The 57671-nt window shown below is 63.7% G+C and carries 49 protein-coding genes and 1 tRNA gene (1 of these 50 running past the window's edge); 30 read left to right on the top strand and 20 right to left on the bottom strand.

Going from position 1 to position 57671, the window contains the following annotated elements:
• A protein-coding gene (locus KVY23_RS07630) for a GyrI-like domain-containing protein (protein ID WP_230555945.1) crosses the window boundary here: on the top strand, positions 1-220 show its final stretch. The gene continues 269 nt to the left of window position 1, outside the view; only the last 220 of its 489 coding nucleotides appear in the window; its start codon lies off the left edge, out of view; its stop codon occupies positions 218-220.
• A 75-nt stretch (positions 221-295) separates the two neighbouring features.
• Here the strand turns inward: KVY23_RS07630 and KVY23_RS07625 are convergent.
• Positions 296-372 (bottom strand) — tRNA-Leu (locus KVY23_RS07625).
• 162 nt (positions 373-534) lie between these two features.
• Here KVY23_RS07625 and KVY23_RS07620 point away from each other — a divergent pair.
• Positions 535-1152: an ANTAR domain-containing response regulator gene (locus KVY23_RS07620; protein ID WP_075840642.1), complete on the top strand. Its 618-nt coding sequence runs from the start codon at positions 535-537 to the stop codon at positions 1150-1152.
• A 183-nt stretch (positions 1153-1335) separates the two neighbouring features.
• Entirely contained in the window at positions 1336-2673 is a 1338-nt protein-coding gene (locus tag KVY23_RS07615) for an ABC transporter substrate-binding protein (protein ID WP_230555944.1), read from the top strand.
• A 112-nt stretch (positions 2674-2785) separates the two neighbouring features.
• Here KVY23_RS07615 and KVY23_RS07610 read toward each other — a convergent pair whose 3' ends face one another.
• The 4 genes from KVY23_RS07610 to KVY23_RS07595 are packed head-to-tail and all read right to left on the bottom strand — an operon-like array spanning position 2786 to position 6953.
• Complete coding sequence (locus KVY23_RS07610) at positions 2786-3595, bottom strand: ABC transporter ATP-binding protein (protein WP_206511397.1); 810 nt, start codon at positions 3593-3595, stop codon at positions 2786-2788.
• A complete protein-coding gene (locus KVY23_RS07605; RefSeq protein WP_230555943.1) occupies positions 3592-4668 on the bottom strand; it encodes an ABC transporter ATP-binding protein in 1077 nt (358 codons plus the stop codon). The genes KVY23_RS07610 and KVY23_RS07605 overlap by 4 nt, the downstream gene beginning before the upstream one ends.
• The gene (locus tag KVY23_RS07600) at positions 4661-5650 is read right to left on the bottom strand and encodes a branched-chain amino acid ABC transporter permease (protein WP_206511398.1); all 990 of its coding nucleotides are present in this window, start codon (positions 5648-5650) and stop codon (positions 4661-4663) included. The genes KVY23_RS07605 and KVY23_RS07600 overlap by 8 nt, the downstream gene beginning before the upstream one ends.
• A 4-nt stretch (positions 5651-5654) precedes the next feature.
• Positions 5655-6953: a branched-chain amino acid ABC transporter permease gene (locus tag KVY23_RS07595; RefSeq protein WP_374108701.1), complete on the bottom strand. Its 1299-nt coding sequence runs from the start codon at positions 6951-6953 to the stop codon at positions 5655-5657.
• A gap of 300 nt (positions 6954-7253) precedes the next feature.
• Here KVY23_RS07595 and polA point away from each other — a divergent pair, with 300 nt between their 5' ends.
• Positions 7254-9983, top strand: a complete 2730-nt coding sequence (gene polA / locus KVY23_RS07590; RefSeq protein ID WP_230556067.1) for a DNA polymerase I — start codon at positions 7254-7256, stop codon at positions 9981-9983.
• Positions 9984-10081: 98 nt separating this feature from the next.
• On the opposite strand, the gene trxA is transcribed toward polA, so the two are convergent.
• From trxA to KVY23_RS07575, 3 genes are all read right to left on the bottom strand, one after another.
• Complete coding sequence (gene trxA / locus KVY23_RS07585; RefSeq protein WP_075840644.1) at positions 10082-10459, bottom strand: thioredoxin; 378 nt, start codon at positions 10457-10459, stop codon at positions 10082-10084.
• Positions 10460-10531: 72 nt separating this feature from the next.
• On the bottom strand, positions 10532-11530 hold the full coding sequence (locus KVY23_RS07580) for a helix-turn-helix domain-containing protein (RefSeq protein ID WP_075840645.1): 999 nt from the start codon (positions 11528-11530) through the stop codon (positions 10532-10534).
• Between the two features lie 186 nt (positions 11531-11716).
• A complete protein-coding gene (locus KVY23_RS07575; RefSeq protein WP_230555942.1) occupies positions 11717-12253 on the bottom strand; it encodes a 2'-5' RNA ligase family protein in 537 nt (178 codons plus the stop codon).
• 11 nt (positions 12254-12264) lie between these two features.
• Here KVY23_RS07575 and KVY23_RS07570 point away from each other — a divergent pair, with 11 nt between their 5' ends.
• The gene (locus tag KVY23_RS07570; protein ID WP_230555941.1) at positions 12265-13362 is read left to right on the top strand and encodes an isocitrate/isopropylmalate dehydrogenase family protein; all 1098 of its coding nucleotides are present in this window, start codon (positions 12265-12267) and stop codon (positions 13360-13362) included.
• A gap of 3 nt (positions 13363-13365) precedes the next feature.
• Here KVY23_RS07570 and KVY23_RS07565 read toward each other — a convergent pair whose 3' ends face one another.
• Positions 13366-14169 (bottom strand): class I SAM-dependent methyltransferase, encoded by an 804-nt coding sequence (locus KVY23_RS07565; RefSeq protein WP_374108700.1) that lies wholly within the window; start codon positions 14167-14169, stop codon positions 13366-13368.
• A gap of 290 nt (positions 14170-14459) precedes the next feature.
• Here KVY23_RS07565 and rpsA point away from each other — a divergent pair, with 290 nt between their 5' ends.
• On the top strand, positions 14460-15941 hold the full coding sequence (rpsA, locus tag KVY23_RS07560; protein WP_075840721.1) for a 30S ribosomal protein S1: 1482 nt from the start codon (positions 14460-14462) through the stop codon (positions 15939-15941).
• Between the two features lie 197 nt (positions 15942-16138).
• Here rpsA and KVY23_RS07555 read toward each other — a convergent pair whose 3' ends face one another.
• Positions 16139-16306, bottom strand: a complete 168-nt coding sequence (locus KVY23_RS07555; RefSeq protein WP_371829774.1) for a hypothetical protein — start codon at positions 16304-16306, stop codon at positions 16139-16141.
• Positions 16307-16475: 169 nt separating this feature from the next.
• Between KVY23_RS07555 and coaE the strand changes: the two genes are divergently transcribed.
• Entirely contained in the window at positions 16476-17693 is a 1218-nt protein-coding gene (coaE, locus tag KVY23_RS07550; protein WP_230555939.1) for a dephospho-CoA kinase, read from the top strand.
• A 40-nt stretch (positions 17694-17733) separates the two neighbouring features.
• Here coaE and KVY23_RS07545 read toward each other — a convergent pair whose 3' ends face one another.
• Positions 17734-18276 (bottom strand): DUF402 domain-containing protein, encoded by a 543-nt coding sequence (locus KVY23_RS07545; protein ID WP_206511403.1) that lies wholly within the window; start codon positions 18274-18276, stop codon positions 17734-17736.
• Positions 18277-18364: 88 nt separating this feature from the next.
• On the opposite strand from KVY23_RS07545, the gene uvrB reads away from it, so the two are divergent.
• Positions 18365-20527, top strand: a complete 2163-nt coding sequence (gene uvrB, locus KVY23_RS07540; RefSeq protein WP_230555938.1) for an excinuclease ABC subunit UvrB — start codon at positions 18365-18367, stop codon at positions 20525-20527.
• Positions 20528-20581: 54 nt separating this feature from the next.
• On the top strand, positions 20582-21445 hold the full coding sequence (locus KVY23_RS07535) for a hypothetical protein (RefSeq protein ID WP_230555937.1): 864 nt from the start codon (positions 20582-20584) through the stop codon (positions 21443-21445).
• Here KVY23_RS07535 and KVY23_RS07530 read toward each other — a convergent pair.
• Both KVY23_RS07530 and KVY23_RS07525 read right to left on the bottom strand, forming a co-directional pair.
• The gene (locus tag KVY23_RS07530; RefSeq protein ID WP_230555936.1) at positions 21442-22302 is read right to left on the bottom strand and encodes an ABC transporter permease; all 861 of its coding nucleotides are present in this window, start codon (positions 22300-22302) and stop codon (positions 21442-21444) included. The genes KVY23_RS07535 and KVY23_RS07530 overlap by 4 nt on opposite strands.
• Positions 22299-25163, bottom strand: a complete 2865-nt coding sequence (locus tag KVY23_RS07525) for an alpha/beta fold hydrolase (RefSeq protein ID WP_230555935.1) — start codon at positions 25161-25163, stop codon at positions 22299-22301. The genes KVY23_RS07530 and KVY23_RS07525 overlap by 4 nt, the downstream gene beginning before the upstream one ends.
• Before the next feature lie 230 nt (positions 25164-25393).
• Between KVY23_RS07525 and KVY23_RS07520 the strand changes: the two genes are divergently transcribed.
• A complete protein-coding gene (locus KVY23_RS07520; protein ID WP_075840648.1) occupies positions 25394-25846 on the top strand; it encodes a universal stress protein in 453 nt (150 codons plus the stop codon).
• Positions 25847-25928: 82 nt separating this feature from the next.
• Here KVY23_RS07520 and KVY23_RS07515 read toward each other — a convergent pair whose 3' ends face one another.
• The 3 genes from KVY23_RS07515 to KVY23_RS07505 all read right to left on the bottom strand — a co-directional run bounded on the left by KVY23_RS07515 (position 25929) and on the right by KVY23_RS07505 (position 30316).
• Positions 25929-28235 carry a helicase gene (locus KVY23_RS07515; protein WP_374108696.1) on the bottom strand — a complete coding sequence of 769 codons (2307 nt, stop codon included), beginning with the start codon at positions 28233-28235 and terminating at the stop codon, positions 25929-25931.
• 206 nt (positions 28236-28441) lie between these two features.
• Positions 28442-29482 carry a DoxX family membrane protein gene (locus KVY23_RS07510; RefSeq protein ID WP_230555934.1) on the bottom strand — a complete coding sequence of 347 codons (1041 nt, stop codon included), beginning with the start codon at positions 29480-29482 and terminating at the stop codon, positions 28442-28444.
• A 144-nt stretch (positions 29483-29626) separates the two neighbouring features.
• Positions 29627-30316 (bottom strand): MBL fold metallo-hydrolase, encoded by a 690-nt coding sequence (locus tag KVY23_RS07505; RefSeq protein WP_230555933.1) that lies wholly within the window; start codon positions 30314-30316, stop codon positions 29627-29629.
• A gap of 213 nt (positions 30317-30529) precedes the next feature.
• Here KVY23_RS07505 and uvrA point away from each other — a divergent pair, with 213 nt between their 5' ends.
• Positions 30530-33457 carry an excinuclease ABC subunit UvrA gene (gene uvrA, locus KVY23_RS07500; protein WP_230555932.1) on the top strand — a complete coding sequence of 976 codons (2928 nt, stop codon included), beginning with the start codon at positions 30530-30532 and terminating at the stop codon, positions 33455-33457.
• A gap of 47 nt (positions 33458-33504) precedes the next feature.
• On the opposite strand, the gene KVY23_RS07495 is transcribed toward uvrA, so the two are convergent.
• Positions 33505-33927 carry a DUF1844 domain-containing protein gene (locus tag KVY23_RS07495; RefSeq protein WP_230555931.1) on the bottom strand — a complete coding sequence of 141 codons (423 nt, stop codon included), beginning with the start codon at positions 33925-33927 and terminating at the stop codon, positions 33505-33507.
• Between the two features lie 379 nt (positions 33928-34306).
• Here KVY23_RS07495 and infC point away from each other — a divergent pair, with 379 nt between their 5' ends.
• The 17 genes from infC to KVY23_RS07410 all read left to right on the top strand — a co-directional run bounded on the left by infC (position 34307) and on the right by KVY23_RS07410 (position 52920).
• Entirely contained in the window at positions 34307-35038 is a 732-nt protein-coding gene (infC, locus tag KVY23_RS07490; RefSeq protein WP_230556065.1) for a translation initiation factor IF-3, read from the top strand.
• A gap of 90 nt (positions 35039-35128) precedes the next feature.
• Complete coding sequence (rpmI, locus tag KVY23_RS07485) at positions 35129-35323, top strand: 50S ribosomal protein L35 (RefSeq protein WP_075840652.1); 195 nt, start codon at positions 35129-35131, stop codon at positions 35321-35323.
• 87 nt (positions 35324-35410) lie between these two features.
• Positions 35411-35800 carry a 50S ribosomal protein L20 gene (rplT, locus tag KVY23_RS07480; protein ID WP_072807374.1) on the top strand — a complete coding sequence of 130 codons (390 nt, stop codon included), beginning with the start codon at positions 35411-35413 and terminating at the stop codon, positions 35798-35800.
• 38 nt (positions 35801-35838) lie between these two features.
• Entirely contained in the window at positions 35839-36690 is an 852-nt protein-coding gene (locus tag KVY23_RS07475) for an RNA methyltransferase (protein ID WP_230555930.1), read from the top strand.
• Between the two features lie 63 nt (positions 36691-36753).
• On the top strand, positions 36754-37824 hold the full coding sequence (gene pheS, locus KVY23_RS07470; protein ID WP_230555929.1) for a phenylalanine--tRNA ligase subunit alpha: 1071 nt from the start codon (positions 36754-36756) through the stop codon (positions 37822-37824).
• 51 nt (positions 37825-37875) lie between these two features.
• The gene (gene pheT, locus KVY23_RS07465; protein WP_230555928.1) at positions 37876-40362 is read left to right on the top strand and encodes a phenylalanine--tRNA ligase subunit beta; all 2487 of its coding nucleotides are present in this window, start codon (positions 37876-37878) and stop codon (positions 40360-40362) included.
• Between the two features lie 41 nt (positions 40363-40403).
• A complete protein-coding gene (locus KVY23_RS07460) occupies positions 40404-40958 on the top strand; it encodes a hypothetical protein (RefSeq protein WP_230555927.1) in 555 nt (184 codons plus the stop codon).
• A gap of 31 nt (positions 40959-40989) precedes the next feature.
• Complete coding sequence (argC, locus tag KVY23_RS07455) at positions 40990-42057, top strand: N-acetyl-gamma-glutamyl-phosphate reductase (RefSeq protein ID WP_230555926.1); 1068 nt, start codon at positions 40990-40992, stop codon at positions 42055-42057.
• An 11-nt stretch (positions 42058-42068) separates the two neighbouring features.
• Positions 42069-43295: a bifunctional glutamate N-acetyltransferase/amino-acid acetyltransferase ArgJ gene (gene argJ / locus KVY23_RS07450; protein WP_230556064.1), complete on the top strand. Its 1227-nt coding sequence runs from the start codon at positions 42069-42071 to the stop codon at positions 43293-43295.
• Positions 43292-44194, top strand: a complete 903-nt coding sequence (gene argB / locus KVY23_RS07445) for an acetylglutamate kinase (protein WP_230555925.1) — start codon at positions 43292-43294, stop codon at positions 44192-44194. The genes argJ and argB overlap by 4 nt, the downstream gene beginning before the upstream one ends.
• The gene (locus KVY23_RS07440) at positions 44191-45390 is read left to right on the top strand and encodes an acetylornithine transaminase (protein ID WP_230555924.1); all 1200 of its coding nucleotides are present in this window, start codon (positions 44191-44193) and stop codon (positions 45388-45390) included. The genes argB and KVY23_RS07440 overlap by 4 nt, the downstream gene beginning before the upstream one ends.
• Before the next feature lie 2 nt (positions 45391-45392).
• On the top strand, positions 45393-46328 hold the full coding sequence (gene argF, locus KVY23_RS07435) for an ornithine carbamoyltransferase (RefSeq protein ID WP_230555923.1): 936 nt from the start codon (positions 45393-45395) through the stop codon (positions 46326-46328).
• Positions 46325-46840, top strand: coding sequence for an arginine repressor (locus KVY23_RS07430; protein ID WP_230555922.1), 516 nt, complete (start codon positions 46325-46327; stop codon positions 46838-46840). The genes argF and KVY23_RS07430 overlap by 4 nt, the downstream gene beginning before the upstream one ends.
• Before the next feature lie 47 nt (positions 46841-46887).
• On the top strand, positions 46888-48087 hold the full coding sequence (locus KVY23_RS07425; RefSeq protein ID WP_230555921.1) for an argininosuccinate synthase: 1200 nt from the start codon (positions 46888-46890) through the stop codon (positions 48085-48087).
• Positions 48084-49568: an argininosuccinate lyase gene (argH, locus tag KVY23_RS07420; RefSeq protein ID WP_075840657.1), complete on the top strand. Its 1485-nt coding sequence runs from the start codon at positions 48084-48086 to the stop codon at positions 49566-49568. Before KVY23_RS07425 ends, argH begins: the two co-directional genes overlap by 4 nt.
• Positions 49569-49631: 63 nt before the next feature.
• On the top strand, positions 49632-52640 hold the full coding sequence (locus tag KVY23_RS07415) for an AMP-binding protein (RefSeq protein WP_230555920.1): 3009 nt from the start codon (positions 49632-49634) through the stop codon (positions 52638-52640).
• 67 nt (positions 52641-52707) lie between these two features.
• Entirely contained in the window at positions 52708-52920 is a 213-nt protein-coding gene (locus tag KVY23_RS07410) for a Trm112 family protein (protein WP_075840659.1), read from the top strand.
• On the opposite strand, the gene KVY23_RS07405 is transcribed toward KVY23_RS07410, so the two are convergent.
• From KVY23_RS07405 to KVY23_RS07395, 3 genes are read right to left on the bottom strand one after another with little or no spacing between them, the layout of a single operon-like run.
• Positions 52895-53539, bottom strand: a complete 645-nt coding sequence (locus KVY23_RS07405) for a TetR family transcriptional regulator (protein ID WP_374108699.1) — start codon at positions 53537-53539, stop codon at positions 52895-52897. The two genes, KVY23_RS07410 and KVY23_RS07405, sit on opposite strands and share 26 nt — an antisense overlap.
• Positions 53540-53567: 28 nt before the next feature.
• Positions 53568-54323, bottom strand: coding sequence for an ABC transporter permease (locus tag KVY23_RS07400; protein WP_230555918.1), 756 nt, complete (start codon positions 54321-54323; stop codon positions 53568-53570).
• The gene (locus KVY23_RS07395) at positions 54320-55060 is read right to left on the bottom strand and encodes an ABC transporter ATP-binding protein (protein ID WP_206511418.1); all 741 of its coding nucleotides are present in this window, start codon (positions 55058-55060) and stop codon (positions 54320-54322) included. Before KVY23_RS07395 ends, KVY23_RS07400 begins: the two co-directional genes overlap by 4 nt.
• 94 nt (positions 55061-55154) lie before the next feature.
• On the opposite strand from KVY23_RS07395, the gene KVY23_RS07390 reads away from it, so the two are divergent.
• Together KVY23_RS07390 and tyrS are read left to right on the top strand one after the other, a co-directional pair.
• Positions 55155-55781 (top strand): DNA-3-methyladenine glycosylase, encoded by a 627-nt coding sequence (locus KVY23_RS07390; protein WP_230555917.1) that lies wholly within the window; start codon positions 55155-55157, stop codon positions 55779-55781.
• 36 nt (positions 55782-55817) lie between these two features.
• Entirely contained in the window at positions 55818-57089 is a 1272-nt protein-coding gene (gene tyrS, locus KVY23_RS07385) for a tyrosine--tRNA ligase (protein ID WP_230555916.1), read from the top strand.
• Positions 57090-57671: the final 582 nt, after the last annotated feature.

The raw sequence follows: 57671 nt of genomic DNA, 5'->3' as shown, positions 1-57671 counted from the left end.
CGGGGTGACCGGAGGATCGCTTCCGGCCGGCCAGGCCTTCGAAGCCATGCACGTCGGTCCCTACGACACTCTCGCCGAGACCTACGAGGCGATCATGGGGAAGATGCAGGCCGAGGGGGTGACGCCGGGGAGCTCGATGTGGGAGTACTACCTCAGCGACCCTGCCGCCGAGCCTGACCCGGCGATGTGGAAGACGCTCGTCGTTTGGCCGGTCGGCTGAGCGGACGGCCGCCCGCATCGGCTGCTTCACACTGAGGCAAAGCGGTAGGTGGCTGATTGCGCTGGCCTGCGGTTGTGGTGCCCTCGGTGAGACTCGAACTCACACTGGACGGGTTTTGAATCCGTTTCCTCTGCCAATTGGGATACGAGGGCTGGCTGTGTCGTGCGGTTCACTACTTTAGAAGATGCGCTGAACGCCCTGTGCACCGGTACCCTTCAATTGCTTGACGGCCCGGTGGGCGCCTGCGTGAGCCCGATGGGCCTGCGCTTGACGCTCCAGCCGGTCGATGACTTCGTCAAAGGAGACTGGTACTCATGGATGCTCCTGTTGCGCAGGAGGGCGGCAAACCCGCTCTTCGTGTCGTGGTGGCCGAGGACGAATCGCTGATCCGCCTGGATCTGGTGGAGATGCTGCGAGAAGAGGGCTACGAGGTAGTGGGGGAGGCCGCGGACGGACAGCGGGCGGTGGACCTCGCTGTCGAACTTCGCCCCGACCTGGTCATCATGGACGTGAAGATGCCCATACGCGACGGGATCGACGCGGCCTCGGAGATAGCGGAGAAGCGCATCGCTCCGGTGGTCATTCTCACGGCCTTCAGTCAGCGAGAGCTCGTGGAGAGGGCACGAGACGCCGGAGCCATGGCATATCTGGTCAAGCCGTTCTCCAAAGCCGATTTGATGCCTGCCGTCGAACTCGCAGCAAGCCGGTACACGGAGATCTCGGCGCTCGAACACGAGATCGCCGATCTCCAGGAGCGCCTCGAAACCCGCAAACTCATCGAACGCGCCAAGGGTCGGTTGATGGAGTCGCAGTCCCTCTCGGAGCCGCAGGCGTTCAAATGGATTCAGCGCGCCGCGATGGATCGCCGCACGACGATGAAAGCTGTCGCCGAGGTGATCATGGAGACGCTCGGAAATCCTGCCGAGACGTGATTTTTTCGGCTGCTCGGCTCGGTCACGCTACGGGCGCGTAAATCTTCGGCCCGTCAGGTCACAGTCAGGTCACGAGCCGTCTTCTCAGCAATCGCAAATCGGTTCGGGGAGCTAGCGTCTGATCCACGCGTGGGGCGCACTGTTCATGTGCGTGTCATAGAAGAGCGATCAAGGAGACACTAGATGGCAAAACGGACCTATGTCCGCACGGCTGCGGTGCTCAGTGCCGCATCCCTGGCACTGTTCGGCTGTTCCTCGGGCGACGATTCGGACACCGATGACACGGCTGCCGGTGGGAGTAGCGAAACGTCGGCGGCGGAGGAGGCTGTCTCCACCGACTGCGAGCCCGAGCAGGCCACAGCAGGTGACACACCCGACACCAGTCCTCTCGTGGTCGGCACGTTGTTGCCGAACACCGGCAGCCTTGCGTTCCTCGGCCCGCCCGAGGTCGCCGGGGTGCAGCTCGCCATCAACGACATCAACGAGGCCGGTGGCGTACTCAGTCAGCCCGTGACGTTGATCCCCGGAGACTCGGGCGACACCACCACCGACACCGCCAACACCACCGTCGATCGCCTCCTCGCGGGCGGTGCCGACGTGATCGTCGGGGCGGCGTCCTCGGCTGTGTCACTGCAGGTCATCGACAAGATCACCAGCGCGGGCGTCGTGCAGATCTCGCCGGCCAACACCTCGGACCAGTTCGTCTGCTACGCAGACCGTGGCCAGTACTTCCGCACCGCACCCACCGACGTACTGCAGGCGCAGGCGCTGGCTCAGCTGATCGCCGAGGACGGCGCGCAGCGTGTGTCGATCCTGGCTCTCAACGATCCGTACGGCACCGGCTTGGCGAGCAACACGGTCGAGAACCTCGAAGCAGCCGGAATCCCGTCGGATCAGCTGCAGACCATCATCTACGACCCCAACGCGCAGTCGTACAACGCCGAGATCGACGATGTGAACAACTTCGCGCCGGATGCCATAGCTATCATCGGTTTCGATGAATCGGCTCGCATCATCACTCGTATGCACGAGCTCGGAATCGGTCCGTCCGACGGCATGCTCGTCTACGGCGTGGACGGCAACATGGGTAATGCCCTCGGCGAGTCGGTCGCAGCCGGATTGCTCGACACAATGCGTGGCACAACACCGTTGACCGACGTGGGAACGGAGTTCCAGGACCGACTCAAGACCGTCGATCCCGCTCTCTTGGACTTCAACTACGCGGGTGAGTCGTACGACGCAGTGGTGATCCCGGCTCTTGCGGCCGTCCAGGCCGGATCGACAGCAGGCGTGGACATCGCGGCCAACATCAACAGCGTCACCAAGGACGGGGAGAAGTGCACGACGTTCGCCGAGTGCCTACCGCTCCTCGAAGCCGGCACCGACATCGACTACGACGGTGTCACCGGCGAGCTCAACTTCAGTGACGCAGGCGAACCGGCGACAGGTTCGTACGGCAACCTGGTCTTCGGACCGGACAACACACTGACGACGGAAGATTACATCGTCGTCGGCGAGTGAGTCGCCGTCAGCTGAACTCAGTTGACGCCGAACAACCAAGACCAGAGCCCCGGTCCGAAAGGACCGGGGCTCTGTCGTTGTGTTGGAACAGGTTGCGGCAGGTGGCCGACCGTTACTTCTTTTCTTTGCTTCCTGCAAGTGTTCCGAGGTAGAGCTCGATGACCTTCGGGTCGTTCATCAGGTTCGGTCCCGTATCGGTGTAGGCGTTGCGGCCCTGATCCAGAACGTATCCGCGATCGCAGATCTGCAGGCAGCGACGCGCATTCTGTTCCACCATGATGATGGAGACGCCTGCTGCGTTGATCTTCTTGCAGCGGATGAACACTTCGTCCTGGAACATCGGCGACAGTCCAGCAGACGGCTCGTCGAGGAGCAGCACCGACGGCTCCATCATCAGAGCGCGACCCATAGCGACCATCTGGCGCTCACCGCCGGAGAGCGCTCCTGCCTTGACCTTTCGGCGTTCGCTCAGGAGTGGAAACAGCTCGCTGACGAACTCGAACCTTTCGGTGAATTTCTTCGGGCGGAGATAGATGCCCATTTCGAGGTTTTCCTCGATCGTCAGCGAGGGAAACACGTTCTGCGTCTGGGGAACATAACCCACACCCTTGGTGACGAGGACGTGCGCCTCGGCCGAGGTGATGTTGTCGCCGCGCAGCTTCACAGTTCCTTCTCTGACCGGGATGAGACCGAACAGAGTCTTGAGCAGAGTCGACTTGCCTGCACCGTTGGGGCCGATGATGCCAACGATCTCGCCGTCACGCAGAAAGAAATTGCACGATTCGAGGATGTTCACCCCGGGTATGTATCCCGCAACGATATTGTCCGCCCGTAACAGTGCGCCCTCGGCGAGACGTGCGTGTTCGGCGGGGGTGGCGGCGAACTCGGCCGGTGTCAGCTTTTCGGTACTCGGTTCGCTCATTGTTCGTTCTCTTCCTTGGCGTGCTTGCCCGTAGCCGGTGCGTCGACGTTGGGACTGACGAACTCGGGTTCGGAGAGACTGCCCCCGGCCTTGATCTGCTCGACTTCGGCTTGTTCGATCGCTTCGGCGAGTTCGGCGGTGGCACCCACCGGATTTCCGTCGGCGTCGAACTCGAGTGCCTGGTCGTGATGGCTGCCCAGATAGGCATCCACCACCGCGCCGTTGTTGGACAGTTCTTCCGGTGTCGACTCGGCGATGACGCTGCCCTGCGCCATGACGACCACCCAGTCGCTGATGTCCCGGATGACATCCATGTCATGTTCGACGAACACCACTGTCATGCCGTCGTCGCGCAAGGACTTGATGTGTCCGAGAAGGCTCTGGGTGAGCGCTGGGTTGACGCCGGCCATCGGCTCGTCGAGCATCACGACCGAGGGGTCCGTCATCAAGGCGCGGGCCATTTCCAACAGCTTGCGTTGACCACCTGACAACGAGCCTGCGAGATCGTCGGCCTTGGCGTCGAGTTTGAATCGTGCGAGGAGTTCGTTGGCTCGTTCGGTGATTTGCCTTTCCTGCGCCTTCCAGGTCCACGGCATGAAGGTGTTGAGGATGCGTTCGCCGCGCTGTCCGGTCGCACCGAGCCTGACGTTGTCCAGCACGGTCAGTTTCGACAGTGCCTTGGTCAGCTGAAACGTACGAACGACGCCCTTGCGTGCGACCTGATGCGGATGCATCTTGCCCAATGACTGGCCGTCCATCGACCAGGTGCCGGTGTCGGGTCGATCGAATCCGGTGAGCAGGTTGAACAACGTTGTCTTTCCTGCGCCGTTGGGTCCGATCAGTCCGGTGATGCAGCCGCGTTGGATCTCGAGGTGCGCGACGTCCACCGCTTTGAGTCCGCCGAACGTCCGTGAGATGCCATCCACGACGAGCGTGGGGTCGGGCTTGGCGGAACCGGGCTCGTTGGCAACGCCAGCGAACAGGGCTGCGCGCTGATCAGCTGAAAGCGCCTGCGCAGCTCGGGATTCCAGCGTGCTGGGGTTCCTGCTCGGCGATGAGTTCCCGTTAGGCATTGAGTTGAACCTCTCGTTTGTTCCCGAGAATGCCCTGAGGTCTGAACACCATCAGTACAGCGATCAGGATGCCCAGGAGGACGAAACGACTTGCGCCCACCTGCTGCTCTGTGAGATCGAGGAGTGGGTCGGGTCCGGAAATCGCCTGCCGCATGATCGCGTCGGGAATGGAGAGCAGGAACCAGAACAGCATGGCGCCCACCACCGGACCGAAAACGGTTGCGGCGCCGCCGAGAATCAGGGCGCCGAAGGCGAAGAACGTCTGCGCTGTCGAGTAGAAATCTGGGTTGATGGACTTGGTCTGCAGTGCGTTGAACACCCCGCCCATGCCACCGATGACACCACCGAGCACCAGGGCCTGCATCTTGTAGACGAAGACGTTCTTTCCGAGCGAACGGGCAGCGTCCTCGTCCTCACGAACCGCCTTGAGGACGCGCCCCCATGGGCTGTGCGTCAACAGGTAGACGACACCACACAGCAGCAGTACCAGCGACCAGCCGACGACCATCGCCCAAAGGTCGTCGCCATAGAACTTGACCCCGACGAAGTCGTACTGCTTGCTCGAGTCGAAGGGGCTCAACGAGGTGAACGGGTCCGCGAAACCGAACAGGCCGTTGGTCGAGGCGGTCACGGAGTCACTTGCGGTCGATCGGAAGACCAGGCGCAGTATCTCCGACGCCGCGATAGTGACGATGGCGAGATAGTCCGCACGCAGGCGCAGAGTGGGTATGCCGAGGACGAGTGCCAACAGCCCGGCGGCCCCGAGGCCGACCAGGATGCCCAGCCACAGTGGCTGCTGATAGGTGACCGTCATGATGCCGACGCCATAGCCGCCGAGCAACGCAAATCCGATCTGGCCGAAGTTCAGCAGACCGGCGTAGCCGAAGTGCAGGTTCAACCCGATGGCGAGGAGAGCGTAGAAGATCGCGGACGGGCCCACGAGCTGAGCGAGAGATACTTGGAGCGCTCCGAGAATATCCATGAGGTCACCCGATCCTTTGCCGCGAGCCGAGTATGCCCTGCGGTCTGACGACGAGGATGAGAATCAAGACGAGCAGTCCTCCGATGTATTTGAGGTCGGGGTTGATGATCATCGTCGACCACTGCACGAGAAGTCCGACGATGACGCAGCCGAGGAAGGCCCCGTAGGCGGTTCCCAGACCACCCAGCGTGATGCCCGCGAACATGAGCAACAGCAACTTGAAGCCCATTTCCCACTGGACGCGGCCGGACAGCTCGGACAGACCGAACAGCACGCCGCCGAGGGCCGCGAGTCCGCCGCCGAGGCACCAGACGAAGGTCACGACGCGCTCGACGTTGATACCAGAGGAGGCGGCGAGGTCTCGGTTGTCGGCGACTGCCCGCATCGCTTTGCCGATTCGCGTCTTCTGCAGCATCAGCGCGACGGCGACGAGGACGACGACGCTGATGATGATGCACGCGAGGTTGACGTTGGTGATCGCGAAAGGCCCCCACTCGTTCTGCGTCTGCGCCTGGTAGTCGGCGAACGGTTCGGCGCGGTCGGAGAAGAAGATGAGGATGAGATATCGCAGCGCGATGGCGAGGCCGATGGAGACTACGAGCTGCGCTATGAGCCCGGTCCTGCGTTTTCGGAGTGGTCTCCAGATGGCTGCGTTGTTGAGCCATCCGATGGCGACGCCGACGATGATCGCGAGAATTGTTGCCGGGATCAGCTGGATTCCCATGCTCACGTTGAACACCCAGGCGGCAACTGCGCCGAGTGTGACGAGCTCACCGTGGGCGAAGTTGGTCAACCCCGTCGTGCCGAAGATCAGGCTGAGTCCGACCGCAGCGAGAGCGATGACGAGACCGAATCTGATGCCGTCCACCGTGGTTCGAAGGAACTTCTCGTAGAACGGTAGTTCCGTGGCGCTGCGCGCCTCACCGAAGGAGAAGATGACGACGGTATTGGCGCGGCCCTCGACGACGTCGCGTTGCACCGCATCCTGGACGCTGACACCGTCGGGAAGTGTTTCGGGGTCGACCTCGAATGTGTAGGACCCCGGGGAGAGCTCGAGAGTCCAACGGCCACCTGCCTCCGAGGTTGTCCGGGCGACCTCTTCGCCGGACTCGTCGAGGGCGAGAACATCGACGCCCGCCAACCGTTCACCGCCGTTGTTGAGGCTGCCGCTGACGGATTCGGCGTCGGCAGGCGGAGCCTCCGACGTGGTTGCAGACGGGGGAGTAGGGGTCGGTTCCTGCGCGAGGGCGGTCCCGCCGAACGCGACCGCTGCGATGGAACCGAGGATCGCGATGAGGAGGATCTGTCTGAGAAAGCGAAGTGGTATTCGGCTGCTGGACCGAATTCGATCTTTTCTTCGGGTCCATCCAACTATTGGAGCCACGCACGTCCTCCGGACGGTTGTCGGGCCGACCCCACGGCGGGTCCGGCTGCTAGCAATTGTCGGACTCTAACCTCTGTAAGCGCACGAAATCGGCGTCTCGAATTTCCGGTGAGTTTCATTTGTGTTTCGAACCGCTCGCGCGGCAGTCGGCCGGGGCCACCGCATCCGCCCACAGCTTGTCGGACCCGCTACATAGACTGGGTAACCGTGAGCCCAGTAATCGACGCCAGCGCTGCACCCGCACCCTCGACCGACACATCCGCCGGCGGTCAGCAGCCGACACTGCTGCTGATCGACGGCCACTCGATTGCCTTCCGTGCGTTCTTCGCGCTCCCGGTGGACAACTTCAAGACCACCAGTGGGCAGTCGACCAACGCGGTCTACGGGTTCACATCGATGCTGATCAACTTGCTGCGGGACGAGAAGCCGACGCACATCGCGGCCGCGTTCGACGTCTCGCGCCAGACCTTTCGGGCAGAAAGATTCCCCGACTACAAGGCGAATCGGAGCAAGACGCCGGACGAGTTCGCTGGGCAGGTGGACATCACCAAGGATGTGCTCGGGGCCATGGGTATTCCGGTCATGGCCGAACCCGGATTCGAGGCGGACGACATCATCGCCACCCTCACCACGCAGGCCGAGGCGCTCGGCTATCGCGTACTGGTCGTCACCGGGGACCGGGACTCGCTGCAATTGGTGACCGAGAACGTCACGGTTCTGTACCCGAAGAAGGGCGTGTCCGAGCTGACCCGGTTCACCCCGGGTGAGGTCGAAGCAAAGTATGGCCTGTCGCCGTCGCAGTATCCGGATTTCGCCGCTCTTCGCGGCGACCCCAGCGACAATCTGCCCGGCGTCCCCGGTGTGGGTGAGAAGACGGCTACCAAGTGGATCGTGCAGTACGGGTCGCTCGAGGAGCTCGTCACCAACGTGGACAAGGTGAAGGGCAAAGTTGGCGACGCTCTGCGTGCCAACCTGTCCAGCGTGGTGCTCAACCGCGAGCTCACCGAGATGGTTCGCGATGTCCCGCTTCCCTATACGCCCGATCAGCTCGAGTTGGCACCGTGGGACCGGGAGAAAATTCACGGTCTGTTCGACGACCTCGAGTTTCGCGTCCTTCGCGATCGGCTGTTCGACACGCTGTCATCGGTGGAACCCGAAGCCGAAGGCGGTTTCGAGGTCAAGGGTGGAGCGATCCCAGTCGGCGAATTGGCGGACTGGTTGTCCGCGCATGCTGCGAGCGGTCTGCGTCACGGATTGTCGGTCGTCGGTCCGCGGCGGCCGTTCGACAGTGACGCCGTGTCCATCGCGATCGCCGCTGCCGACGGCGAGGGCGGTTTCGTCACCACCAGCGAGCTCGACGAATCGGACGAACGGGCGTTGACCGCATGGCTGGCCGACGCCTCGCAGCCGAAGGCGCTCCACGAAGCCAAGTGGGCAATCCACGCGTTGCGGGGGCGGGGGTGGACGCTGGGCGGTCTGACGAGCGACACAGCCCTGGCCGCGTATCTGGTCCGTCCGGGCCAGCGCAGCTTCAATCTCGACGATCTGTCTCTGCGGTACCTCAAACGTGAGTTGCGGGCAGAGGACTCCGCCGAGGGGCAGATGTCGCTGCTCGATACCGAGGACGTGGCGGGCGCGGCGGTAGCCGAAGGCGAAATCCTGCGTGCCCAGGCCGTGCTCGACCTCGCTACTGCTCTGGACGAGGAACTCGAGAGCATCGAGTCGACATCGCTGCTGGCCGACATGGAGCTGCCGCTGCTCTCGGTGCTCGCCGATCTGGAAGCGACCGGCATCGCGATCGACCTCGACCACCTCGGCGAACTGCAGAGTACGTTTGCCGGGCAGGTGAGCGAGGCCGCGAATGCTGCGTACGAGGTCATCGGCAAGCAGATCAATCTCGGATCACCGAAGCAGCTGCAGGCGGTGCTGTTCGACGAGCTGGAGATGCCGAAGACCAAGAAGACGAAGACCGGATACACCACTGACGCCGACGCGTTGCAGGGGCTGTTCGAAAAGACACAACACCCTTTCCTGAAGTTCCTTCTCGATCATCGTGACGCGACACGCATGAAGGTGACTGTCGACGGCTTGCTCAAATCGGTTTCCGACGACGGCCGCATCCATACGACGTTCAATCAGACCGTCGCGGCCACCGGACGGCTGTCTTCGACCGATCCCAACCTGCAGAACATCCCGGTCCGAAACGAAGCCGGCCGCCACATTCGTGACGGCTTCGTCGTCGGTGAGGGCTATGACATGCTGCTCACCGCCGACTACAGCCAGATCGAGATGCGCATCATGGCTCACCTGTCGGGCGACGAAGGGCTGATCGAAGCGTTCAACACCGGCGAGGACCTGCACAGTTTCGTCGGCGCACGCGCTTTCGGAGTACCGATCGACGAGGTCACTCCCGAGCTGCGTCGGCGCGTCAAGGCAATGTCCTATGGCCTCGCCTATGGTCTCAGCGCATTCGGACTGGCAGCGCAGCTGAAGATCTCAACCGACGAGGCCAAAGAGCAGATGGAAGCGTACTTTTCCCGGTTCGGTGGAGTGCGCGACTACCTTCGCAAAGCCGTCGAGGAGTCCAGAAAGGTCGGCTACACCTCCACCCTGTACGGCCGGCGGAGGTATCTGCCCGATCTCAACAGCGACAACCGTCAGCGACGCGAGGTTGCCGAGCGGGCGGCGCTGAACGCACCGATCCAAGGAACTGCCGCCGACATCATCAAGGTCGCGATGATCGACGTGCACAAGTCACTGCGGGAATCCGGTTTGACCTCGCGCATGCTGCTGCAAGTTCACGACGAGCTGGTTCTCGAAGTTGTCGAGTCCGAACGCGAGGAGGTCGAGGCCCTGGTGCGCGAGAAGATGTCGTCGGCGATCGACCTGTCGGTTCCCCTCGAAGTGTCTGTCGGAACGGGTGCGAGCTGGGATCGGGCCGCTCACTGACCAGCCAGAGGCGACAGTCCTGATTCGACTCTGATGCAAGGAGAAGGGGCCGACCGCACAAATGTGGTCGGCCCCTTCTGTTCGTACTGGTAGCGGTGTTACTCGGAGCTGTTGTCGGGGGTCTGCTCGGCGAGCTGCTTGCGGACCTCGTCCATATCGAGCGCCTTGATCTGTCCGACCAGGTCTTCCAGAGCCGCAGCGGGAAGTGCGCCTGGCTGAGCGAATACCAGCACGCCTTCGCGGAAGGCCATGATCGTGGGAATCGACTTGATGTTGGCAGCTGCGGCCAGTCCCTGCTCGGCTTCGGTGTCCACCTTGGCGTGCACCACATCAGGATGCGACTCGGAAGACTTCTCGAAGGTGGGCGCGAATTGCTTGCACGGCCCGCACCAGGACGCCCAGAAGTCGACGAGTACTACGTCGTTGCCGCCGACGATCTCGTCGAAGTTCTGCTGAGTCAATGTCTGTGTTGCCACGCCTGCCCTTTCGTCGATTCTTCTCTTGTTCTCGTGTTACTTCAACGCACCACCGTGCCGGAATCATCCCGATCAAGCAGGCTGTGGAACCGAGCGGAAGGTGCGGCGGTAGGAGTTCGGGGTTGTGCAACGAACCCGAACGAAGTGTTGACGCATCACGGCTGCGTTGCCGAAACCGACGCGTTCGGCGATGACGTCCATCGACAGGTCCGAGTTCTCGAGCAGCTGTTGGGCAGCGAGAACGCGCTGGTCGTTGAGCCATCGCGCAGGCGTCGTTCCGGTCTCTGCCGCGAACCTTCGGGCGAATGTGCGTGCAGACATGTTCACTCGTGCCGATAGCACTCGAACCGACAGATCGGCGTCGAGGTGTTCGGTCATCCAGTCGAGCAGAGGGGCCAGCGTTTCCACTTCGGTCGCCGGTAGGGGCGCCGTCACGAACTGGGCCTGGCCGCCGTCGCGGTGGGGCGGAACTACCATCCGGCGGGCTATCCCGTTGGCGACGGTACTGCCCTGCTCCTTGCGCACGATGTGCAGGCACAAGTCGATTCCCGCGGCAGTCCCCGCACTGGTCAACACATTTCCGTCGTCGACATAGAGCACGTTCCGATCGACTTCGGCGAGCGGATACTCCGCGGCGAGTCGCGCGGAGTGGCGCCAGTGAGTGGTGCAGCGGCGTCCGTCGAGCAGGCCTGCTTTGCCCAGGAGAAACGCGCCGTTGCACAAGCTCGCCACTCGGGCTCCTCGTGTCACAGCTGCGCGCAGCTTGTCCAACAATGGCTCGATCGATGCGTCGTAGTCGTTGCTGCACACGTAGCTTCCGTCGACCGAGGCGTGGGTGCCACCTGCCGGGATGATGATGAGATCGGCCTCGTCGAGCTGGGCCAGGTCGTACGGCACATCGATGGTGAAACCGAACCGCGATCTGATGGGTTCGGCGACGCCGGCGATCAGCGAGAAATCGTAGGTGGGCAGGCCCTCGTCGGATCGGTCGAAGCCGAAGACCTCGCATGCGACTCCGAGTTCGAACTGCTCGGTCAGTGGCAGGAGTGGCACGACTACTCGTTTCAGCACGAGAACAAGTATGGCAGAAAAACGAGGAACTGTGTCATATCTGCCACTGGTAGCGCGTAGCTGCTGGTTAGAAGCTTTCCCTATGACAATCGCACTTCTGATCCTGGCCTTTCTCGCGCCCATGTACTTGGCAATCGCTCTCGGATACGCACCCGACACGCACGCGGAGGTGACCCAGTTCGGCGACTACCGATTCTGATGCCTGCCCTCGCCTACGAGCCACTCGATTTTCCGTTCGCCGTCCCATCTCCGAAGCCCCGAGGTGGTTCCGTCGAGATCGACAGGCGTGGAGTCGAGGCATCGGATGGCGTCGAACAACTCGGTGTGAGTGAGCCTGCGCGCGATCGTGACGTGTGGGGTCCATCGCCCAGGTCTCGTGTGTGAGCGATAACCGTGGGCATCTTGCGCGAGTTCCGACACCCTCGAATGCAGCTCGAGCAGACTTTCCGACACGACCACCGATCGAGCCAGCGTCACGGACCGGCCGCGGAACACGATCAATGCACCCAGGCGGACCGGGAATGCGCTCTCGATCGTTTCGCTCTCGAGGCGAGCATCGAGTCGGTCGAACTCCTCGGCCACGGACAGTGTGATGTGCGGCCGGTTCGACGAACCGGTGTGCCGACCCTGACTCGGAAGATCGGCATCGAGCAGCATCTGCCACTCCCGCCTGACGGACTCGTCGAGCGCGTCGTCGAGTATCAATTCCAGCGACTGGACCATAGTGAGTCATGATGGCTGATGTGGCTGACGGGAAAGCAAAGACGGTACGGATCGGCTCGATGGTCGGCGACGGCATCGGACACGAGATCGTTCCCGCGACCATGCGGGTGGTGGACGCTGCTGTCCAGGCGACGCACGGGCCGCATGTCGACTGGGTGATGCTGCCGCTCGGTAGAGATGCCATCGAATCGCACGGCTCGCCGATTCCTGCCTCGACGCTGGCGGAGTTGGACACGCTGAACGGATGGGTGCTGGGACCCCACGACAGTGCGTCGTACCCGGAGGAGTTCCGTCAGCAGCTGACTCCGGGTGGGACGGTGCGCAAGACCTTCGGGTTGTTCGCGAACATCCGCCCGGCGGCGGCGCTTCCCGGCGTGCGCGCGGTATCCCCGAACATGGATCTCGTCGTCGTGCGCGAGAACACCGAGGGCTTCTATGCCGATCGGAACATGTTCGTCGGGAGTGGGGAGTTCATGCCTACGCCCGACGTAGCACTCGCGGTAGGTGTGTTCACTCGGGACGCATGCGAGCGGATCGCCCGCCGAGCGTTTGCACTCGCGCAGGGCAGGCGTAAGCACGTCACCATCGTGCACAAGACCAATGTGCTCGCCCTGACGACGGGGTTGTTCCGGGACGCATGCCGCTCGGTCGCCGAGGACTTTCCCGATGTCCATGTCGACGAGGAGCACATCGACGCATTGACGGCGCACCTCGTGCGCCGCGGCAGCGACTTCGACGTGATCGTTGCCGAGAACATGTTCGGCGACATCCTGTCCGACCTCGCCGGGGAACTGTCCGGATCCCTCGGGATGGCTCCATCGCTCAACGCCTCGGAGACAAAGGCGATGGCGCAGGCCGCCCACGGTTCCGCTCCGGACATCGCCGGACGCAACAGGGCCAATCCCACAGCCTTGATCCTGTCCTCGGCGATGCTGCTGGACTGGCTGGCCGAACACGACGGAGATGTACGGCTGACGGCCGCGGCCACCCGAATCAGATCGGCCGTGCGGGGGACGCTGGAGTCGGGGGTAGCCACGGCGGACGTGGGAGGTCTGGCATCGACGGCCGAGTTCACCGAAGCGGTGATCGCGCGAACCCTACGTCGATGACCGCTAGGTGAGTGGCTTGACGCAGCAGAAGATGGCAGTGCCAGGGAACAACTGTCCGCGCAGCGGACTCCACTGACCCCATTCGCGATCGAGCCACTCCGGCCAATCGGGCTCGACGATGTCTCGAAGCTCGAGTCCCGCCGCCACGATCTCGCGAACGCGGTCTCCGATCGTTCGATGATGTTCGACATAGATCGGTGTGCCCTCGGCATCGAACTCGACGTACGGGGTGCGGTCGAAGTACGGAATGGCCGCCGTCAATCCGACCGGTCCCGGATCGTCCGGAAATATCCACCGCATCGGGTGGTTGACGGCAAACACCCATCTGCCTCCGGGGCGCAGCACGCGCGCTACCTCGGCCATCACGTTCGCCGAGTCCGCGACGAACGGGACCGCGCCGAAGGCCGAGCAGGCGATATCGAAGCTCGCATCGGCGAAGGGTAGCGACTCCGCGCTGGCCTGGATCAATGGAGTTCGGTGAGTGTCGGAACGCATGGCGTCACGACCCTTCCCGAGCATGCCTGCCGAGATGTCGAGCCCCACCGCTCGCGCGCCACGCGATGTCAGCCAGCGAGCGCACGGCGCGGAACCGCACCCGACCTCGAGGACATCGGCGTGCCGAGTGTCGCCGAGCAGGCCGACGTCTCCTTCGTGCAGCCCCTCGGGGCACCAGATGAACTCACCGTCGGTGCTGCCGACGCCGAGAAACTCTCCGTGCGTGCGGTGATACTCGTCCGCATCGGCATCCCACCACGTCCGACTGGCTCGATCGCTGGCTCGCGAATCGACCTTTTTGCGGCCTGGTATTACGGAAGGGGAAGGTGTCTCGGGCGAGGGCGAGCTGTCGGTCACCTGGATCACGGTAGTCGGCCGCATCGACCACCCCACCGTGTTTGCCCAGCTGTGACGCGATCGCGTACCCTGTTGATCGCGAGTGTGTTCATGCTGCGCGCGACCGCCGTGGCGGGAACACATTTGTTCTTCATCCGTTCTGCAGTTTCGAACCGTTCACGGTCCGAAACCGTCGAGAACACCGTTCTACAGTCCGACCGAACATCCATCAACCGATACCCAACCCGTCCGGAGCAACTCAACACATGCCCTCAACCACAACCTCACCGCAGGTGGCCGTAAACGATATCGGCTCCGCAGAGGATTTTCTCGCAGCCATCGACGCAACGATCAAGTACTTCAACGATGGTGACATCGTCGAAGGCACCATCGTCAAGGTCGATCGTGACGAGGTTCTACTCGACATCGGTTACAAGACCGAAGGCGTCATCCCTTCCCGCGAGCTCTCCATCAAGCACGACGTCGACCCCAATGAGGTCGTCTCCGTGGGAGATGAGATCGAAGCACTCGTCCTCACCAAGGAGGACAAGGAAGGCCGCCTGATCCTGTCCAAGAAGCGCGCTCAGTACGAGCGCGCCTGGGGCACGATCGAGGAGCTCAAGGAGAAGGACGAGGCCGTCAAGGGCACCGTCATCGAGGTCGTCAAGGGTGGACTCATCCTGGACATCGGTCTCCGTGGCTTCCTCCCCGCTTCGCTCGTCGAGATGCGTCGCGTCCGCGATCTCCAGCCGTACGTCGGCAAGGAGATCGAGGCGAAGATCATCGAGCTCGACAAGAACCGCAACAACGTGGTCCTTTCGCGTCGCGCGTGGCTCGAGCAGACTCAGTCCGAGGTTCGCAGCGAGTTCCTGCACCAGCTCCAGAAGGGCCAGGTCCGCAAGGGCGTCGTGTCCTCCATCGTCAACTTCGGTGCCTTCGTGGACCTCGGTGGCGTCGACGGACTCGTGCACGTCTCCGAGCTGTCCTGGAAGCACATCGATCACCCGTCCGAGGTTGTCGAGGTCGGCACCGAGGTCACCGTCGAGGTTCTCGACGTCGACCTGGACCGCGAGCGCGTTTCTCTCTCGCTCAAGGCGACGCAGGAAGATCCGTGGCGTCAGTTCGCACGGACTCACGCGATCGGCCAGATCGTGCCCGGCAAGGTCACCAAGCTCGTTCCGTTCGGCGCCTTCGTGCGCGTCGAAGAGGGCATCGAGGGCCTCGTGCACATCTCCGAGTTGGCCGAGCGCCACGTGGAGGTTCCGGACCAGGTCGTGGGTGTCGGCGACGACGCACTCGTCAAGGTCATCGACATCGATCTCGAGCGTCGTCGGATCTCGCTGAGCCTCAAGCAGGCCAACGAGGACTACGCAGAAGAGTTCGATCCGTCCAAGTACGGAATGGCCGACTCGTACGACGAGGGTGGCAACTACATCTTCCCCGAGGGCTTCGACTCCGAGACCAACGAATGGCTCGAAGGCTACGAGAAGCAGCGTGAAGAGTGGGAAGGACGCTACGCCGAGGCAGAGCGTCGCCACAAGATGCACACCGCTCAGATGGAGAAGACAGCCAAGGACGAAGCTGCCGAGGCTGCCAACACCAACTACTCCTCGGAGTCGGGTCAGGCATCCCCCGAAGCAGAAGAGGGCGACGCTCCCGCAGCGTCGGCTCCCGCGTCGACCGGCGGATCACTGGCCAGCGATGCTCAGCTCGCTGCGCTGCGTGAGAAGCTGTCGGGCAACGCCTGATAGAAGCAACGCCTGATAGAAGATGTCCACCCGTAAGGGTGTGATCTCGAGGCCCCGGCTCCCTACGTGGAGTCGGGGCCTTCTTCTTTTCACGAGAAGCCGTGCGGGAGAGTTACCTCGACCGGAGACTCGGCAGATACAAGAATGGACCCGATCCGTGAGGATTCGGGTCCATTGTCGCAAAACGACGTGTCGGTTCAACCTGCGACGGCGGGACTCCATTGAGCAACGGCACCGGTCCGCTTACGCATGGACGCGAAGCTGTGACGAGCCGGGCTGAGCAGATTCGTGAACCAGTTACGCCGATGATCGGCCAACGCCAAGGCAACCTCGGGTATCAAAACAACATGAATTCCCGATTCCATGCCGAGACGGTGCCGACCCGGTTGGATCCGATTGCTTCGCATGGGTGTCCTTTTCGCTGGCAGTGGGTCGGCAATACTTATCTCGCACGATGAAGATAACGGACGAATCCCCGAACCTGATGCATTTGGGGCTGGTGTGCTTCGGCGTGTTCGATGACAGACTGGGTTCATGTTGAGACTCGGCCTCACCGGAGGCATAGGAGCAGGCAAGTCCACGGTATCGAAAACGCTCGTCGAGCTCGGCGGTGTTCTCGTCGACGCGGACGTGATCGCCCGCGAAGTAGTCGAGCCGGGCACGGCCGGTCTAGCGCAATTGGTCGACGCATTCGGTGAGGACGTCCTCGACTCCAGCGGGGCTCTCGATCGACCGGCGCTCGCGGCCAAGGCATTCGGTGACAACGACTCACGTGCCAAGCTGAATTCGATCGTTCACCCGCTCATCGGTGCGAGAACGGCGGAGCTCATCGACGGAGCTCCCGACGATGCCGTCGTGATTCAGGACATCCCGCTGTTGGTCGAGGGAAACATGGGTGCGATGTTCCAACTGGTCGCCGTGGTTCATGCGGATGCGGAGCAACGACTGGATCGGCTGGTGAATCAGCGCAACATGCCCGAGCACGACGCACGGGCACGCATTGCAGCACAGGCCACCGACGATGCGAGACGAGCCGCAGCCGACATCTGGATCGACAACAGCGGCGCGCCCGAGGATCTCGACGAAGTCGTTCGGTCGTTGTGGTTCGCGCGTCTTGTGCCGTTCGAGAAGAACATTCGTCACGCGCACGCCGTCGACACACCCGCTGCGTTGGTACCGGCCGATGCTGCGTGGCCGGCCCAAGCGCAACGCATCATCGCGCGGCTGGCGGTGGCGTGCGGAAATGCCGCTGTGCGAATCGATCACATCGGATCGACCGCTGTACCCGGCCTGCCGGCCAAAGACGTCATCGACATCCAGATCACCGTGGCCGGTATGGATGCGGCGGATGCGTTGGCAGAATCGTTGCGACGTATCGGCTTTCCTCGGTTGGAGAACGTCGTCTCGGATGATCCGAAGCCTGCCTACGGCATTGGCGGCGAAGCGGATCCGGCTATGTGGGCCAAGAGGCTTCATGGTGCAGCGGATCCAGGACGGACCGCGAACATTCACATCAGAGTCGACGGTTGGCCGGGGCAGAGATTTGCGCTCCTCTTTCGCGATTGGCTCCGTGCCGACGCCGACGCCGCAGCGCAGTACCTCCAGATCAAGGAGTCGGCGGCTGCTGCTGCCGAACGCGAAATCGGTTACGACGACAGTGTCGTGGCGTACGCCGATGTGAAGGCACCGTGGTTCGATCAGGCCTACGTGCGGGCCTGGAAGTGGGCGGGGGAGTCCGGCTGGTCGACGTGATCTTCGCCGGCCCGGTTGCACCGAATAGGTCGAGCTCGTCTCAGCGAACTGTCTGCGGTCGCCAGGTGGTCGTCATTCCGAGCGAGGCAAGCCAGGCGTCGAGGTCGTAGTCGTGAGCGGCGAGACCCGCTACCGTGTACACGGATCGGTTCATCGCCGTTGTGGCGGTTTCGGTATCGAGGTGGTTCTCCACGCGTGCCTCGACGAGTTCGTCGGCATCGAGGAAGTCGTAGCCTCGACCGGTGCGGACCACGATGTCGAGGTAGTGATCCACCGATGTCCACACTGCCGGTCCGGCTCGGAATTCGCCGACGTCGAGGTAGTAGTTCTGATCGCGCACGTGCCCCGGCAAGTAGTGGAAGATCGAGGCCCGTAGCCCGAGACTGGGAAGCAGCCACGACTGCAGGTAGTCGAACTGGGGATGATCGGACGGGCGAGCCATGTACAGGCCCCAGGGTTCGACCCGGTATTCGTCGACGGGCCGCACGTAGCCCTTCGGGTCAGTATTGGTGAGCCCTGGTACGTCGAAATACTCGACCTTCGGCGGGTGGACGTGAACGGGCGTTACGGCGGATTCGTCCATGAAAGAAAAAGCTACCGGGTGTGCGCCGGCACCGCGTCGAAACACTGCAGCGATCGAATGTGTCGGTGGCCGCGTCTACCCTGGTTGTATGGCGTTTGCATCCGAACATCCCGTGGTGGCTCACTCGGAGTTCCGTCCCGTCGGAGAGATCGAGCGGACGGGGCCCGCATTCGAGGTCGTCAGTGAGCACAAACCGGCCGGCGATCAGCCCTCGGCCATTGCCGAGCTCGAACGCAGAATTCGTGCAGACGAGAAGGACGTCGTCCTGCTCGGTGCAACCGGTACCGGCAAGTCCGCGACCACCGCGTGGCTCATCGAGAAGCTCCAGCGACCGACGCTGGTCATGGCACCGAACAAGACACTGGCCGCGCAGCTGGCCAACGAGCTGCGAGACATGCTGCCGAACAATGCGGTCGAGTACTTCGTCTCGTACTACGACTACTACCAACCCGAGGCCTACATCGCGCAGACCGACACCTACATCGAAAAGGACTCGTCGGTCAACGACGACGTCGAGAGACTACGGCATTCGGCCACAGCAAACCTGCTCTCGCGGCGAGACGTGGTCGTGGTCGCCTCGGTGTCGTGCATCTATGGTCTCGGAACGCCGCAGTCGTATGTCGACCGGTCCATCGACCTTCAGGTCGGCGTCGAGGTGCCCCGCGATGCCTTGCTACGCCTCCTGGTCGATGTGCAGTACACGCGCAACGACATGGCATTCACACGTGGTTCGTTCCGCGTTCGCGGGGACACCGTCGAGATCATCCCGTCGTACGAGGAGCTCGCGGTGCGCATCGAGTTCTTCGGTGACGAGATCGAGGCTCTGTACTACCTGCATCCGTTGACGGGCGATATCGTCCGCAAGGTCGACTCGGTGCGCATCTTCCCGGCGACGCACTACGTGGCGGGTCCGGAGCGCATGGAGAAGGCCGTCAAGAACATCGAAGCCGAGCTCGAAGATCGCCTTGCCGAGCTCGAGAACAAAGGGAAGCTTCTCGAGGCCCAGAGGTTGCGGATGCGGACGCAGTACGACCTGGAGATGATCAAGCAGGTGGGCTTCTGTTCGGGCATCGAGAACTACTCGCGGCATATAGACGGTCGCGGTCCCGGTACGGCTCCGGCTACGTTGATCGACTACTTCCCCGACGACTTCCTCCTCGTGATCGACGAATCTCACGTGACGGTTCCGCAGATCGGTGCGATGTACGAGGGCGATATGTCACGCAAACGGAATCTGGTGGAGTTCGGATTCCGGTTGCCGTCCGCCACTGACAACCGGCCGCTGACGTGGGAGGAATTCACTCAGCGCATCGGCCAGACGGTGTACCTGTCGGCCACGCCCGGCAAGTACGAGCTGGGTCAGACGGGCGGCGAGTTCGTCGAGCAGGTCATTCGTCCCACTGGATTGGTCGACCCGAAGGTCGTCGTCAAGCCGACCAAGGGGCAGATCGACGATCTGGTGCACGAGATCCGTGGTCGCGCCGAGAAGAACGAACGCATCCTGGTCACCACCCTGACCAAGAAGATGTCCGAGGATCTCACCGACTATCTGTTGGAGCTGGGGGTCCGGGTCCGATACCTGCACTCGGATATCGATACGTTGCGGCGGGTGGAGCTTCTGCGTCAACTTCGACTCGGCGAGTACGACGTCCTCATCGGAATCAACCTGCTCCGTGAGGGCCTGGACCTCCCTGAGGTTTCGTTGGTGGCAATTCTCGATGCCGACAAGGAAGGTTTTCTCCGCAGTGGTACCAGCTTGATTCAGACCATCGGGCGTGCAGCTCGAAATGTGTCCGGCGAGGTGCACATGTATGCGGACAAGATCACGGCCTCGATGGCCTATGCCATCGAGGAGACCGAACGCAGACGTGAGAAGCAGATTGCGTACAACAAGGAGAAGGGCGTCGACCCGCAGCCGCTGCGAAAGAAGATCGCCGACATTCTCGATCAGGTCTACGAGGAGGCCGAGGACACCGAGTCGTCGATCGAGGTCGGAGGCTCGGGGCGAAATGCCAGTCGTGGTCGTCGTGCACAGGGGGAGAAGGGTCGCGCGGTCAGCTCTGGTGTCTACGAGCAACAAGACGTCTCGTCCATGCCACGCGCAGAGCTCGCCGCGCTGGTGCAGAACCTCACCGATCAGATGATGAACGCTGCGCGTGAACTTCAGTTCGAACTGGCGGGGCGGTTGCGCGATGAGATCCATGACCTGAAGAAGGAGCTGCGCGGCATGGATGCGGCAGGCTTGAAGTAGCGCTCATCCGGGTCCGCCCGACGGTGGGGCTCGGTGTTTCGATACGGTTCGACCATGGATGCCTCCACTGCCGGTCGGAGTGCTCGCGCACTCGAACTACTGCACTCGATGACCTACTTCGTTCCCGAGACGCAGGACGCGTTGATGGGGGCCGGGCTGGAGGGTCGGGCCTGCTACTTCGCCGGGCGGGCAGCGCCGTTGGGAGCGGTAGGAGCCGGCGTCGTCACGGCGACGTTCTACAACTTCAATATCGAGCTGATCGAACCACTCATTCCAGCGGCATGGTCGATCGTATCGCCGGAAAAGGTCACCGAAATCCGCTACCGCGCGATGGGTGACGCCTACGTTCGTCTACTCGGCGACGAGGTGGTGAACTCGCCCGAGATGTCGGAGGCAGCTGAGCTCGCATCGATCGCGGCGCGTGGAATTCCCGTCGTCGACGGTCGGCCCCTGTACGCGGCCTACGCGGATCTACCTTGGCCGACCGACCCGCATCTGGCGTTCTGGCACGCACTGACATTGCTGCGCGAACACCGCGGCGACGGTCACATCTCCGCACTGCAGACCGCCGAGCTGAGCGGTATCGACGCCCTGATCACACACACGGCAACCGGATACGGTTTCGAGAAGGAATTCGCCCGCAAGCGTCGCGGATGGTCGAACGAACAATGGGACTCGGCAGTGCAGCGTCTGCACGACCGAGAGATCCTCGATTCAGCGGGTGCACTGACCGATCACGGCAAGGACCTCCGTGCCCTGGTCGAGGACATCACCAACGACCTTGCGCTCGCCCCGTGGGCCGCGTTGGGCGAGGACGGTGCAGCACGGCTGGTGGAGCTGGCGTTGCCGTGGCGGCAAGAGTTGCTCGCCCAGAAGGTCTTTCCCGACGGGATCTTCGGTCCGGCGATCAAGCGCTAGCTGGTGATGTCCTTCGAGCCGAATCGAAGCCACGCAGCGACGCCGAAGACCGTGGCGTAGGCGAGCGCCGAGAATGTGCCCACCACCATGTCGTTCCACTCGATGGTGGGCGAGAGGGCGTCGATCCACGAGTTCGCGTAGTGGCCGGGCAAGTAATTGCGTAGGGATCCCAGCGCGGTGATCTGGTCGAGAATCTGCATCAGAATCGAGGTCATCACGGCGCCACCGACGGCTCCCAGCGGGGCATCGGTCAGCACCGACAGCAACATCGCAAGACCTGCGACCCACAACAGATTGACGGCGATGTAGCCGACCGCGATGAGCAGCCTCGCGACGGCGTCCCCGTAGGCCAACCCGTCGCCGAAGGGCGTCACCAGCGGGTCCGCGCCGTACAGGGCGGTGCCCAGCGCCAGCGAGACGCCCACGAGTACACCGATCGCAGCAAGTGAGAGCGTTGCCGATACCAGCGCCTTCTGCAACAACAGCCGGGTTCTCGGTACAGGTATCGCCAGCAGGTACCGCAGCGAGGACCACGAGGCCTCGCTCGCGACGGAATCGCCGAAGAACAACGCGACCACGACGATCAGCAGGAAGCCCACGGACATGAACAGAGCGAACACGGTGAAGTTCACTCCGCCCCGTGTTCCGAGCTCGATGAGTCCGCCGGCGTCGGAGTCCGTCTCGGACGAGCTTCCGACGGTGAAGGCGATGGCGAGGATCACCGGCAGCAGGGCGAGGAACCCGATGGCGAGTTGCGTTCGGCGGCGCCCGAACTGCCGGCGTAGTTCCGTTACGTAGGGGAGAGTGTGGCTGCCGACGTAGCCGGGCGCCCGGCCATCCGAATGTGTGGTGCTCATCGATCACCCTTCGTCGAGACGAGTTCGTCCGGTGCCTCCGGCAGGGCATCGTTGTGGACGAGCTCGAGGAAAACATCTTCGAGTCGAGTCGACTGCGACAACCCGCGCAGGCGTAGCCCGGCATCGAACAGTGCGCGTGAGACCTCTGCCGGGTCCATTCCGCCGAGATCGACCCGCACCGTGGATTCGTCGACGACCGTTGGTGAACAACCCATCTCCGTGAGAACGGATGCGGCCCTGTTCGCGTCGTCCACTCGGACCTCGGTTTGACCGCCGGCTTCCGTCAGCTCGCGAACCGTGCCGGAACTGATCACCGAGCCCCTGTTCATGACGACCACATGAGTACAGGTCTGCTCGACCTCTGCCAGCAGGTGGCTCGATACCAGCACGGTGCGCCCGGTCTGCGCGTAGTTGATCAGCACCTCACGCATCGTCCTGATCTGAGGTGGATCGAGACCGTTGGTCGGCTCGTCGAGAACCATCAGATCGGGGAGCCCGAGCATTGCCTGGGCGATCGCGAGTCGCTGCCGCATGCCCTGGCTGTACGACTTGACCTTGCGTTCGATAGCCGCACCCAAGTCCGCGATCTCGAGGGCTTCCTCCAGGTGAGCGTCCTCGGTGGGCCGTCCCGTGGCCTGCCAGTACAGGCGCAGATTCTCTCGACCACTCAGGTGCGGCAGGAAGCCGGAGCCCTCGATGAAAGAGCCGAGTCGGGACAGCACCGGTGCTCCCGGCGTCACCTTGTGACCGAATACGCGGATATCGCCGCTCGTCGGCGTGATGAGCCCCATCAGCATTCGCAGAGTCGTGGTCTTGCCTGCGCCGTTCGGTCCCAGCAGCCCGAGGACCTGCCCCTTCTGTACCTCGAAGCCGACGCCGTCCACCGCCTTGAATCCGTTCGAGTACGTCTTCGCGAGGTCGGTGATGACGAGGGGCGTGTCGATCAGGGTCTCGTCGACTTCGGCGACGAGACGTCGGCGGGACCGAATCACGTTGACGGTGATCAAGACGCCGATTGCGAAAACGATGACTCCGATGCCGACGAGCGGGGCGATCGGGACCGAGCTCGCCGAACTCGATTCGCCCTCCACCGAGGGAACCGTCAGAATCGAATCGTCAAGCGCGACAACGAACTGAGCGGGCTCGAGCGGAACCGCGTATGCCTGATCGGTGGTGGATACCGAGATCTCGATGCTGTGGCCCTCGGGGACCGGGTAGCTGACGGCAGGCAACGTCACGGCCACCGGTATGGGGCCGTCGTTGACGGAATCGGGCAATCGGACGGCCGACACCGCGCCACCTGGCAGGGTGCGAGTGCCGTCCGGTGCCACGTCGTAGAGCTTGACGAACAGCACTGCTTCACCGGGCGAACTGAACGCGCCCACCCGAAGGTTCACTCGCGATGAACCCGTAATGGACATTGGTTCGGTCAGGGGGTTGCTGACGAACGACGCGGCCTGGCCGGGAAGGTCTGCCGAGAGCTGGGCGCCTGCCGAAGTCGCAGTCAATGTCGACAGGACCGAACCCAGACCTGGCACCGACGAGATCGCCGACGGTGACGCTCCAGGGGGCCGAATGATGGTTTGCTGCGCCGGCGCGGGCGGTTGCCCCGGGACGTCCGCGGGACGAAGCTCGATGGGAACGGTTCGCGTGGAGGCAGACTCGGCCGGATCAGTTGCCAACCCCGGATAGCGTGGGGCTGTCATCACTTCGTTCCGCTCACGTTCGCGCTCCACCGCCGACCCTTGGACGGCGAACGAGAACGGGAGCTGCTGGGATTGCGTCTCGTCGGCAGAGTCGGGCTTCAGTTCGGCATCGAGAAAGGCAGCCGCAGCACCGTCACCCGCACCTCCGGTACCGCCGCCGTCATGTCCGCCAGCGATCCAGGTCACCTCGACGTCACCGCCGCCGGCGGTGATCTGACGGGCTGTGGCATCGGCCTGATCGAGGCCGAACAGGGTGTCCTGCAGACCTTGAACGAGCAGGGTCGGGGCGGTGATGTTTGCGGCTACAGCTGCGGGTGAGTGGGCGGTGAGCAACTGCAGTAGTTCCGGGGTGGGTTCGCCGGAGACGGCCGACTGCGCATACGCAGCGCAGAACTCGGGGGCGAACCGCCCACATCCGTCGGTGCCGGCTGCCGAGTCGGCCTCGGCGGGGGAGTTGCCGGATGTGTTGCCCGCGCCACCGGCCTGCGCAGTGCCTGCACCGAAGAAGACACCGGCCCAGCCACGTTTCAACACACCCGGTCCGCCGTAGACCGAACCAGCGGGCGTTTCGACTGCGGCCAGTTGCTCGAGATCGGCATCGGTGGTGACCCCGTAGTTGGGGAAAAGAGCCTGACCGAGGTCGTTCCAGGTGATCGACGCCGCGACGGCGTCGATACGGGAGTCGGTTCCTGCGACGCTCAGCGCCAGCGCGCCGCCATACGATCCGCCGACGACGCCTACCCGCGGGTCGCCGGGGGCATCGAGCAGTACCTCGGGTCGTTCGGACAACCAGTCGACCATGGCACGGCCGTCGGCCACTTCTCGGTCGGGGTCGTTGATCGAGATCGTCCCCGTGCTCGCGCCGAAGCCTCGGGCACTGTAGGTCAGCACGGCGTAGCCGGTTTCGGCGAGCGCGCGGGCCCTGTCCTCGACCGAGAACTTGTCTCCGCCGAATCCGTGTGCGAGCAGCACCGCGGGGGCGGGGTTCGTCTCGGGCAGAAACAGTCGGGCATCGAGGTCGACCACCTCGGCGCTGCCGGGGCTTTCCGGTACCGTGATCGTGGTATCGAGCACGGACACGTCCTCGCCGACGTCGGTGGAACGCACGACGAGGAGGATCGATGCTGTTGCCACGATCAAGATCGAAAGGGCCACGAGCAGTACGGTCGGAAGGGACCGACGCGGCCGGGGGATGTGCATGTGAACCACAGTATGTGAGACCACGAACTCGTGTTGTCACCGAACTACCCATCGCATCGGGCGGTTACGGATAGGGTCATCGAAATGGTCTCTGGGGACCGCATATCGGGTCTGTGACACACCACAGGTTCGTTGTCGTGGGATCCACTAGAAGTGTGACAGAACACCTACAACTGGAGGAATGAATGAGTGCCTACCGCACTGTCGTCGTCGGAACCGATGGCTCCGAATCGTCTTTGCGGGCTGTGGAGAAGGCCGGTGCACTGGCCGGCGATGCCGACGCCCAGCTCGTGATCGCTTGCGCCTACTACCCGGCCGACCCCAAGGACACCAGCAAAGCTGCTGACGCGCTGCGCGAGGACGCCTACCAGATCACCGGATCTGCGCCGACCCACGAAATCCTCCGCACCGCGCGGGAACACGCGACCAAGGTCGGCGCGAAGAACATCGAAGAGCGAGCGATCGTCGGTGCCCCGGTGGAGTCACTGCTGCAGCTGGTCGACGACGTCAAGGCCGACCTTCTGGTCGTGGGTAACCGCGGACTCAACTCGCTCACGGGCCGTTTGCTCGGTTCGGTTCCGTCGGATGCAGCCCGCAAGTCGACCTGCGACGTATTGATCGTGCACACGGTGCGCTGACGCGCACACCCACACAGGGCAGTGGCCCGGCAGACCCGCAAGGGATTGCCGGGCCACTTCTGTATGTCATGGCACGTGTATTTCAGGGCACGAGTGCGTCGAACGGAGTGAGTGCCGAGAGCACCGAAGGGAGTTCTCCCGCATGCACTACGCCCAGTCTCTGCGTCGCACGGGTGAGTGCCACGTAGAGATCGCCCATCCCGCGGGGGGATTCGTCGACGATGTCGGCAGGCTCGATCAGGAGCACCGAGTCGAACTCGAGCCCTTTGGCGTCCTTCACCGTCGACACCGTCACCACTTCGGACCGCAGGTGGGTAAGTTCGGGAAGTAGCGCCCGTGGGGCCAGCACCGCACTGATGCCGGGTCTCGGGTGTTCCGAGAGGCGTTGCTCCACGGCGGAGACGAGACTGTTCTCGTCGACGCGCTGAGCCCACGGAGAATGCCCGGCGTCTCGGACCGATCGAGGTGTCGACTGAACCGGATCGATTGCCGCGAGAACGTCATGCGCGACAGTCATTATCTCGGACGGTGTCCGATAGTTGACCGTCAATTCGGTTCTCTTCCACCGTTGCGCAACATACGGTTCGAGCACATCGCCCCAGGACGTCGTACCTGCCGGGTCGCCGGTTTGCGCGGTATCGCCGACCAGTGTCATCCATCGGTTCGGAATGCGACGCATCACCATGCGCCATGCCATCTCGGACAACTCCTGGGCCTCGTCGACGATGACGTGGCCGTAGGTCCAGGTGCGGTCACCGGCCGCGCGCTCGGCTGTGGTCAACCTCGCGCCGGAATTCTGTCTGCTTGCAAGCTGATTCGCGTCGATGAGGTCGTAGGCCATGAGAATTTCGGGATCCAGTTCGTCTTCGAGATCCTGTGGCGCCGAACCGGTCAAGATATCGAGAGCGCCCTGCGCATCCGCAATCTGGTTGCGCCACCTGCGATTCTCCTGTTCGCGTTCGGCAGCGTCGTCGATCCCGAGCAGTTCGGCGAGCTCGTCCAGCAGTGGTGCGTCGGCGGAGCTGAAGCCCGCGCCCGTGCGAACCAGGGCCTTGCGCTCGTCTGCCGCTAGATCTGGCGCGGCAGACGCGATTCGCTCGGGGGAGGCAAACAGGTCGCGGAGAACCTGCTGCGGCGTCAGGTCGGGCCACAATTGGTCTATGGCGTGCATCACATCCGCGTCCTGGGTCATCTCCTCGCGCATGTCCGATACGTCTTCTCGGCTGAGCAAGCTCCCCCCGTCGACCAGGTTTTCACCCAGTCTCGACGCGAGCTGCTGGGTGAGTCCGTCGACCACGGCCGCCACGAACAGCGGCCGCGCCAGATTGTGCGGACGTCGTGACGACCGCGCACGGCCGCGAGCTCGCGTGACGATCTTCTTGTCGAGCACGATGTCGTAGGTGTCGAAGCGCAGCCGGGTGGGTTCGGAAGGGACCTGCTGGCGGTCGCGAACCGCTTTCGTCAGCACCTCGACCATCGAGGCCGAACCTTTCACCCGTGTTGCCGCAACAGAGTCCTCGACCGTGGACCGCACGCCGGGGTAGAGATTGCCGATAGTCGAGAGCAGCACACCGGTTTCACCGAGGGACGGAAGAACCTGGCCGATGTAGTCCAGGAACGTCGCGTTCGGTCCGATGATCAAGACGCCGCTCTTCGCGAGTTGCTGACGATAGGTGTACAGCAGGTATGCGGCTCGGTGCAGTGCGACGGCGGTCTTTCCGGTGCCGGGTCCGCCCTGGACGACGAGCACGCTTCGGTGCTCTGAGCGAATGATGGCGTCCTGTTCGCTCTGGATGGTCTCGACGATGTCGTTCATCTGGCCGGTGCGCGCGGCATCGAGAGCCGACAGGAGCGCACTCTCGCCGGCGACGCCGGTTGCGTCCGAGTCGAGTCCGGCTTCGATGGCAGCATCGAGATCGAGGTACTCGTCGGCGAGCGAGGTGACGCGTCGGCTGCGCGTGCGAATATGGCGCCGGCGCAGCACGTTCTCCGGGGCTGCCGGGGTGGCCAAGTAGAACGGCCGGGCCATCGGCGCGCGCCAATCCAGCAGCAACGTCTCGTAGTCGCGTGCCTCGTCGAGGATGCCGACGCGCCCGACGTATCGAATCGGCGCATCATCCTCGGACGAGCTGAGGTCGATGCGGCCGAAGCACAGGCCGTTCTCCGCCGCGTCGTACTTCGCGATGTCGTCGGTGTAGAGGTGTGTGAAGGACTCTCGTTCGCTTCGAGCCTGCGGTGTGCCACCGGTCTCGAGCAGCACGGTGCTCAGTCGCTGTTGCGCGTAACGCCGCAAGGCGTCGAGTTGGTCGTAGAGCATCGTCACGTATGACTGTTCGCGTTCGACATCCGAACGCGCGTCAGTGGCGACAGTGGGGCCGTCGTCCGGCAAAGGTTCTCCTCGGGGAGTTCGGCAGAGAGATTTCGGCGGCATTTCCCTGGGCATCGCTTCCGACGTCCGGGGCCCGGTCTGTGAGGGACCGGAGTGTGAAATGGAGGTCGGTTGGAAAACGCCCGAATAGTCTATGACGAAAACGAACCCCGCCGCAGAACCGCAGTTCAGGGCGGGGCTCGTCGATCAACCCGGGTCGGCAGGTGCTACTTGGAGTACTTCTGCACCCGCTTGTCCAGATCCTTGCGTGCCTTCTCGACCTTCTTCTCGAGCTTCTGTCGGGCCTTCTCGGTCGCCTTGTCGAATTCGCGGCTCTGCTTGTCTGCTTGCGCGAGAGCGCGCTTGCTCAGGCCTTGACCGCGCTCGACCGCCACCTCGGCCAACCGGCTGCCTCGCTGCTGCGCGAGTTCGGCCAGCTCGGCGGTGCGGTCACCGGCCCTGTCGGCGAGGACGGTACTCCGCTTCTGCGCGATGTCGCCCAGTTCGCTGCCGCGGTCGACGGCCTTCTCGGCCCACTTCGAACCGCGCTTCTGTGCGACCTCGGCGAGGTCGGATCCGCGGTCGGCAGCGATGTGCGCCCATCGTGACAACACTGGCTGTGCGACCTCCGCGAATTCCGACGACTTCTCGGTCGCGACATCGGCCCACTTGGACACGACCGGCTGTGCGGCATCGGCAAGATGTGCTCCACGAGAGGCAGCGACCGTCGCAAGTTCCTTCACACGCTCCGATGCCACGCCCACCTGATCGGAGGCATCATGCGATCCGGGCAGTGCGCCCGCGATCGTGCCCTGGGCCTTGCGGGCGGCCCGGCGTCCACGCCACGCCAGCGAGGGCTTGCCCTCTGTGTCGACGGCGGCGATGAGCAGGCCGCCGAGCAGGCTGACGTTCTTCAAGAACTGGATCTTCTGCGCTGCCTTTGCCTCCGGATCTGTCTCGTTCCAGAAAGCGTGCCCGGCGAGAGTCGTGGGGACGAGGCTGCCTGCCAGCGCGATCGAAGCGATGCGCGGAGCCTTGCCCGTTGCAAGCAGGATTCCGCCGCCGACCTGGATCGCGCCGTTGATGCGGACGAGCGTCTCCGGATCCTCCGGAACGCTGGAGGTGACGCTGTTCGGCAGGGTTTCTTTGCCCTGCTCGATCAGAGGTGTCGCTGCCTTGGCGCGGGGTGCGGGGTTGCGGAGCGCGTCGATACCCCCCGCGATGAAGATGGTCGACATCAGCGGACGGGCGATACGGCGGACCAGCATTGACTGCCTCCTGGTGGTTCGTGGATGAACAACTTCGTGGATGAAAAGCGTTGTTCGACGCGAGCCGCCCCGATTCTCGGGCAGCGCGCGCCGGTTCAACCGTAGCCATACCCGGGGGTTCACCGTTTCAAGCGTGCAGGTGTTTCACCAACCCCGTTCCCGCCATTTCGCCAGGTGGGGGCGCTCGTCGCCCAGTGTCGTGTCCTTTCCGTGCCCCGGGTAGACGATTGTCTCGTCGCCGTAGACGTCGAAGATCTTGGCGCTGACATCGTCGAGCAAGCTGGTGAACTCCTCCGGGCTAGAGGTCTTGCCGACACCGCCGGGGAACAGGGAGTCACCGGTGAACAGGTGCGTGATGCCGGACTCGCTGTCGGTGAGCGCGAGTGCGATGGACCCGGGAGTGTGGCCACGGAGGTGGATGACCTTCAGTGTCAGCTCGCCCACATCGACGCTCTCGCCGTCATCGAGCAGTCGGTCAGGGGCGACCGGCAGTGGTTCGGCGTCGAGGCTGTGCGCCGCGGTGGGCGAGGCCGTTCCGCCGACGATGTCCTCGAGGGCTTGCCAGTGATCCGCGTGCTGGTGGGTGGTCACAATAAGAGTCAGAACAGGGGCGTTCTCGTCGATCAGCTGCGACAGGCGTTCTGCCTCGTTCGCCGCGTCGACGAGGAGCGACTGCCCGGTGGTGGAACAAACGACCAGATAAGAGTTGTTGTCCATCGGACCGACCGACATCTTCGTGATGGTTCCGCCGGCGATGGCACGACGCTGCGGCGCCGATCCCTGGGAAACCGATCCGGTGTACTGGTCCTCGATGACCATGAGGTGCTCGTCCATCCCCAGGACGCTACCGTCGGCGGGGGTGAGTTGCGCCGTCGGGGAACGTGTCGGTGGGTCGGCCTAGCATTGCTACTGCGTGAGGTCCTCCCTCGCGTGGGCATCGCCGGAGCCTCGATACGACAGGTTCGATCGCCGGTATGCACTGCTGTGCGCCGGCCCCGCCCTGCTCTATCAACAGCCTGACCTGCTCGATCAATAGAAGGGAACACTGTGGCGGATCGCCTGATCGTGCGAGGTGCTCGTGAGCACAATTTGCGGGGAGTCGACATCGACCTACCTCGCAACAGCCTCGTGGTCTTCACCGGACTGTCGGGCTCGGGTAAGTCGTCGCTCGCGTTCGACACCATCTTCGCCGAGGGTCAGCGCCGCTATGTGGAGTCACTGTCCGCCTACGCGCGCCAGTTCCTCGGGCAGATGGACAAGCCCGATGTCGACTTCATCGAGGGACTCTCGCCTGCGGTGTCGATCGACCAGAAGTCGACCAACCGCAATCCACGGTCGACGGTGGGCACCATCACCGAGGTCTACGACTACCTTCGTTTGCTCTTCGCGCGCGCCGGAACCGCACACTGCCCGGTGTGCGGCGAGAGAATCGCCAGGCAGACTCCGCAGCAGATCGTCGACCAGGTTCTCACGATGGAGGAGGGCACGCGGTTCCAGGTTCTGGCGCCCGTCGTCCGTACTCGAAAGGGCGAGTTCGTCGATCTCTTCGAGTCGCTCAACACACAGGGCTACTCGCGCATTCGCGTCGACGGCGTCGTTCACCAACTGACCGATCCTCCCAAGCTGAAGAAGCAGGAGAAGCACGACATCGAGGTTGTCGTGGACAGGCTCACCGTCAAGGCCAGTTCGAAGCAGCGATTGACGGACTCCGTCGAGACGGCGTTGCGCCTGGCCGACGGAATCGTCGTACTGGACTTCGTGGACCGCGAGGAAGATGCCGCCGACCGTGAGCGCCGGTTCTCCGAGAAATTGGCGTGCCCCAACGCGCACCCGCTCTCGATCGACGATCTCGAACCGCGGTCGTTTTCGTTCAACTCGCCCTACGGTGCGTGCTCGGAGTGCCTCGGCCTCGGAGTCCGCAAGGAGGTCGATCCGGAACTCGTCGTGCCCGACCCCGATCTGTCTCTCGCCGACGGAGCTATTGCGCCATGGTCGATGGGACAGACCTCCGAGTACTTCGGCCGCCTGCTGTCCGGCCTGTCCGACGCCATGGGCTTCGATCTCGACGCGCCATGGAGCAAGCTCCCCGCGAAGGTCAAGCGCGCGGTGCTCGAGGGCAGTGATCACCAAGTGCACGTCCGCTACAAGAACCGCTACGGCCGCACCCGCTCGTACTATGCCGAGTTCGAGGGGGTCATGCCGTTCCTGCACCGCAGGCTCGAGCAGACCGAATCCGAACAGATGAAAGAACGCTACGACGGTTACATGCGGGACGTTCCGTGCCCGGCATGCGGTGGTGATCGCCTGCGGCCCGAGATTCTGTCCGTCACCATCGAGTCCGGCGATTTCGGGGCCAAGTCCATCGCCGACGTGTGTGCACTGTCGATCTCCGAGACTGCGGACTTCTTGAACAGTCTGACGTTGGGTGCCAAAGAGGAGGCAATCGCCGGCCAGGTGCTCCGGGAGGTGCAAGCGCGCCTCGGGTTCCTGCTCGACGTCGGCCTCGAGTACCTGTCCCTCTCACGCGCGGCCGGTTCGTTGTCGGGCGGCGAGGCTCAGCGAATCCGCCTCGCGACTCAGATCGGGTCGGGTCTGGTCGGCGTTCTCTACGTGCTCGACGAGCCGTCCATCGGCCTGCATCAACGGGACAACCGGCGACTCATCGACACGCTCACGCGATTGCGCGATCTGGGTAACACCTTGATCGTCGTCGAGCACGACGAGGACACCATCCGCACCGCGGACTGGGTGGTCGACATCGGGCCGTTGGCAGGTGAGCACGGCGGGCGAGTGGTCCACAGTGGTTCCTACGAGGATCTGCTGAAATCGAAGGAATCCCTCACCGGCGCTTATCTTTCCGGACGCCTGCAAATACCGCTGCCGGACACCAGACGAGTCGTCGACAAGAAGCGGCAGGTCACGGTGGTCGGTGCACGCGAGCACAACCTCCGTAGCATCGACGTCAGCTTCCCACTGGGTGTGCTCACCGCAGTCACGGGTGTATCGGGTTCGGGCAAGTCAACCCTGGTCAACGACATTCTCGCGACGGTCATGGCGAACAAGCTCAACGGTGCACGGCAGGTGCCCGGTCGGCACACGCGCATCAACGGTCTCGATCAGCTGGACAAGCTGGTCCGGGTCGATCAGTCGCCGATCGGTCGGACCCCTCGATCCAATGCGGCCACGTACACGGGCGTGTTCGACAAGATTCGCACCCTGTTCGCCGCGACCACCGAGGCAAAGGTGCGCGGCTATCAGCCGGGTCGATTCTCGTTCAACGTCAAGGGCGGACGCTGCGAGGCATGCTCAGGTGACGGCACGCTGAAGATCGAGATGAACTTTCTGCCCGATGTGTACGTGCCGTGTGAGGTCTGCAACGGCGCGCGGTACAACCGCGAAACTCTCGAGGTGCACTACAAAGGCAAGACTGTTGCAGAGGTGCTAGACATGCCCATCGAGGAGGCGGCAGACTTCTTCGAACCCATCACCTCGATCCATCGCTACCTGAAGACCCTCGTGGAGGTCGGCCTCGGCTATGTTCGGCTCGGGCAGCCGGCGACGACGCTGTCCGGAGGCGAGGCGCAGCGCGTGAAGCTCGCATCCGAGTTGCAGAAGCGCTCCACCGGTCGCACCGTCTATATCCTCGACGAACCGACCACCGGTCTGCACTTCGAGGACATCCGCAAATTGCTCGGTGTCGTCAACGGACTCGTGGACAAGGGCAACACCGTCATCGTCATCGAGCACAATCTCGATGTGATCAAGGTGTCGGATTGGGTCATCGACATGGGGCCGGAGGGCGGATCGGGCGGCGGAATGGTCGTGGCACAGGGAGATCCCGAGGACGTTGCAGCGGTGGCGGAAAGCTACACGGGCAAGTTCCTGCAGGAGGCGCTCACGCGTAAGCCTGCTCCCGAAGCGAAGACGGCGCCGGTGAAGAAGCGTCGTCCACGCAAGGCTGCGACCAAGGTCTGATCCCCGGGCCCGGTGGCCCGGTGGCCCGGGGTGAACGGCAGATCGGGTCAGTAGACGGGGCCGGTGTACTTTTCGCCTGGGCCTGCGCCCGGCTCGTCCGGGTGGGCGGAGGCTTCGCGGAACGCCTTCTGCAGTGCCTGGAGTCCATCGCGGATGGGACCGGCGTGCGGCCCGAGGTACTCGACCGAGGCTGTGACGAGACCAGCGAGAGCGGTGATCACTCGTCGCGCTTCGTCGAGATCGAGGTGCGGACTTTCCGCTGGGTCCGCCTCGGACAGGCCGAGTTTCTCCGCCGCCGAGCTCATCAGCATCACCGCGGCGCGACTGATGACCTCGACTGCCGGCACCTCGGCCAGCTCGCGTACGTCGCCCTCGGCACCTGAGTCTGCTGCGTCCGAACGGTCTGCAGTCGTACTGTGGACAGGGATTTCACCGGGTATTTCGCTACCTGACTCGGGAGTGCTCGTCATGACGTCGAGGATGTCATGTGGGCTCTGCTCGTTGTGCAGTGCGGCACCGATTCGCTGTGAGGCTGACCCGGTGGTAGTCTTCTCCCGCGACCGTCTTCGGCGCGCTCTTTCTCGATCTCGAGCGTGTGCGGAGGCAGCAAGTGGAGCCCGACTCCCACCGGACACAGTTTTCGACTGGTTCCGGTCCGGTCGCACACGGGTCAGGTGTAGATGCCTGTATGTGTCCCGTGTGCTTCCTCGTACGAGGAGATTGCGCAGTCAGAACGCTGCGAATCGATCGGTCGGCATCGGGCCCTGCACCAGCGGAATGCTGGAGCAGGGTTTTTTCGTTGTAGGGAGTGTCCCGGCAGCGAATGTGCCGAAGGACCGGGCGGGCGGGCTGTGCCACCAGGCAGGCGGTCGGCTCGACCCCACACCGCACTACCTAGGAGGCCCCATCAGCACTGAGACTCGCATCAACGATCGCATCCGTGTTCCCGAGGTTCGTTTAGTTGGACCGGGCGGTGAACAGGTGGGCATCGTGCGTGTTGAAGATGCACTCCGTCTGGCTCTCGAAGCCGATCTCGATCTCGTGGAAGTAGCTCCCGACGCTCGTCCACCGGTCTGCAAGATCATGGACTACGGGAAGTTCAAGTACGAGGCAGCGCAGAAGGCGCGCGAGTCGCGTAAGAACCAGACACTCACTGTGATCAAGGAGCAGAAGCTCCGGCCGAAGATCGACGCCCACGACTACGAAACGAAGAAGCGGAACGTCATTCGCTTCCTCGAAGCAGGGTCCAAGGTGAAGGTCACCATCATGTTCCGTGGTCGCGAGCAGTCGCGTCCCGAACTCGGTTTTCGTCTGCTCCAGCGTTTGGGCGCGGACGTTGCGGACCTCGGCTTTGTGGAGACATCCGCGAAACAGGACGGCCGCAATATGACCATGGTGTTGGCTCCGCACAAGGGTGCCAAGACACGCGTCAAGGCCCAGGAAAGCGCTGCAGCTCCGCCTGCTCAGCGTGCTGTGGCTCCGACCGCGCAGCCCAACCCGGCACCCGCAGCGCCTGCAGCACCCACAGCTCAGCCTGCTGCCGAGGGCAAGCCGGCAGCGGCAACGCCCCCGAGCAACTGACTCGCATCAGGCCCGAAAGACGATCCTGCCGATCAGCGTCGGCGGGATCGTGCCGTGTACGACTAGAAGCAATACAGAACTGAGGACTCCATGCCCAAGCAGAAGACCCACAGCGGCGCCAAGAAGCGATTCAAGGTGTCCGGCACCGGCAAGATCATGCGCCAGAAGGCCGGCCGTCGCCACCTGCTGGAGCACAAGGCCAGCAAGGTGACCCGTCGTCTCGACGGTGTCGCAGTTGTCGCGAAGGCCGACACGCCGCGGATCAAGCGCCTGCTGGGCATCTGATCTCGGCTTCGTAGTCGGCCGAGAAGGTCGGCACCACCCCATGACCAACCGGGGCTCTTCGAGCCCCCAGATCGACAGGATTCACCAGTGGCACGCGTAAAAAGGGCGGTCAACGCCCAAAAGAAGCGCCGTTCGATTCTCGAAGCGTCCAAGGGCTACCGCGGACAGCGCTCACGTCTGTACACCAAGGCCAAGGAGCAGCAGCTCCACTCGCTCACGTACGCGTACCGCGACCGCAAGGCTCGCAAGGGTGATTTCCGCAAGCTGTGGATCACGCGCATCAACGCTGCAGCGCGGGCCAACGACATCACCTACAACCGCTTCGTCCAGGGCCTCAAGGCCGCAGGCGTCGAGGTGGACCGCAAGATCCTCGCGGAGCTCGCTGTGTCCGATGCCGCGGCATTCACCGGTCTGGTTGCCATCGCAAAGGCTGCACTGCCTGCCGATGTCAACGCTCCCGCCGGAGAAGCAGCCTGAGCAAGCTCACGCACGACAGTGAACTTCCGGAACGACCCGTGGACACGCTCACCGAGCGCACGCCGCGGGTCGTTTCGGCTGTCAAGCTCCTGCGTACGGCCGAGCGAAGAAAAACTGGACGCTTTCTGGCCGAGGGAACCAATTCGGTCGCCGAGGCGCTTGCGGCCGGTGCCGTGGAGGAGATGTTCTTTCGTGAGGACTCCGCGGAGCGCAACCGCGGCGTCATCGACTCGGCTCGCACGCACGGTGTTCGCGTGTCCGCCATCACTGAACGAGCGGCGAAAGGCTTGTCGGACACCGTGACGCCTCCGGGAGTCGTTGCTGTCTGCCGAACCATCGATGTATCGCTCGCCGAAGCACTGTCCGGCAAGGTGGCGCCGGGCGGATCGGGATCAGGTCCGCAGCTGGTGTCGGTACCCGTAGAGGTGTCGGAACCAGGCAATGCCGGCACCGTCATCCGGGTTTCGGATGCAGTCGGCGCCGACTCGGTGATTCTGCTCGGCGACAGCGTCGACCCGCACAACGGCAAATGTGTCCGCGCGACGGCCGGGAGCCTGTTCCACCTACCGATCGCACGTGAGCGCTCGATCGAGGCCGGTATCGAGGCGCTCCGAGGTGCAGGGTTGACGATCCTCGCGACCGCGGCCGATGGCGAGGTCGATCTCGACGATGCCGATGAACTCCTCAGCGGACCGACGGCCTGGTTGTTCGGAAACGAAGCGCACGGCCTCGCGCCCTCGGCCGCCGCAGCTGCCGACCACCGGGTGGCCATTCCCATCCACGGCCGCGCAGAGAGCCTCAACCTGGCCACCGCCGCGGCCATCTGCCTGTACGCGAGCGCGCGAGCGCAGCGCAGGTCCCGTCGAGGAGGACCCGGCGTGCTCGCCTAGGATTGCCGTGGTTCATCCCCGCATCATCACCAATACCAACCGAGTCGAGGAGTTGCACCTCTCGTGGCCAAGAAAGACGGCGACAACGCCCAGCCGGTCGATCCGAGTGTGCTCGAGCCGGCCGCGCTCGACGCTGCCGTCGATCATGCCGAGAAGGCCTTTCTCGCTGCCGGCGATCTGGACGAGCTGACGAGAGTCAAGATCGAGCACATCGGAAACCGTGCCCCCCTCGCGCTCGCGCAGCGCGCCCTCGGTTCGATTCCCGGTGACCAGAAAGCCGATGCAGGAAAACGCGTGAAGTCGGCCCGCGATCGCGTACAGCAGGCTTTCGATGCTCGACGCGAATTACTCCTCGCGGAGCGCGACGCTGCCATTCTGGTCGCCGAGACCATCGACGTCACGCTGCCGTCCACGCGGCGACCGATCGGTGCCCGGCACCCCATCACGATCATCGCCGACCAGGTCGCCGACGTGTTCGTCGCTATGGGGTGGGAGGTCGAGGAAGGTCCCGAGGTCGAGACCGAGCATTTCAACTTCGACGCGCTGAACTTCCTGCCGGACCATCCGGCCCGCACCATGCAGGACACGTTCCACATCGCGCCCGAGGGCTCCCGCCAGGTTCTGCGGACGCACACCTCGCCGGTGCAGGTTCGGTCGATGCTCTCGCGAGATGTACCCATCTATATCGTTTGTCCCGGTCGCACGTTCCGTACCGACGAGCTCGACGCGACCCACACCCCGGTGTTCCACCAGGTAGAGGGACTCGCCGTCGACAAGGGCCTCACCATGGCGAACCTGCGGGGAACCTTGGATGCGTTCGCCCGTGCGCTGTTCGGCGAGGAGACGCGCACGCGTATGCGTCCCAACTATTTCCCGTTCACCGAACCGTCCGCGGAAGTCGATGTGTGGTTCCCCAAGAAAAAGGGCGGCGCAGGCTGGGTCGAATGGGGTGGCTGCGGCATGGTGAACCCGAAAGTGTTGCGGGCCAGCGGTATCGACCCGGACGTCTACTCCGGTTTCGCTTTCGGAATGGGGCTCGAGCGAACCTTGCAGTTCCGCAACGACATTCCTGACATGCGGGACATCGTCGAGGGTGACATTCGCTTCAGTTTGCCATTCGGCGTAGGCGCCTGACGTCTTTTCGTCCCTCAATCACGTTCGACACCCAGAAAGAGCTGAGCAGACGTGCGCGTTCCACAATCCTGGCTGACCGAGGTTCTGCAGCGCACGGCGCCGCAGTGGAAGGTGACCCCCGAGGAGCTCGACGAGGGTTTCGTGCGGGTGGGTTTCGAAGTCGAGGAACTCGATTCGCTCGACCAGGTGACCGGTCCCCTCGTCGTCGGCCGTGTCGCGAGCATCACCGAACTCACCGAGTTCAAGAAGCCCATCAGGTTCTGCCTCGTGGATGTCGGCAACGAGGAAGCCCAGGAAATCGTCTGCGGTGCAACGAATTTTGCAGAGGGCGACCTGATCGTGGCGGCCCTGCCGGGCAGTGTGCTGCCTGGCGGATTCGCGATCGCCGAGCGCAAGACATACGGCAAGAACAGCAACGGCATGATCTGTTCGACGCTCGAACTGGGGCTCGGTAGAGATCAATCCGGAATTCTCGTGCTGCCGAAGGGGACAGCAGCACCCGGGGATGATGCCAAAGTGGTTCTAGGGCTCGATGATTCCGTCATCGAGCTGAACGTCACCCCGGACCGAGGTTATGCATTCTCCGTTCGTGGTTTGGCGCGTGAACTTGCGAGCAGCTTCGACCTCGAATACGCGGACCCGGCGCTCGGCCCGGCCTCGCACTCCGAGGGGCAGGCGTGGCCGGCAACGGTCGAGCCGGATGCGGGTGTCGGCAGATTCGCGCTGCGCAAGGTCAGCGGCATCGATCCAGCAGCCGTGACGCCGTGGTGGATGCAACGCCGACTGCTTCTCGCCGGCATCCGGCCGATCTCCGCCGCTGTCGACGTCACCAACTACGTGCTGCACGAACTGGGGCAGCCCTTGCATGCGTTCGACGCGAACGCTCTCACCGGCGCCATTGTCGTGCGCCGTGCGAAGGCGGGGGAGCAGCTCGAAACTCTCGACGGCGTGGAGCGCACCCTCGACGCCGAGGACGTCGTCATCGCCGATGATTCGGGTGCCATCTCGCTCGCCGGCGTCATGGGCGGTGCATCGACCGAGGTCGGACCCGGCACTGTCGATGTGATCCTCGAAGCGGCGAACTTCGATCCGCTGGCGGTCTTCCGGACAGGACGCCGTCACAAGCTCAGCAGCGAAGCCAGCAAACGCTTCGAACGAACAGTCGATTCTGCCTTGCCTGTCGCAGCACTGGATCGAGCTGCGCAGCTCCTCGTGGACATCGCCGGCGGACGCATCGAGCCCATCCTGACCGATATCGGCGAAGTTCGGGCGTTCCCGTCGGTGCGGATGGATCTGGATCTGCCGGATCGAGTAGCCGGAGTCGAATACCCCAATGGAGTGGCGGCGCACAGGCTGACGCAGATCGGTTGCGAGGTCGAGGTCGGCGTCAACTCGGCCGGCCACGGCGAGCTGGTCGTGTCGCCGCCGACCTGGCGTCCTGATCTGCAGCAACCCGCGGACCTCGTGGAGGAGGTGCTGCGGCTCGAAGGACTCGAGCAGATTCCGTCCGTACTCCCTGCCGCCCCTGCCGGGCGGGGGCTGACTGCCCCCCAGAAGCGCAAGCGTGCCGTCGGGAAGTCGTTGGCCTTCGCTGGATACGTCGAGGTGCTCCCCACTGTTTTCCTGCCTGCCGGGGTGTTCGACACATGGGGACTCCCGGCCGAGGACGACAGGCGACGCACCACCTCCGTGCTCAATCCGCTGGAAGCGGACCGGCCCGAGTTGGCGACGACGATCCTGCCGGGTCTGTTCGAGATTCTTGCCCGCAACGTTGCACGAGGGCAGCGCGATGCGTCGCTGTTTGCAATCGCTCAGGTGGTTCGGCCCGGCGATCACACGGTTTCGGTCGACGCGATCGCCGTGCACGAGCGGCCCACCGAGGAGGAGATCGCTAGCCTGCGCGGTTCGTTGCCGGACCAGCCCGTGTACGTGGGTGTCGTTACGAGCGGCAAGCGTGAGCCCTCCGGGCCGTGGGGTCAGGGCCGCAGCGCGGACGCATCCGATGCGTTCGATGCGGCACGGACAATTGCCGCGGCCGCCGGTGTGGAGATCGAATTTCGCGCCGCGCAGTATCTGCCGTGGCATCCAGGTCGATGCGCCGAACTGGTCGTGGACGGCGCTGTCGTCGGCCATGCGGGGGAGTTGCATCCGGCGGTGCTCGAGCGGGCAGGGCTGCCCCCGCGCACCTGCGCGATGGAATTGAACCTCGACGCCCTTCCTGTGGTGGAGTCACTGCCCGCGCCTGTTGTATCTCCTTTCCCGGCCGTATTGCAGGACGTCGCCGTCGTGGTCGCGAGCTCGGTCCCCGCGGGCGAGGTTCAACGCGCGTTGAAGGCCGGCGCAGGCGAACTGCTGGAGAGCATCCGGTTGTTCGACGTGTTCGAGGGTGAGCAGGTCGGTGCGAACCGGAAGTCGCTGGCATTCGCTCTCGTCTTCCGAAGCTCCGACGGCACCTTGACCGAAGCGCAGGCAACCGAGGCACGTGATGCGGCGGTGGCCGCCGCCACCGCCGCGGTGGGTGCGGAACTTCGCGGTTAGCGCCCCTGAAGCCCGGGCGAGAATTGCGTAGCGTGGAGAGTATGAGTACACACAGCGCAGGAGATCGCACGGATGCCGCCGTCTTGCGCGAGGTGCTCGCTGCCGTCGCAGGGCGGCCGGCTCTTGCGCCCGTGCACGCGGCTGCTGCGGCGTTGCTCGCCGAGATCGATACCTCGGGTGGCGATGGCGGCACTACCCCTTCCGTCGCGCCCCCGGGCGAGGTGCCGGATGTCGATGTTCCCCACACGACGCGTCCCCGCATCGATCAACCGCTCGGGGACCCGCCTCCGGGAATGCTGGCCCAGGACCCGTCGTTGGGGATTCTCGATGCCGAGCTGGTGGACGACAGTGGGCTCGACCGATCCATCGGTGGCGGAGTCGGCGCCGGGTTCACCGAGAAGGGTGTGCCGACCTGGGACGCGGTCCGCGACAAGGTCGACAATCGGACGACCACCGCGTTGGGGCGTGAAGAGCTCGATCACAGCACTGCGGCCGGTCGCACGTTGGACGAACAGTGGAACGAGCGCGAGGCCGCAGGGAAGAGCAAACTCGATGAGATCAGGCGTTCGATGAAGGAGAACAACCCCGGTTCATGAATGAGCTTGCATGGTGATGCATAATCAATCCATGAACGCTGTGAATGATGACGTGCACTCGGCACCGGTGCGAATAGCAGTCGCAGGAGCGAGTGGGTACGCCGGTGGCGAAATCCTCCGTCTGCTGCTCGGTCACCCAGGTGTCAGCTCGGGCCGCATCGTCATCGGCTCACTCACTGCCGGCGGCAACGCGGGCGCGACATTGGGCGAGTTCCACCCGCACCTGCTGCCTCTCGCCGACCGTGTCCTCGCCGAGACCACTCTCGACGAACTCGCCGGTCACGACGTCGTCTTTCTCGGACTGCCGCATGGAAAGTCCGCTGAGATCGCGCAACAACTGCCCGAGTCCGTCGTCATCATCGATTGCGGCGCCGATTTCCGGTTGTCCGACGGCTCCGCCTGGGAAAAGTACTACGGTTCGCCACACGCGGGCACCTGGCCGTACGGCCTACCCGAGCTGCCTGGCCTGCGGGAGAAGCTGGTGGGCGCCACGCGGATCGCGGTGCCCGGGTGCTATCCCACGGTGTCGTCTCTGGCTCTCGCGCCCGCAGTGGCAGCAGGGATCATCGAGCCCCGGGTGAGTGTGGTGGCGGTCAGCGGCGCCTCCGGAGCGGGGCGTTCGCCGCGCGCCGACCTGCTCGGCTCGGAGGTGATGGGCTCGGTGCGGGCGTACAGCGTTGCTGGCGCCCATCGGCACACCCCGGAGATCATTCAGAATCTGTCGGCGCTCTCACCGGTCCCGATCACGGTTTCCTTCACGCCAGTTTTGGCGCCGATGCCACGTGGAATTCTCGCCACCTGCACCGCCCTCACGACGGCGACGCAGGAGCAGGCGATCGAGGTGTACGAGAAAGCCTATGCGTCTGAACCTTTTGTGCACGTCCTCGGCGTGGGCCGACTGCCGCAGACGGGTGCCGTGATCGGATCCAATGCAGTGCAGATCAGCGTCTCCGTCGACGCCGACGCCGGGCAGCTCGTGGTGATCGCCGCGATGGACAACCTCACCAAAGGCACCGCAGGTGGTGCTGTGCAGTCGATGAACATTGCACTCGGCATCCCCGAGACCGATGGTCTCACTACAGTAGGAGTCGCACCGTGAGCAGCCCCTCCGTGAGCAGCGCAGTCGAGTCGCAGACAGCGACCGGAAAACTGGTCCGCACACAGGGCGTCACCGCCCCCGCGGGTTTCCGTGGAGCCGGTATCGCAGCGGGTATCAAAGCCAACGGCAAGGCCGATCTCGCCCTTGTGTTCAACGAGGGACCGGATACCACGGCCGCTGGGGTCTTCACCCGAAACAAAGTCAAGGCTGCTCCCGTGCTGTGGTCGCAACAGGTTCTCGGCACCGGGAAGCTGCGCGCTGTGGTCCTCAACTCCGGCGGCGCCAACGCATGCACGGGGGCGGGCGGGTTCCAGGACACGCACCGCACCGCCGAGGAGGTGGCGACGGCACTGAGCAACTGGGGTACCGAGACGGGAGCGATCGAGGTCGCCGTCTGCTCCACCGGTCTCATCGGTGATCGGCTACCGATGGACAAGCTGATTCCGGGCGTCACCGAAGTCGTCCACGAACTCGCGGGTGGAATCTCCGGTGGGACCGACGCCGCCTACGCGATCATGACGACCGATACCGTGCCGAAGCAGGCTGCGTTTCATCATGTGAACAAGTGGAACGTCGGCGGAATGGCAAAGGGGGCAGGCATGCTCGCGCCGTCGCTGGCGACGATGCTCAGTGTGCTCACCACCGATGCGGTCGCCACCGCCGAACAACTCGACACCGCGCTACGCAACGCCACTCGGCTGTCGTACGACCGACTCGATGTCGACGGTGCGACCTCGACCAACGACACCGTGCTGCTCCTTGCATCCGGCGCCAGTGGAATAGCCCCGAGCCAGGACGAACTCGATGCCGCGGTCCTGGCGGTGTGCGACGATCTCGCAGATCAGATGATGGCCGACGCAGAGGGCGTCACCAAGCGGGTGCGGGTGACGGTCTCGGGTGCCGCGTCGGAGGATGACGCGCTTGTCGGTGCACGGACGGTCGCTCGGGACAGTCTCGTCAAGACCGCACTGTTCGGCTCCGACCCCAACTGGGGCCGCGTGCTCGCTGCAATCGGTATCGCGCCGATCGAACTCGATCCCGACCGCATCGCTGTCGCGTTCAACGGGTCACCGGTGTGCGTCGACGGTGTGGGTGCGCCGGGCGCCCGCGAGGTGGATCTGTCGGGCGAGGATATCGAGGTCACCATCGACCTCGGCCTCGGAGATGCGTCGGTCACGATCCGGACGACGGACCTTTCGCACGCGTACGTCGAAGAGAATTCGGCGTACTCGTCGTGACCGATTCCCAGCTCTCTGCGTCGGAGCAGGCGCACACACTCGCCGGGGCATTGCCGTGGCTGCAGAAATTTCACGACAAGGTCGTCGTCGTCAAGTATGGCGGCAACGCGATGATCGACGAAAACCTCAAACGCGCTTTCGCCGCCGACATGGTCTTCCTGCGCACTGTTGGACTACACCCGGTCGTGGTCCACGGCGGCGGACCGCAGATCACGGCGATGCTGTCCAGGCTCGGCATGGAGGGCGTGTTCCGCGGAGGGTTCCGAGTGACCACCCCCGAGGTCATGGACGTGGTGCGAATGGTCCTGTTCGGTCAGGTCGGGCGCGAGCTCGTCGGTCTGATCAACAGTCACGGCCCGTACGCCGTCGGAATCTCGGGCGAGGATGCGCATCTGTTCACGGCTTCGAAGCGCTCGGTGACGGTCGACGGTATCGAGACCGACATCGGCCTGGTCGGAGACGTGACCTCGGTCAATCCCGACGCGGTGCACGATCTCATCGACGCGGGTCGGATCCCGGTGGTCTCCACCATCGCTCCCGACGCGGATGGCGTCGTGCACAACATCAACGCCGATACCGCGGCAGCCGCGCTGGCGCAGGCCATCGGCGCCGAAAAGCTGGTGATCCTCACCGACGTCGAAGGCCTGTACACGAACTGGCCGGACAGGTCTTCGCTGACGTCGGAGATCGACGTCGACACACTCACCGCACTGTTGCCCTCGCTGGATTCCGGGATGGTCCCGAAGATGGAGGCATGCCTGCGCGCAGTACAGGGCGGTGTGCCCTCGGCCCATGTCATCGACGGTCGTGTGTCGCACTCGGTGCTCGTCGAGCTCTTCACCGGAGAAGGAATCGGAACGATGGTACGGCCGAACACGAAAGCAGGTTTCGATTCATGAGCGAGCACACCTCGACCCTCGATCTCCAGTCCCGGTGGTCGAATTCGTTGATGGACAACTACGGTGTGCCACGCATCGCCCTGGTTCGCGGTGCGGGCGCTGTCGTGACCGACGCCGATGGGAAGGACTACCTCGACCTCCTCGCCGGAATCGCCGTGAACATTCTGGGGCACGCGCACCCGGCGGTGATCGAGGCGGTCACCACCCAGCTCGGCACGCTCGGGCACACGTCCAATCTGTATGCCACCGAGCCGGGAATCGAACTGGCCGAGCAGCTGCTGGCGCATCTCGGTGCGAGCGTGCACGGTCGAGTTTTCTTGTGCAACTCCGGCACCGAGGCGAACGAGGCGGCGTTCAAGATCGCCCGACTCACCGGCCGTCCGAAGATCATCGCGGCCGAGAAGGCCTTCCACGGCCGAACGATGGGTGCGTTGGCGCTCACCGGCCAGCCGGACAAGCGGGCGCCGTTCGAGCCGATGCCCGCCGGCGTGCATCACGTTCCGTACGGCGATGTCGAAGCCCTCGAAGCAGTTGTCGATACCGACACGGCCGCTGTATTTCTCGAACCGATCATGGGGGAGAGCGGTGTCGTCGTTCCGCCGGATGGTTATCTGCTCGCAGCCCGGGAGATCACCGCACGCCACGGCGCGCTGCTGATTCTCGACGAGGTGCAGACCGGAATCGGTCGCACCGGATGGTTCTACGCCCATCAGGCTGTCGGTATCGTCCCGGACGTCATCACCCTGGCGAAGGGGCTCGGCGGCGGCCTACCGATCGGCGCGTGCATCGGCATCGGAGAGGCAGCGTCTCTGTTGCATCCGGGCAAGCACGGCACCACATTCGGAGGAAATCCCGTGTGCGCATCCGCCGCACTGGCGGTCCTGAGGACCCTGGCCGAGGACGATCTCATCTCGCACGCCGATCGTCTCGGCAAGATCATCGCGCACTCGATCGAGGGACTGGACCACGCGATCATCGATCATGTCCGCGGATCGGGGCTACTTCTGGGTGTCGTGTTGACAAAGGCGGTGGCAGCCAAAGCCGAAGCCGCTGCGCGTGAAGCAGGGTTTCTCATCAATGCGGCACAACCGGACGTTCTTCGCCTCGCACCGCCCCTGGTCCTCACCGAGGAGCAGGCCGAGGCGTTTGTCTCGGCACTGCCCGCAATACTCGACAAAGCTGACGAAACGGATTGACGATGGCACTGATGAACTTTCTCCGGGACGACGACGTCACTCCGCAGCAACAGGGCGAAATCCTCGCGCTCGCAGCCGAACTGAAGAGGGCACCGTTCTCCAAGCGCCCGCTCGAAGGTCCCCGCGGTGTCGGGGTGATCTTCGAGAAGAACTCGACCCGCACCCGCTTCTCCTTCGAGATCGGTATCGCCCAGCTCGGCGGCCACGCCGTCGTCGTCGACGGGCAGAGCACCCAGCTCGGTCGCGAGGAAACGTTGCAGGACACCGGCCGAGTGCTCTCACGCTACGTCGATGCGATCGTCTGGCGCACCTTCGGACAGAAGCGGTTGGAGCAGATGGCGACGGGCGCAACGGTGCCCATCGTCAATGCGCTCTCCAACGAGTTTCATCCGTGTCAGGTGCTCGCCGATCTGCAGACGCTCGTCGAGCGCAAGGGTCAGCTGAAAGGGCTTGAACTCGCCTACTTCGGTGACGGGGCAAACAACATGGCCCATTCGTTGCTCCTGGGCGGAGTGACGGCCGGCATCAATGTCACCGTAGCGGCGCCGAAAGAGTTTGCACCGCTCGCCGAGGTGCTCGACGCAGCGAGGGCCCGAGCCGAGGAGACCGGCGCGAAAGTCACTGTCACCGAGGACCCGTACGAGGCCGCGTCGGGAGCCGACGCTCTGGTGACCGATACCTGGACCTCGATGGGGCAGGAGCACGACGGCCTCGATCGTGTCGCGCCGTTCCGTCCGTTCCGCATCGACACGGAGTTGCTCTCCAAAGCAAAGTCCGATGCCGTTGTACTGCACTGCCTTCCCGCGCACCGTGGTGAAGAGATCACCGACGAGGTACTCGACGGGCCGCACAGTGTTGTCTGGGACGAGGCCGAGAATCGACTGCACGCACAGAAGGCGCTGCTGGTGTGGCTACTCGAGCAGGCTCGACGACCGTGAGCGAGGATGCGCCCTCGGTCCCGCTCACAGCGTCGACCAGAGCGGGTAGGCAGGCGCGCATCGTCTCTCTGTTGGCAAACCACCAGGTGCGCAGTCAACCGGAGCTCGCAGCGTTGCTGGCCGCGGAGGGCATCGATGTGACCCAGGCGACCCTGTCCCGTGATCTCGACGAACTGGGCGCCGTGAAATTGCGGGCACCCGACGGCGGCGCCGGGGTCTACATCGTTCCCGAGGACGGCAGTCCGGTGCGCGGTGTCTCTGGCGGGACGGATCGACTGACCAGGATGCTGGGGGAGTTGTTGGTATCGACCGATTCCAGTGGAAATCAGGCGATTCTGCGCACCCCGCCGGGCGCCGCGCACTACCTGGCGAGCGCACTCGATCGAGCCTCGCTCAGGGAGATAGTCGGCACCATTGCCGGAGACGACACGATCCTGGTCGTCGCCCGGGAACCGCTGACCGGCAGCGATATCGCAGACAAGTTGGAGAAGCTGGCCCGACGCGCGCAGTAGCTTCGACGCACACACCACGCACGAGCAACAATCAAGGAGTACACACCATGGCCGAACGCGTCGTCCTCGCCTACTCGGGCGGATTGGACACCTCCGTCGCCATCAGCTGGATCGGCAAGGAGACCGGTAAGGAGGTCGTTGCCGTTGCCATCGATCTCGGCCAGGGCGGTGAGGACATGGAGGTCGTGCGGCAACGCGCCCTCGATTGCGGAGCCGTCGAGTCCGTCGTCGTCGATGCCCGTGACGAATTCGCCGAAGAATACTGCCTACCGACCATTGCGAACAACGCGCTCTACATGGACCGCTACCCGCTGGTGTCGGCCATCAGCCGTCCGCTGATCGTCAAGCACCTGGTCGACGCCGCCCGAGCGCACGGCGGAACCGTGGTTGCGCACGGCTGCACGGGCAAGGGAAACGACCAGGTGCGCTTCGAGGTCGGTTTCAACACTCTCGCCCCCGAACTGGACGTGTTGGCTCCCGTCCGTGATTACGCCTGGACGCGGGAAAAGGCGATCGCGTTCGCCGAGGAGAACGCGATCCCCATCAACGTCAGCAAGAAGTCGCCGTTCTCGATCGATCAGAACGTCTGGGGACGCGCTGTCGAGACCGGGTTCCTCGAAGACCTGTGGAACGCGCCGACGAAAGACGTCTACGACTACACGCAGGATCCTAGTGCGAACTGGACCGCGCCGGACGAGCTCATCATCGGTTTCGACAAGGGCCGCCCGGTCAGTATCGACGGCCGCCCGGTGTCGGTGCTCGAGGCGATCCAGGAGCTCAACACCAGGGCGGGCGCGCAGGGCGTCGGCCGTTTGGACGTAGTCGAGGACAGGCTCGTCGGTATCAAGAGTCGGGAGATCTACGAGGCTCCGGGCGCCATGGTGCTGATTCGCGCCCACGAGGAGCTCGAACACGTCACCCTCGAACGCGAACTCGGACGCTACAAGCGTCACACCGACCAGAAGTGGGCCGAGCTCGTCTACGACGGGCTCTGGTACTCCTCGCTCAAGGGTGCTCTGGACACCTTCACCGCCCACACTCAGGAGCACGTGACGGGCGAGATTCGCCTCGAATTGCACGCTGGGTCGATCAACGTCAACGGCCGGCGCAGCGAGGAATCGCTGTACGACTTCAATCTTGCGACCTACGACGAGGGTGACACGTTCGATCAGTCCTCGGCCAAGGGATTCGTACAGCTTCACGGTTTGTCGTCGAAGATTGCGAAGAAGAGGGACATGGGCTTGTGAGCGAACAACACGGAACCAACGAAGGATCGCTCTGGGGTGGGCGGTTCGCGTCCGGCCCGGCCGAGGCCATGGCCGCGCTGAGCAAGTCGACCCATTTCGACTGGGTGCTCGCGCCGTACGACATTCGCGCATCGATGGCGCACGCCCGCGTGCTGAACGGCGCCGGGCTGCTCACCGCGGCCGATCTCGAGATCATGCTCGACGGCTTGCAGCGGCTAGCCGACGATGTCGCCTCGGGCGAATTCGTGGCTGCGGAGTCCGACGAGGATGTGCACGGCGCACTCGAACGCGGACTGATCGACCGCATCGGCCCCGAGGTGGGCGGACGCCTGCGAGCAGGACGCTCGCGCAACGACCAGGTAGCGACTCTGTTCCGGATGTGGCTGCGTGACGCCGTCCGGCGCGTGTCCGCCGGCGTCCTCGACGTCGTCGACGCTTTGGCCACGCAGGCTGCCGCGCACCCGGCGGCAGTCATGCCCGGAAAGACGCATTCGCAGGCGGCGCAACCGGTTCTGCTTGCGCATCATCTCCTGGCGCATACCCATCCTCTGCTACGAGATGTGCAGCGTTTTCAGGATTTCGACGTCCGAGCGGCGGTCTCCCCGTACGGTTCCGGTGCGCTGGCGGGATCGTCACTGGGTCTGAGCCCCGAGAAGATCGCGGCCGAACTCGGGTTCGATTCGTCGGCGGAGAATTCGATCGATGCCACCTCCTCGCGCGATTTCGCGGCCGAGGCGGCGTTCGTACTAGCGATGACGGCGGTGGATCTGTCTCGACTGGCCGAGGAGATCGTGTCCTGGAGCACTCCCGAATACGGGTATGTGACATTGGCAGATGCATGGTCGACCGGGAGTTCGATCATGCCGCAGAAGAAGAACCCCGACGTCGCCGAACTCACCCGTGGCAAGTCCGGTCGACTGATCGGCAACCTCACCGGTCTGCTCGCGACTCTGAAAGCGCAGCCGCTGGCCTACAACCGTGATCTCCAGGAAGACAAGGAACCGGTTTTCGATTCGGTTGCGCAGTTGGAACTGCTGTTGCCAGCAATCGCGGGCCTGGTCGGCACGCTCGAATTCCACGTGGACCGGATGGCCGAGCTCGCGCCCGCAGGCTTCACGCTGGCGACGGACATCGCCGAATGGATGGTTCGCCAGGGCACGCCGTTCCGGGTGGCGCATGAGGCTGCAGGTGCGTGCGTGCGTGTCGCGGAGGCTCGGGGAGTCGGCCTGAACGAGCTGACCGACGAGGAACTGGCAACGGTCGATCCTTCTCTGACACCGGAGGTTCGCAAGGTTCTGACCGTGGAAGGTTCCATCTCCTCGCGTGATTCCAGAGGCGGCACAGCAGCGATCCAGGTGGCGAGTCAGCTGGGCGGCGTGCGGGCGAGCGCGGAGAAAGCGCGTGGCTGGCTCGCGACCGGAATTTCGGGAGGCCGAAATGTCAATCAATCAGGCGCGCCGGGTTCGAATTCGGCGGTGTGAGAAGCTTCTCGGCAACGCATTGAGTGAGCGGTCGGACACAGAAGATCGAACGCAGGAGTTGTCGTGGTTGGACTGAATGCAGACGCGGTCCGTGGGCCGTTGCGCCGCGCTGTAGCAACTGCTCAGAACGGTCTCGAGGTCATCCGCCTCGGTGGCCTCGAGACCGAGGTCGATGCCTCGCCGTTCAGGGTTGTCGACCGCGAGCCGATGTACCGGCTGCGGCGGTACTTCCCGGACGACGTCGACGAGTCGCTTCCACCTGTCGTGCTGGTGCCACCGATGATGGTGTCGGCGGATGTGTACGACGTGACCACCGACAACGGTGCGGCCGGGATTCTACGCGGGATGGGTTTGGATCCCTGGGTCGTCGATTTCGGTTCGCCCGATACCGAGGAGGGCGGCTGGAGTCGCACTCTCGCCGATCATGTCGTCGCCATCAGCGAGGTCGTGGACAAGGTTTACAGCCATACCGGGCGTGATGTTCACCTGGCCGGATACTCCCAGGGCGGTATGTTCTGCTACCAGGCTGCGGCCTATCGTGGCGGCCGGAACCTGGCCAGTCTCATCACGTTCGGCGCTCCCGTGGATACGCTCGCGGCGCTTCCGCTGGGTATCCCGGCGGGTGTCGCGACCCGCGGCGCCGAGTTCCTCGCCGATCACGTCTTCACCAGGCTGGCAGTTTCCGGTTGGATGGCTCGAACCGGATTTCAGCTGCTGGACCCTGCCAAGACGGTGCGCTCACGGCTCGATTTCTTGCGTCAACTCCACGACCGCGACGCCCTGTTGCCGCGAGAGCCGCAGCGGCGGTTTCTTGCACTCGACGGCTGGGTTGCCTGGTCCGGGCCCGCTGTCGCCGAACTGTTGAAACAGTTCGTGGTGCACAACCGGATGATGACGGGCGGGTTCGTCATCAAGGACCGCCTGCTCACCCTTTCGGATCTGTCCGTTCCGATGCTTGCGTTCGTCGGCGAGGTCGACGATATCGGCCAACCGCTCGCTGTGCGCGGCATTCGGCGCGCTGCGCCTCGTGCCGAGATCTACGAAAGCACGCTGCGTGCAGGTCACTTCGGCTTGGTTGTCGGTAGTTTGGCCGCCGCCCACACGTGGCCGACCACCGGCGAGTGGATTCTGTGGCGCGAGGGACTGGGAGATGAGCCCGCCGCCGTCCACGAGATGACCTACGACGAGCACCTCGATACCGAGAGCGGTGTGTCGGTGAGCAACAGACTCATTCACACTGCGGCGTCGATCGCCGAGGTGGGAGTCGGGGTCGGACGCGGTCTTGCGTCAGCGGCCAGCGGCGCAGTTCGAGGCACCCGTGAGATGTCCAGCGAGGCAGTCCGCACGTTGCCACGCCTTGCGCGCCTGGGGCAGATGCAACCGCACTCGACGGTATCGCTCGGCCGGTTGATCGCCGAACAGGGTCGCAAGTCACCGGTCGGGGAGTGCTTCCTCTTCGACGATCGGGTGCACACCAACCAGGCCGTCAATGTTCGCATCGACAACGTGGTCAAGGGTCTGATCTCGTGTGGCGTGCGACCGTCGGCGCGCATCGGTGTGCTGATGGAGACCCGACCCAGTGCCCTGGCAGCCATCGCCGCATTGTCTCGAATCGGCGCGGTGGCCGTTCTGCTGCCACCGGGCGGAGATCTCAGCAGCGCCGTTCGCGCCGTCGACGTCGACACCGTGATTGCAGACCCCGAGAACCTGGCCTCGGCAACGGCACTGGTGGCCAACGTTCTGGTATTGGGCGGCGGCGATGCCCGCCATCTCGACGTCCCCAATGGCGAGGACGTCATCGATCTCGAAGCGATCGACCCGGATTCGGTGACGCTGCCTGCGTGGTACGCACCCAACCCCGGCCGAGCGCGGGAATTGGCGATGGTCCTGTTCACCGCTACCGACCGCGGACTCGAACCGAGATTCGTCACCAATCATCGTTGGGCGCTATCGGCGTTCGGTACGGCGACGGCAGCAGCTCTCGGTCCAGGCGACACCGTGTATTGCCTGGCGCCGCTTCATCATTCGGCTGGGTTGCTGGTGAGCGTGGGCGGTGCGCTCGCGGGCGGATCACGAATCGCACTCTCGCGAGGGTTGGACCCGGAACGATTCGCCGGCGAGGTGTTCCGCTACGGCGTCACGGTTATCAGCTACACCTGGGCGATGATGCAGAGCATTCTCGACCATGAGTGCCTCGATATCGACCGTAGTCACCCGGTGCGACTGTTCATCGGATCCGGAATGCCGGTCGGCTTGTGGAAGAGAACGCTCCGGAAGTTCGAGCCCGCACGTGTGCTGGAGTTCTACGCTTCCACCGAGAACGACGTGATCCTGGCCAACGTCGCCGGCACCAAGATCGGTTCCAAGGGACGCCCCCTGCCCGGTAGTGCAAAGGTCGCGTTGGCGGCGTACGACCCGATCTCGGGCCGGTTGGAGGAGGACGACAACGGTTTCGTCCGGATGTGCCGTGACGACGAGATCGGCTTGCTGTTGGGCCGTCCGAGTAACGACGGTGAGGTCACGAGTCCGCTGATGCGTGGGGTGTTCGAACCCGGTGATTCGTGGATCCCGACGGAGAACCTGTTCAGACGCGATTCCGACGGCGACTACTGGCTGGTCGATCGCAAGGACACCGTCGTCAAGACAGCTCGCGGCCCGGTGTTCACCCAGCCCATCATCGATGCGTTCGGTGAGGTGCCCGAGGTGGTATCTGTTGTGGTGTACGGCGTCGTCGCCGGCCAGGTGCGAACCGTCAACGGGGTCGACTATCGCGACGAGGTCGCGGTCTGTGGGATCTCGCTTCGCGAGGACAAGTCGTTGCCAGCCAGAACGGTCACCGACGCGATGGCGGTGTTGCTGCCTGTGCAGCGTCCTGACATCGTGCACGTGGTGGATCACATTCCGCTGGGGCGGGCGTATCGACCGGGCGCGTGCGACTTGCAGAAGGAGGGTGTGCCCGCACCGAGCACCCGCACGTGGTTCTTCGACAAGGAGTCGGGTGACTATCGTCGTCTCACCAAGGCGATCGCCGCCGAACGGTTCGGCAGCGCCGACGAGTCCGGTCGACGGTAGGTCGAGCGATCTCGGTTCGGTAGGTTGAGCGGGCCAGGCAGTACACCGACAGACAGTAAGGAATTTCGTGGCGATCGATCGAACACTTCTCGGCATCCTCGCGTGCCCGGAGGACAAGGGCCCACTGCTGCTGGTGGAGGACGAGTTGCTCTACAACCCGCGTCTGCGCCGCGCATACCCAATCGAGGGCGGTATTCCGGTGCTCCTGGTCGACGACGCCCGCGATGTGGACGACGCCGAACACGAGTCGATTCTCAGCCGGGCGACGTCCGGGTCGTAGGTAGGTCGCCGGTCAAATAGCGCTGCAGAGTGGGTGCGACCAAGGCCACCAACTCGTCGGCGGGCATCGATGCGATCGGTTCGAGCTCGAGAACATGTCTGGTCAGCAGTACACCTGCCATCTGTGACGCAACCAGGTTTACTCGCAGTGGCGCGGAACCTACCGGGTGATTCACGCGCTGAGCGACGTCCTTCAGTGCGATCTGCAGCAGAAATGTGCTGATCAGGTCGGTGTCACCGTCGGCGATGATCGATCGGAATGCAGCAACCACGGACTCGCCGTTTTCGGAATCCCAGACCTGAAGCACTGCGGTGGCCAGAGTGGCTCCGAGGTTGTCGAGCTGGGCCGAGCGAATCGGCTTCAAGACTTCCGCGGGATCGATGGGTAGGGCTATCGCGGCAACGAAGAGGTCTCGCTTGGTTCCGAAGTAGTGATGCACGAGTGCCGCATCCACGCCCGAATCGGCAGCTATCGCACGAATCGATGTCTTGTCGAAACCTGCGTCGGCAAATCGTGTTCGGGCCACGGCGAGGATTGTGTCCTTTGTTGTGGATTCGCCTGGTCTTCGACCGGTCCGAGTGTTGGGCCGACGGTCGCCAGTCTCGTGTGCGTTCACGATGCCCACTGTGCCGGATCAGATGTCGCGGTCACGGGGTACGCCTCCGAAGTGTCGCGGCTGCCGCGCACAGGGCGACTATCACGAACCCGAGGACGACAGCCAGATCGAGAAGCATGGCGGTGGTGACGGTGGTGTTGTTCGCGATTTCGGCGAGTGCGTCGACGGAGTAGCTCAGGGGCATTGCGTTGCTTGCGATCTGCAGCCAGTCGGGCATCTGGTCACGTGGGACCAACAGGCCGCAGAGAAACAGCTGCGGAATCACCACGACGGGCATGAACTGCACTGCTTGGAACTCGGTCCGCGCGAACGCGCTGCACAGCAGTCCGATGGCGACGCCGAGTACGGCACCGAGCATCGCCACCAGCGCCACCCATGTGACCGAGCCGGCCGTCGTCAGACCGAGAAGTCCGAATGCGACGGCGCACGCCAGTGCCGCCTGGGCCACTGCTGCTATCGAGAACGCAGAGGCGTAGCCGGCAAGGAGATCGAGTTTTGTCATGGGCGTGGTCAGCAGACGTTCGAGTGTCCCTGAGCTCCGTTCGCGCTGCATGGCGATCGAGGTGATCAGAAACATCACGACGAAGGGCAGAATCCCGAGCATTGCGATTGCGATCCGGTCGAATACCGGCGGTTTCCCTGGAGTGAGCGGTACCTCCTGGTAGAGGAAGTAGAGCAGCGTCATGAGCAGCGAGGGAACCATCAGGATCATCGCGACGGTGCGATGGTCGGCGCGTAGTTGCCGGAGTATGCGTGTGCTGGTGGCGGTGTAGATATGCGGGTTCACGACGCCCTCTTTTCGTTGTCGGACGAGCGAATGAGCGTCAGAAACGCGTGCTCGAGGTTCGTTTCACGTGTTCGGGCCAGAAGTTCCGCGGGCGTGGATCGAGCAAGGACTGTGCCACCTCGCATCAGAATCAGGTCCCCGCACTGCTCGGCCTCGTCCATGACGTGACTCGACACGACGAGTGTGGTGCCGGCTTCAGCCATCTCGCGCAGGCGTGTCCATAGCTCGGCTCTGAGTACGGGGTCGAGTCCGACGGTCGGTTCGTCGAGCACGAGCAGTTCGGGATTCCCGACGAGGGCACTGGCCAATGACACGCGACTGAGCTGACCACCCGAGAGTTGCCCGGCAGCCGTCGTGGCGTGATTGCTGAGCCCGACGGTCTCGATTGCGGCGACGATATCGGCGGGCGGTCGACCGTACAGGGATGCAAAGTAGGCGACATTGTCTCGAACCGTGAGATCGAGATAGATGCTCGGTGCCTGCGTGACATACCCGACTCTGCGCCGCAGAGCCTTCGAACCGGCGGGTAGTCCGAGAACGGTGACGGTGCCGGACTCGACGATCTGTGTGCCGACGATGGACCGCATCAGGGTGGTCTTTCCGCAGCCGGATGGCCCCAGGAGCCCCGTGATACTCCCGCGGCGAATTGTGAGATCGATGTTGTCGAGAACCGTCCGTCCGCCGCGCCTGACGACGAGCGACTCGGCGACGACGGCGTCTCCGGGTGGTTGGCTCATGCCGGTCTCCTTAATTCATCGCATGTTGAATTCACTACATGATGAATTAAAGCGCGTGGTCGGCGTCGAGTCAACGGGCGGCACAATTCGAGGTATGAAGATTGCAGGGTTGACCGGACACCCGGTCGAGGTCGCCCGGTCACTGCTCGGTGCAGAACTACGCGCCTTCGACGTCCGAGTCAGAATTGTCGAGGTCGAGGCATACGGGGGACCCGAGGATGGGCCTTGGCCGGATCCGGCCGCGCATTCGTATCGTGGGCTCACGGTCCGCAACTCGGTGATGTTCGGCCCGGCCGGCCGACTGTACGTCTACCTCAGCTACGGAATGCACATGTGCATCAATGTCTCCTGTGGTCCGGAAGGCGAGGCAGCTGCGGTCCTACTTCGAGCGGCAGAAGTCATCGACGGCGACGACGTAGTGCGCGCAAGACGAGGTCCCCGAGCGATCGCCACCCGCGTGGCCACGGGACCGGGGAACCTCGGCCAGGCGCTGGGCATCACCATGGGGGACAACGGAACAAACCTGCTCGACGCGGTTTCGCCCGTCACGCTGAACGCAGGCGCGCTCGCCCCGGGATCGGGCGAAATCGAATCCGGTCCACGGGTAGGGGTCAGTGCTGCGGCGGACAGGCCGTGGAGATTCTGGGTGACAGATTCGCCATCGGTGTCGGCGTATCGACGTAGTCCGCGAGCAACCGAGCGGGGCCCGACGCGGGGCTGAGGGGAGCCGGCGGCGCTGGATGAGAAGATTGTGCTCGTGAGTGAGAACATCATCGACGAACTGACCTGGCGCGGACTGATCGCGCAGTCCACCGACGTGGACGAGCTGAAGAAGGCGACGTCCGACGGGCCCATCACTCTGTACGGTGGCTTCGACCCGACCGGCCCGAGTCTGCACGCCGGTCACCTCGTTCCACTGTTGGCGCTCAAGCGTTTTCAGCGCGCCGGTCACCGGCCCATCGTGATGGCCGGCGGCGCCACCGGGCTCATCGGTGATCCCCGCGATGTGGGGGAGCGCACGATGAACTCCGCGGACACCGTTCGCGAGTGGGCGGATCGCATCCGCGGACAGCTCGAGCGTTTCGTGGATTTCGACGACAGTCCAACAGGCGCGATCGTCGAGAACAATCTGAACTGGACCGCTCAGCTGACGGCCATCGACTTCTTGCGCGAGATCGGCAAGCACTTTTCGGTCAACGTGATGCTGGCGCGCGACACCGTGAAGACCCGTCTCGAAGGGGACGGAATGTCGTACACCGAATTCAGCTACATGTTGCTGCAGGCAAACGACTACGTACAGCTTCGGCGTTCCTACGGCTGCACACTGCAGATCGGTGGGTCCGATCAGTGGGGGAACATCGTCGCGGGTGTCGAGCTCAACAGGCGCAAGGATGCCGAATCGGTCCACGGGATGACCGTTCCCCTGGTGACTTCTGCCGATGGCAAGAAGTTCGGCAAGTCGACGGGCGGCGGTAGCCTGTGGCTCGACCCCGACATGACGAGCCCATATGCCTGGTACCAGTACTTCGTGAACACGGGCGATGCGGATGTCGTCAAATACCTCCGTTGGTTCACCTTCCTCGATCGCGAGGAACTCGATGCGCTCGACGAGGCAACTCGGGAACGCCCGCACGCCCGTGAGGCTCAGAAGCGCCTCGCGGCCGAGATGACGACACTGGTGCACGGGGAGTCGAACACCCGCGCAGTCGAGCTGGCGAGTCAGGCGTTGTTCGGTCGCGCGGAACTGGCGGAACTGGACGAGCCGACGTTGGCAGCGGCGTTGCGTGAAACGTCCGTCGCTGAAGTCGGAGCAGGCGATGCGGACACCATTGTCGATCTGCTCGTCGCCACCGGCCTGTGCGAGAGCAAAGGTGCTGCTCGACGTGCGGTGAAGGAGGGTGGCGCATCGGTGAACAACCAGAAGATCGCCGACGAGACCTGGACGCCGTCGCCTGACGATCTCCTTCACGGCAAGTGGTTGGTGGTTCGGCGCGGCAAACGTAATTTCGCGGGCGTTCTGGTCGGGTGAGCTGACATCGAGCCGGCAGTGGTGCGAGTCACACAGGTGTGATTTCGCCCCGCTGCGGGTATCAGGTTCGGCAGCGGCTCTGTCACCAGCGGTTTCACCGTGAGCGCCTCGTGTAACGTGCGGATTTGACGCACAGTTTCCAGTCGCGTAACTTTTGTCGAGTCAGAGCGACACGGACACCGACCAGGTCTTCACGGACATGGCAACGAGGTTGTACGGGGTTCCTGATGATCGTGTAGGACAGTCTTTCCCCCAAGCGTCGGGCCTTGTGTCCGAGACCAAGTTGGGTTAGGCTGGAACGGTTGCCCCAGACTCCCGGAGATAGTGTTTTTCGGGTTGTGTGGTGTGTGCGTGTTCTTTGAGAACTCAACAGTGTGTCGATGAATGTCAGTGCCGAATGTTTTTGGTGCTCATGCCTTTTGGGGTGTGGGTGTGACATCTTCTTGCTTCATGCCTTTGTGGTGTGGGGTGGGAGGGTTTTGTTTTAATGCTAGTTGAGTTTTTTTGCTAGTGATTTGGCTCTTTTGTCTATGACTGATTTGTGGTTTCGGCCTGTGTGGTTGGGATCGTTGATCGAGAGTC

This window comes from Rhodococcus sp. I2R, assembly GCF_020889545.1.
Lineage (GTDB): Bacteria > Actinomycetota > Actinomycetes > Mycobacteriales > Mycobacteriaceae > Rhodococcoides.
This window is presented reverse-complemented; position numbering and strand designations above follow the sequence as displayed.

Excerpts from the sequence above, each read along its gene's own strand:
- KVY23_RS07440 (WP_230555924.1), top strand. The coding sequence starts at position 44,191 with ATGAGCGAGCACACCTCGACCCTCGATCTCCAGTCCCGGTGGTCGAAT.
- KVY23_RS07390 (WP_230555917.1), top strand. The coding sequence starts at position 55,155 with ATGAAGATTGCAGGGTTGACCGGACACCCGGTCGAGGTCGCCCGGTCA.
- coaE (WP_230555939.1), top strand. The coding sequence starts at position 16,476 with ATGTTGAGACTCGGCCTCACCGGAGGCATAGGAGCAGGCAAGTCCACG.
- KVY23_RS07610 (WP_206511397.1), bottom strand. The coding sequence starts at position 3,595 with ATGAGCGAACCGAGTACCGAAAAGCTGACACCGGCCGAGTTCGCCGCC.
- KVY23_RS07545 (WP_206511403.1), bottom strand. The coding sequence starts at position 18,276 with ATGGACGAATCCGCCGTAACGCCCGTTCACGTCCACCCGCCGAAGGTC.
- argC (WP_230555926.1), top strand. The coding sequence starts at position 40,990 with ATGAACGCTGTGAATGATGACGTGCACTCGGCACCGGTGCGAATAGCA.
- KVY23_RS07425 (WP_230555921.1), top strand. The coding sequence starts at position 46,888 with ATGGCCGAACGCGTCGTCCTCGCCTACTCGGGCGGATTGGACACCTCC.
- KVY23_RS07530 (WP_230555936.1), bottom strand. The coding sequence starts at position 22,302 with ATGAGCACCACACATTCGGATGGCCGGGCGCCCGGCTACGTCGGCAGC.
- KVY23_RS07495 (WP_230555931.1), bottom strand. The coding sequence starts at position 33,927 with ATGACGAGCACTCCCGAGTCAGGTAGCGAAATACCCGGTGAAATCCCT.
- KVY23_RS07520 (WP_075840648.1), top strand. The coding sequence starts at position 25,394 with ATGAGTGCCTACCGCACTGTCGTCGTCGGAACCGATGGCTCCGAATCG.
- KVY23_RS07505 (WP_230555933.1), bottom strand. The coding sequence starts at position 30,316 with ATGGACGAGCACCTCATGGTCATCGAGGACCAGTACACCGGATCGGTT.
- argF (WP_230555923.1), top strand. The coding sequence starts at position 45,393 with ATGGCACTGATGAACTTTCTCCGGGACGACGACGTCACTCCGCAGCAA.
- KVY23_RS07575 (WP_230555942.1), bottom strand. The coding sequence starts at position 12,253 with ATGGTCCAGTCGCTGGAATTGATACTCGACGACGCGCTCGACGAGTCC.
- KVY23_RS07615 (WP_230555944.1), top strand. The coding sequence starts at position 1,336 with ATGGCAAAACGGACCTATGTCCGCACGGCTGCGGTGCTCAGTGCCGCA.
- rpmI (WP_075840652.1), top strand. The coding sequence starts at position 35,129 with ATGCCCAAGCAGAAGACCCACAGCGGCGCCAAGAAGCGATTCAAGGTG.
- KVY23_RS07605 (WP_230555943.1), bottom strand. The coding sequence starts at position 4,668 with ATGCCTAACGGGAACTCATCGCCGAGCAGGAACCCCAGCACGCTGGAA.
- KVY23_RS07460 (WP_230555927.1), top strand. The coding sequence starts at position 40,404 with ATGAGTACACACAGCGCAGGAGATCGCACGGATGCCGCCGTCTTGCGC.
- KVY23_RS07600 (WP_206511398.1), bottom strand. The coding sequence starts at position 5,650 with ATGGATATTCTCGGAGCGCTCCAAGTATCTCTCGCTCAGCTCGTGGGC.
- rpsA (WP_075840721.1), top strand. The coding sequence starts at position 14,460 with ATGCCCTCAACCACAACCTCACCGCAGGTGGCCGTAAACGATATCGGC.
- KVY23_RS07620 (WP_075840642.1), top strand. The coding sequence starts at position 535 with ATGGATGCTCCTGTTGCGCAGGAGGGCGGCAAACCCGCTCTTCGTGTC.
- KVY23_RS07395 (WP_206511418.1), bottom strand. The coding sequence starts at position 55,060 with ATGAGCCAACCACCCGGAGACGCCGTCGTCGCCGAGTCGCTCGTCGTC.
- KVY23_RS07510 (WP_230555934.1), bottom strand. The coding sequence starts at position 29,482 with ATGCTGGTCCGCCGTATCGCCCGTCCGCTGATGTCGACCATCTTCATC.
- uvrB (WP_230555938.1), top strand. The coding sequence starts at position 18,365 with ATGGCGTTTGCATCCGAACATCCCGTGGTGGCTCACTCGGAGTTCCGT.
- KVY23_RS07555 (WP_371829774.1), bottom strand. The coding sequence starts at position 16,306 with ATGGAATCGGGAATTCATGTTGTTTTGATACCCGAGGTTGCCTTGGCG.
- KVY23_RS07570 (WP_230555941.1), top strand. The coding sequence starts at position 12,265 with ATGGCTGATGTGGCTGACGGGAAAGCAAAGACGGTACGGATCGGCTCG.
- KVY23_RS07535 (WP_230555937.1), top strand. The coding sequence starts at position 20,582 with ATGGATGCCTCCACTGCCGGTCGGAGTGCTCGCGCACTCGAACTACTG.